This is a genomic window from Prevotella falsenii DSM 22864 = JCM 15124, assembly GCF_000613945.1.
Classification (GTDB): Bacteria; Bacteroidota; Bacteroidia; order Bacteroidales; family Bacteroidaceae; genus Prevotella; species Prevotella falsenii.
On the sequence record NZ_BAJY01000018.1, the window covers coordinates 1 to 53,092 of the forward strand.

General features: G+C 45.2%; 43 protein-coding genes and 4 pseudogenes. 26 read left to right on the forward strand and 21 right to left on the reverse strand.

The annotated features are described in order from the left end of the window. On the forward strand, window positions 1–214 hold a 214-nt coding region (locus JCM15124_RS15925), incomplete at its 5' end, for a hypothetical protein (protein WP_232220130.1). Between the two features lie 271 nt (window positions 215–485). Here the strand turns inward: JCM15124_RS15925 and JCM15124_RS07810 are convergent. Beyond that, window positions 486–1,730, reverse strand: a complete 1,245-nt coding sequence (locus tag JCM15124_RS07810; RefSeq protein WP_024998977.1) for a TRM11 family SAM-dependent methyltransferase — start codon at window positions 1,728–1,730, stop codon at window positions 486–488. A 113-nt stretch (window positions 1,731–1,843) separates the two neighbouring features. Here JCM15124_RS07810 and JCM15124_RS07815 point away from each other — a divergent pair, with 113 nt between their 5' ends. From JCM15124_RS07815 to JCM15124_RS17165, 3 genes are all read left to right on the forward strand, one after another. Further along, on the forward strand, window positions 1,844–2,131 hold the full coding sequence (locus JCM15124_RS07815; RefSeq protein WP_024998978.1) for a helix-turn-helix domain-containing protein: 288 nt from the start codon (window positions 1,844–1,846) through the stop codon (window positions 2,129–2,131). Then, window positions 2,121–2,864, forward strand: a complete 744-nt coding sequence (locus tag JCM15124_RS07820) for an MvaI/BcnI family restriction endonuclease (protein ID WP_024998979.1) — start codon at window positions 2,121–2,123, stop codon at window positions 2,862–2,864. The genes JCM15124_RS07815 and JCM15124_RS07820 overlap by 11 nt, the downstream gene beginning before the upstream one ends. A 648-nt stretch (window positions 2,865–3,512) precedes the next feature. Continuing rightward, entirely contained in the window at window positions 3,513–3,593 is an 81-nt protein-coding gene (locus tag JCM15124_RS17165) for a hypothetical protein (RefSeq protein WP_156930693.1), read from the forward strand. Between the two features lie 127 nt (window positions 3,594–3,720). Here the strand turns inward: JCM15124_RS17165 and JCM15124_RS07830 are convergent, their stop codons facing one another. The 5 genes from JCM15124_RS07830 to JCM15124_RS07850 all read right to left on the reverse strand — a co-directional run bounded on the left by JCM15124_RS07830 (window position 3,721) and on the right by JCM15124_RS07850 (window position 12,657). Then, window positions 3,721–6,735 (reverse strand): InlB B-repeat-containing protein, encoded by a 3,015-nt coding sequence (locus JCM15124_RS07830; RefSeq protein ID WP_024998980.1) that lies wholly within the window; start codon window positions 6,733–6,735, stop codon window positions 3,721–3,723. Window positions 6,736–7,615: 880 nt separating this feature from the next. Next, window positions 7,616–10,141, reverse strand: coding sequence for an ATP-dependent Clp protease ATP-binding subunit (locus JCM15124_RS07835; RefSeq protein WP_024998981.1), 2,526 nt, complete (start codon window positions 10,139–10,141; stop codon window positions 7,616–7,618). 128 nt (window positions 10,142–10,269) lie between these two features. Beyond that, a complete protein-coding gene (locus JCM15124_RS07840) occupies window positions 10,270–10,401 on the reverse strand; it encodes a hypothetical protein (RefSeq protein WP_024998982.1) in 132 nt (43 codons plus the stop codon). Then, window positions 10,391–11,848 (reverse strand): DUF4270 domain-containing protein, encoded by a 1,458-nt coding sequence (locus JCM15124_RS07845; RefSeq protein WP_024998983.1) that lies wholly within the window; start codon window positions 11,846–11,848, stop codon window positions 10,391–10,393. Before JCM15124_RS07845 ends, JCM15124_RS07840 begins: the two co-directional genes overlap by 11 nt. Further along, window positions 11,845–12,657: a glycogen/starch synthase gene (locus tag JCM15124_RS07850; protein WP_024998984.1), complete on the reverse strand. Its 813-nt coding sequence runs from the start codon at window positions 12,655–12,657 to the stop codon at window positions 11,845–11,847. Before JCM15124_RS07850 ends, JCM15124_RS07845 begins: the two co-directional genes overlap by 4 nt. 167 nt (window positions 12,658–12,824) lie before the next feature. Between JCM15124_RS07850 and panC the strand changes: the two genes are divergently transcribed. The 6 genes from panC (at window position 12,825) to JCM15124_RS07880 (ending at window position 19,735) form a co-directional block, all read left to right on the forward strand. Further along, on the forward strand, window positions 12,825–13,676 hold the full coding sequence (gene panC, locus JCM15124_RS07855; RefSeq protein WP_024998985.1) for a pantoate--beta-alanine ligase: 852 nt from the start codon (window positions 12,825–12,827) through the stop codon (window positions 13,674–13,676). Between the two features lie 5 nt (window positions 13,677–13,681). Next, entirely contained in the window at window positions 13,682–14,026 is a 345-nt protein-coding gene (panD, locus tag JCM15124_RS07860; protein WP_024998986.1) for an aspartate 1-decarboxylase, read from the forward strand. 240 nt (window positions 14,027–14,266) lie between these two features. After that, window positions 14,267–14,884 carry a DNA alkylation repair protein gene (locus JCM15124_RS07865; RefSeq protein WP_024998987.1) on the forward strand — a complete coding sequence of 206 codons (618 nt, stop codon included), beginning with the start codon at window positions 14,267–14,269 and terminating at the stop codon, window positions 14,882–14,884. A gap of 808 nt (window positions 14,885–15,692) precedes the next feature. Beyond that, a complete protein-coding gene (locus tag JCM15124_RS16610) occupies window positions 15,693–17,918 on the forward strand; it encodes an nSTAND3 domain-containing NTPase (protein ID WP_051527371.1) in 2,226 nt (741 codons plus the stop codon). 16 nt (window positions 17,919–17,934) lie between these two features. Next, window positions 17,935–18,420 (forward strand): 5-methylcytosine-specific restriction endonuclease subunit McrB, encoded by a 486-nt coding sequence (locus JCM15124_RS16615; protein WP_051527372.1) that lies wholly within the window; start codon window positions 17,935–17,937, stop codon window positions 18,418–18,420. Then, entirely contained in the window at window positions 18,410–19,735 is a 1,326-nt protein-coding gene (locus JCM15124_RS07880) for a 5-methylcytosine restriction system specificity protein McrC (RefSeq protein WP_024998988.1), read from the forward strand. Before JCM15124_RS16615 ends, JCM15124_RS07880 begins: the two co-directional genes overlap by 11 nt. A gap of 371 nt (window positions 19,736–20,106) precedes the next feature. On the opposite strand, the gene rpmA is transcribed toward JCM15124_RS07880, so the two are convergent. The 5 genes and pseudogenes from rpmA to JCM15124_RS13775 form a co-directional block, all read right to left on the reverse strand. Then, window positions 20,107–20,397: a 50S ribosomal protein L27 gene (gene rpmA / locus JCM15124_RS07885; RefSeq protein WP_014708378.1), complete on the reverse strand. Its 291-nt coding sequence runs from the start codon at window positions 20,395–20,397 to the stop codon at window positions 20,107–20,109. Between the two features lie 17 nt (window positions 20,398–20,414). Then, a complete protein-coding gene (gene rplU, locus JCM15124_RS07890; protein ID WP_024998989.1) occupies window positions 20,415–20,732 on the reverse strand; it encodes a 50S ribosomal protein L21 in 318 nt (105 codons plus the stop codon). A 152-nt stretch (window positions 20,733–20,884) separates the two neighbouring features. Then, window positions 20,885–21,832, reverse strand: a complete 948-nt coding sequence (locus tag JCM15124_RS07895; protein WP_024998990.1) for an N-acetylmuramoyl-L-alanine amidase-like domain-containing protein — start codon at window positions 21,830–21,832, stop codon at window positions 20,885–20,887. Then, a complete protein-coding gene (locus JCM15124_RS07900; RefSeq protein ID WP_024998991.1) occupies window positions 21,829–23,019 on the reverse strand; it encodes a DUF4421 domain-containing protein in 1,191 nt (396 codons plus the stop codon). Before JCM15124_RS07900 ends, JCM15124_RS07895 begins: the two co-directional genes overlap by 4 nt. A gap of 4 nt (window positions 23,020–23,023) precedes the next feature. Next, a pseudogene (locus JCM15124_RS13775) lies at window positions 23,024–24,006 on the reverse strand (Gfo/Idh/MocA family protein). A gap of 199 nt (window positions 24,007–24,205) precedes the next feature. On the opposite strand from JCM15124_RS13775, the gene JCM15124_RS07910 reads away from it, so the two are divergent. Further along, entirely contained in the window at window positions 24,206–25,498 is a 1,293-nt protein-coding gene (locus tag JCM15124_RS07910) for a M64 family metallopeptidase (protein WP_024998992.1), read from the forward strand. A gap of 13 nt (window positions 25,499–25,511) precedes the next feature. On the opposite strand, the gene JCM15124_RS16960 is transcribed toward JCM15124_RS07910, so the two are convergent. The 10 genes and pseudogenes from JCM15124_RS16960 to JCM15124_RS07955 form a co-directional block, all read right to left on the reverse strand. Next, window positions 25,512–25,634 carry a hypothetical protein gene (locus tag JCM15124_RS16960; RefSeq protein WP_262499274.1) on the reverse strand — a complete coding sequence of 41 codons (123 nt, stop codon included), beginning with the start codon at window positions 25,632–25,634 and terminating at the stop codon, window positions 25,512–25,514. Between the two features lie 207 nt (window positions 25,635–25,841). Continuing rightward, the gene (locus JCM15124_RS07915; RefSeq protein ID WP_024998993.1) at window positions 25,842–26,102 is read right to left on the reverse strand and encodes a hypothetical protein; all 261 of its coding nucleotides are present in this window, start codon (window positions 26,100–26,102) and stop codon (window positions 25,842–25,844) included. Between the two features lie 888 nt (window positions 26,103–26,990). Then, window positions 26,991–27,227, reverse strand: a complete 237-nt coding sequence (locus JCM15124_RS07920) for a protease inhibitor I9 family protein (RefSeq protein WP_024998994.1) — start codon at window positions 27,225–27,227, stop codon at window positions 26,991–26,993. 94 nt (window positions 27,228–27,321) lie between these two features. Further along, window positions 27,322–28,875, reverse strand: a complete 1,554-nt coding sequence (locus JCM15124_RS07925; protein ID WP_232220131.1) for a S8 family peptidase — start codon at window positions 28,873–28,875, stop codon at window positions 27,322–27,324. 834 nt (window positions 28,876–29,709) lie between these two features. Continuing rightward, complete coding sequence (locus JCM15124_RS07930) at window positions 29,710–30,528, reverse strand: lysophospholipid acyltransferase family protein (protein WP_024998996.1); 819 nt, start codon at window positions 30,526–30,528, stop codon at window positions 29,710–29,712. 21 nt (window positions 30,529–30,549) lie between these two features. Then, a pseudogene (locus JCM15124_RS13780) lies at window positions 30,550–31,724 on the reverse strand (metallophosphoesterase). A gap of 4 nt (window positions 31,725–31,728) precedes the next feature. Continuing rightward, window positions 31,729–33,080, reverse strand: a pseudogene (locus JCM15124_RS13785) (dihydroorotase). A 32-nt stretch (window positions 33,081–33,112) separates the two neighbouring features. Then, a pseudogene (locus JCM15124_RS13790) lies at window positions 33,113–33,972 on the reverse strand (DUF4369 domain-containing protein). Between the two features lie 108 nt (window positions 33,973–34,080). Beyond that, window positions 34,081–34,506, reverse strand: coding sequence for a hypothetical protein (locus JCM15124_RS07950; RefSeq protein ID WP_024998997.1), 426 nt, complete (start codon window positions 34,504–34,506; stop codon window positions 34,081–34,083). Then, entirely contained in the window at window positions 34,490–34,834 is a 345-nt protein-coding gene (locus JCM15124_RS07955; RefSeq protein ID WP_024998998.1) for an FtsB family cell division protein, read from the reverse strand. Before JCM15124_RS07955 ends, JCM15124_RS07950 begins: the two co-directional genes overlap by 17 nt. A gap of 219 nt (window positions 34,835–35,053) precedes the next feature. Here JCM15124_RS07955 and JCM15124_RS07960 point away from each other — a divergent pair, with 219 nt between their 5' ends. The 15 genes from JCM15124_RS07960 (at window position 35,054) to JCM15124_RS08030 (ending at window position 52,674) form a co-directional block, all read left to right on the forward strand. After that, a complete protein-coding gene (locus tag JCM15124_RS07960) occupies window positions 35,054–36,838 on the forward strand; it encodes a DNA polymerase III subunit gamma/tau (protein ID WP_024998999.1) in 1,785 nt (594 codons plus the stop codon). 620 nt (window positions 36,839–37,458) lie between these two features. Continuing rightward, complete coding sequence (locus tag JCM15124_RS07965) at window positions 37,459–37,644, forward strand: type II toxin-antitoxin system HicA family toxin (protein ID WP_024999000.1); 186 nt, start codon at window positions 37,459–37,461, stop codon at window positions 37,642–37,644. An 86-nt stretch (window positions 37,645–37,730) separates the two neighbouring features. Continuing rightward, entirely contained in the window at window positions 37,731–38,132 is a 402-nt protein-coding gene (locus JCM15124_RS07970) for a hypothetical protein (RefSeq protein ID WP_024999001.1), read from the forward strand. 236 nt (window positions 38,133–38,368) lie between these two features. After that, window positions 38,369–39,364 (forward strand): AAA family ATPase, encoded by a 996-nt coding sequence (locus JCM15124_RS07975; RefSeq protein ID WP_024999002.1) that lies wholly within the window; start codon window positions 38,369–38,371, stop codon window positions 39,362–39,364. A gap of 20 nt (window positions 39,365–39,384) precedes the next feature. Then, window positions 39,385–40,254: a DUF58 domain-containing protein gene (locus JCM15124_RS07980; RefSeq protein WP_024999003.1), complete on the forward strand. Its 870-nt coding sequence runs from the start codon at window positions 39,385–39,387 to the stop codon at window positions 40,252–40,254. Continuing rightward, window positions 40,254–41,321 carry a hypothetical protein gene (locus JCM15124_RS07985; RefSeq protein WP_024999004.1) on the forward strand — a complete coding sequence of 356 codons (1,068 nt, stop codon included), beginning with the start codon at window positions 40,254–40,256 and terminating at the stop codon, window positions 41,319–41,321. The genes JCM15124_RS07980 and JCM15124_RS07985 overlap by 1 nt, the downstream gene beginning before the upstream one ends. Window positions 41,322–41,339: 18 nt before the next feature. Beyond that, a complete protein-coding gene (locus tag JCM15124_RS07990; RefSeq protein WP_024999005.1) occupies window positions 41,340–42,308 on the forward strand; it encodes a vWA domain-containing protein in 969 nt (322 codons plus the stop codon). 42 nt (window positions 42,309–42,350) lie between these two features. Next, window positions 42,351–43,373: a vWA domain-containing protein gene (locus JCM15124_RS07995; protein WP_024999006.1), complete on the forward strand. Its 1,023-nt coding sequence runs from the start codon at window positions 42,351–42,353 to the stop codon at window positions 43,371–43,373. Next, window positions 43,374–44,051, forward strand: a complete 678-nt coding sequence (locus JCM15124_RS08000; protein ID WP_024999007.1) for a tetratricopeptide repeat protein — start codon at window positions 43,374–43,376, stop codon at window positions 44,049–44,051. 7 nt (window positions 44,052–44,058) lie between these two features. Further along, a complete protein-coding gene (locus tag JCM15124_RS08005) occupies window positions 44,059–46,635 on the forward strand; it encodes a BatD family protein (RefSeq protein WP_024999008.1) in 2,577 nt (858 codons plus the stop codon). A gap of 14 nt (window positions 46,636–46,649) precedes the next feature. Continuing rightward, window positions 46,650–47,351, forward strand: a complete 702-nt coding sequence (locus JCM15124_RS08010; RefSeq protein WP_024999009.1) for a phosphatase PAP2 family protein — start codon at window positions 46,650–46,652, stop codon at window positions 47,349–47,351. A 12-nt stretch (window positions 47,352–47,363) separates the two neighbouring features. Further along, window positions 47,364–48,638 (forward strand): S-adenosylmethionine:tRNA ribosyltransferase-isomerase, encoded by a 1,275-nt coding sequence (locus JCM15124_RS08015; RefSeq protein ID WP_024999010.1) that lies wholly within the window; start codon window positions 47,364–47,366, stop codon window positions 48,636–48,638. Between the two features lie 271 nt (window positions 48,639–48,909). Continuing rightward, window positions 48,910–50,100: a DUF2027 domain-containing protein gene (locus JCM15124_RS08020; RefSeq protein WP_024999011.1), complete on the forward strand. Its 1,191-nt coding sequence runs from the start codon at window positions 48,910–48,912 to the stop codon at window positions 50,098–50,100. 14 nt (window positions 50,101–50,114) lie between these two features. Further along, a complete protein-coding gene (locus JCM15124_RS08025; RefSeq protein WP_024999012.1) occupies window positions 50,115–52,070 on the forward strand; it encodes an NAD(+) synthase in 1,956 nt (651 codons plus the stop codon). A 94-nt stretch (window positions 52,071–52,164) separates the two neighbouring features. Next, on the forward strand, window positions 52,165–52,674 hold the full coding sequence (locus JCM15124_RS08030; protein ID WP_024999013.1) for a hypothetical protein: 510 nt from the start codon (window positions 52,165–52,167) through the stop codon (window positions 52,672–52,674). The last annotated feature ends 418 nt before the right edge of the window (window positions 52,675–53,092 follow it).

The window sequence follows — 53,092 nt, forward strand, 5'->3', positions numbered from 1 at the left end:
ACAAAAATACGAGAGGGCACGATGCTGCAGAAAGTGTAGGAACGTGATTTATCACATTCCTAATCTCCAATATAGCAAGAAGCAAGTTACCGAAAAACACGACATCTTCAGTGTGGAAACCTCATCAATCACGCCTCTACATTCCCTTGTATGCTTCGTCTGCAACTCCGAAACAGCCATTCACACACCCCATTTCGCCTTATCGCGACTGTAAAGTGTCTTTACAGAAAACCAATGGTTTTTCTTTGGCTTTCCAAAAGCGTAGGTTTTGCGATGCAAAACAATAGGTTTTAAAACTCTAAAAAATGGTCATTGACAATCAAACAGTTACACGTGTTTGATAAAGATAGCCTTTGTAACGATTTTTTACAGGCTTGAAAGCGGTATATAGCTCTAATTTCAGAAATGTGAAAAGTTACTTTTTTATGTTAGATTCCAAACTATTAATAGTTCTTATAGACAATAAGAATAATAGAATCCTTACTTTATAACTTGTTTAATATTACAATATATTCGTGGCTCATAGTGTTTACCTTAGCTCCAACTTTATTGGTAGGACTCGTTTTAGCTGGCATTCGCTTATTAGGAATTTCTCTTACTATAGTTATTTTATGTTTAAAGCCAAACTTTTCAAACATTTCAGCAGTGAAATAGTCTAATGGTATTTGTACATTTTTAACCCTTCTGTCGCCAACGACATAACAAACGGTACCGCCACTTCTTACAGTTTTAGCTACATTCTCTATAGATTGATAGTAATCATTCAAGAAAGATATAACTTCTAAGTATCTTTTATGGTCTAAACCATCTATTTCGTTCAATACATTTCTAATGCTATCGGTTTTAAATAACTCTTTTTGGGCTTTCTTCCCACCCATTAGTAAGTTATCTAAGTTCGTGGCATTATCAAAGTTAAACCATTCATTAGCCCATCTGGAAAATTGACCATAAGCAACAGTAGTACGGCTATCACCGTATGGAGGAGAAGTTACCACCATATCTACATCACCGTCTTTAATAACGTTTGTGGGGATTTCATACATCGTATTAAAGCCATATATATCAGCCTTTACCTTGTTGCAGTCTTTATTTCTGGTATTGTAATCCTTTAACCCTTCTAAGTTTCTAAATACTTTTCTTTCAAATAAGAGAAACGTATCGGGATTAAATTTAGCTATACTGGCTTCATTCATTCTGTAACGTTTAAACTCACTATTCCTCGTAAAAGAGACCTCTCTTACTACTTCCGATAAGGCAACATTGAAGAAATCCTTATTTTTCACATTTTTAATAAGCTGTGATAAGAAGGAAAGTTTCAATAAGTCTTTCTCCTTATACCAGTAAGAATAGTTTGATATTCTATCAAAATTTCTTTCTATTACTTTTTCTTCGGAATAAAAAATTAGTTCAGCTTGTATCTCCCTAAATTGTCTAAGTATGGAATCGTAGTTGTAATGGATAGTTTTTACTTTTCCCATTAGTCTGGCTAAAGGGTTTAAGTCCGTACCAACGGAGTTAATTCCAGCTAGAGATGCTTCGACTAAAGTAGTCCCACTACCCATATAAGGGTCTAATATCAAGTCTAATTTCCCCTCTGGTCTATATTCTTCTATCAGAGTTCTGGCTATTTGGGGTATCATCATAGCTGGATAGGTATGATAGCAATGGGTAAACTCTTTAGTGTTAGCTTCTTTGAAACTCCACCTATTATCAACTTTGCGCTTGTACATATATATTAGTTAAATTTACTCTAAAATGAGATTACAAAGTTACTAAAAACTTTCAAAATGAGAGTAGCTATTCTTCTTTAATCCCATAAATTTGCAACAAAATTAATAAAAAGATGGGAAAAACAAAATATCAACAAACTATAATTGCCAAATTGCGAAGATTAAGAGAGGAAAAAGGGTATAGCCAACAGAAAGTAGGTTATATCCTTGGACTCAGTAATGGACAAATAGGTAATATAGAGAGTGTCAAACAAACACATAAATACACACTTAGTCAGATAAAGACCTTGTGTAAAGAGTTTAATGTACGCATCGAACAGATCTTCTTAGAAGAAGATGATTATATGACTAAAGATATTATTGACTTATTAATTGACAGAATTATAGCTTATGGAGAGTGATAAAGAATTTATAATTGATAAATTTAAAAAGGTTAAAAACCTTGGTTTTGTTATCAGTAAAAGAAAGAATAATACCGGTATAGGTAAAACTTTTGAGGACTATGTTGGTGTTGTAGAGAACAATCTCGCCGAACCGGATTTGGCTGGCTTTGAAATTAAAACACACAGAGGAGAGTCTAACTCTTATGTAACGCTGTTTACCAAAGCTCCTTCATTTCCTAAAGGTGCTAACGCATACCTTAATAAAAAGTATGGAGAACCTTATACAGAACCAATAGAGAAGGTTGGTTTGAACAGATTACATACATCTATATTTGCAAATGATTATAATACATTTGCTAATAAATTGTCTTTCAAATTGATTAATGATAGAGAGGAAAGGACAATAAGGATAGGCGTATATGATTTGAAGCATAAGTTAATAGATACCTCTGTAGGTTATAACTATGATATATTGGGAAAAATACTAAAGAAAAAACTACATAACCTGTTTTATGTAAGTGCTGAAAGAAAATATGAAGGAAATCTTGAACAGTTCCACTTTAACAAAGCAGAGCTATATACAGAGCCTTCTTTTGATAAGTTCTTAGATTTATTAGATGAAGGTAAAATAATGTTTGATATTCGTATAGGCAGTTATCCAAATGGTAAATCACACGATCACGGAAGTTGTTTCAGAATGTTAGAACATAATATTAAGCAATTATATAATACAAAAGAAACTGTAGAGTAAGTTATATAAAAGCAGGAAATATATTAAAAAAGTGGTATTTTGGGGCTTGTTTCTATGCTGTATGGCAATCAAGGCAGTCGTATCATTCATCCATTTTACATCATTTTCCTCCGTATAGCGTTTAATTCGATTGTCGGTAATGATTGCTGTTTAACCTCCATACTTACGATATATTTATGGTCGTATGCCCCTTTTTTGCTTTAAACTTACATAAAGTTCTCTAATTATGCGCTAATTCGCTAAAGGAAAAGATTTTTCCCTTAGTGGAAAACTTGTGTTTTTAAAAGTCAAAACAGCCATTCACGCACCCCATTTCGCCTTATCACGACAGTAAAGTATCTTTACAGAAAACCAATGGTTTTTCTTTGGCTTTCCAAAAGCGTAGGTTTTGCGATGCAAAACAGCCGCTTTTACCGTGCAAAACCTACGCTTTTGCAATGTCAAACAATAGGTTTTGTAATGCGTTGATGGGCAAATAGTTATGCGATAGTTGTGTTTATGAAAAATATTTACGCTTTTATTATCTTCTTTTCGTTCATATACAACGTAAGTTCGGTGTAAGAATTTAAGGATGAAAGGAGTTCATTTCTTTTTGATAATAAGCATATTAAATAACAAACCATTCTTTCTTTAAGTTTCTTATAAACAATATATTGGTATAATTCTTATATCGAAATCAGGTTAAAAGGAAAGAGTCCGGTGCAATACCGAACTCTTTCAAAAACTTGATAAGGTTTAATTCGTCCAACTTTTCGGTGCAGTTCAGTCTCTATAGAGTAAAAATGCTTGTGTCATCGATAGATAAAGTGATTGCAAGCTTTCAATTTATTTTACCGAACAGCAATAGAAAAGAAATTTATTTTACGAGTAATTTGCGCGTTACGGTATCTGTGCCAGCCTGCAATGTAACGATGTAGATGCCTGCCGGAAGACCGATTGATGTGTCGTCAGACAAGGTGTCAGAGAATAGCACCTTGCCGTTCGCACCCACCACAGTGGTTTTTACAGGGGTGCCGGTGTAGATGTTGATTTCGTGATTGCCGCCTTCTGCGGTTGCCACTACACGCTCTACGCCGTCGATGGTAGATGCCACAGAGAACTTCACGGCAATTTCGGTTGCACGCTTAACATTGAACTTGTTATTGGTAACGCTTTCGCCATTTGCCATTATCGAAGCTACTTCGTAGCCTTTCTTCGGTGTAGCCTCGATGGTTATGTCCTTGTTCTTCTGCACTTTCGACCCGCTTTTCACCACGTTGTTATTGTCGTCCTTCACAGTTACGTCTCCGTTTTCGTATGGCAGTATCGTTATGTATGCTTCGTTGCAACCCGTTCCGTCGCCGTTGCCGCTGAAGTTCATTACCCATAGTTTTGCCTTTGCAATCAAAGTCTCGGAGTGTTCCACGTCGTTTGCGTTATTTCCGAGTGCTATCCACAGTTTTGTCGGGGTGGTGCTGCCTGCTGCTTCGCCGGGATCTACGTATTTTGGCAGGCTGTAATAGAAGTCGTTCAGTTGGCAGGCATTCCATTTGTTGCCGCGTACGTCGATGTACCAGATGGCAGTATTTGCCGAAAGGTCGAGCGATTCAAGTTTGTTTTCTGCCACATCGAGCTTCTCGAGCAGTACGTTCTTCGACAAGTCGAGCGTGGTAAGCTTGTTTTTCATCAACATTAAGTCGAGCAGTTTTGTGTTGTTCTTTAGGTCTATGCGCTCTATCTTGTTGTTGCTGAGGTACAGTTCCCTCAGTTCAGCCATGTGCGACACGTCGATGCTTGCCACTGCACAGTTGGTAAGGTTAAGCTGTATCAGCTTTCCGTTGTTGGCAAGGTCTATGTTTTCCAGTGCCGTATTCTTCAGATTGATGAGCTGTAGTTCGGGATTGTTCTTTACGTCGATGGTTTTCAGCTCGCCCAGTCCGTATGCTTTCAGTTGCAGCAACAGCGGACACTTCGTTACATCAACGCTCTTAATCTCTTCGTTCATAGATACATCGAGATACAATAGGTCGGGTTGATTGGTAACGTCGATGCTCTTTAGCCGGTTGAAGTATAGGTCGATATACTTCATTTTGGTATTTTTCGTGAGGTCTATTGCCGAAATCTTGTTGTCGGTTGCATAGTCCGGATAGCTCTCGCAGTTCAGATATGTGATGTCGCCGTATATCTTCACCTGCGTTCCTTCGGTTGTTCCTTCTACGAAAGTCCACGTTTTCTTGGCAGTATATTCCTTCAGTTCGCCGTCTCCCCAGTCTATTTTCACCGGCGTGTTGTCGTTGTCTGCCCCTATGCCGTATGCACTCTGCTGCCCTGCAGGTACGGTAAGTGTAATGCAGCGTTCGTCGTTTATGCCCTCGAATACCGCTTTTACCTCGGCATTTGCAGTAACAACGAACAGTGTATCCTGCACCAGCTTTCCATCAACCATTATTCCTTTGTACTCCTTGCCTTCATCGGCAGTGTAGCGCACGCACAGTATTGAGCCGGGAACAACCTTTCCGTCGCTGCCCACTTCCTCGTAGTTGCGTTCAAAGGCACTCTTGTCGGGCGAGTAAACCATGTCGCGTTTCATTACCTTGTAGGTTCCGCCGCTTGCCGGCTGCTGTTTTATCACGACGTCATCCATCGAGCACGAGCCATCGCCCATAACATCAATTTTCCAGTGCGATTCAGAATTGTTGTACATAAGATATTTCTCTGCATCGGCAGTTTCTCCGTTACACCCTTCTACATAAATGTATCCTGTGCGTCCGGGATCTTGTATGGTTTGGTACATGAAGTTCAACGACTGTGGCGTAAAGTTCTTGTTGCCCTGCAAGTAGAGGTATCTCAGCGTGAAGTAACACGCCGTGAAGTCGAGAAACTCAAGGTCGCACGCTTTTGCCGATAGTGTTTGGATCCACTTCAGCCCACTTACTTCGAGGCGGTTGATGCGTAAAGAGTCGCAGTAGAGCGACTTCAGCGATGCCTTTTTCGATACATCGAGTGCTGTAAGTTTGGTGTTGCTTACGTTGAGACTCAAGAGCTTGTTGTTGTTCGACAGTCCAATCTTGCTAATATCGTTGTGTGCAATTGTCAGGCTTTGGAGTTCCGGGTTGGCAGCAACGTTCAGCTGATTCAAGTTATTGTATGCCACGGAAAGGATTTCCAGCTTTGGCAGTCCGCTAACGTCGATGGTTGAAATTCTGTTCCTGCTTACATTGAGCGATTTCAGCGCAGGATAGTTCTCTGCCGGCAGACTTATGTCCATCAAAGAGTTGCTGTGCAGGTCTATCGCTGTAAGGTTCGGGAACTTGTAAGTGTCGTAGAAGTGTACCACGTCGCACCCATACATTGTAATCATCTTCAGATTTGGGTTGATGTCGGCGAATGCAACGGTGGTCAGTTTCGGGTTGTCGTAGATGTCGAAGTACTCCAGTTTTGAGAACTCGCGTAGGTTCAGCATGTGTATATTGTTCTTTGAGAGCGACAGACGCTGAAGGTTTTTCGCATCGCCAAGGTCGAGCGTGGCGTATGTAAGTTCGTTCTTGTTCGCGTCAAGGCTCTTCAATCCCGACTGTCCTTCGAGCTTCAGGGCAGTGATACCCTGCTCGGTAATCGACAGCTCGGAAAGCGCACCGTATATTTTAACGGTGTTTCCTTTCAACACTCCCTCCCTGCGGAGCTTGTACGGCATCATGTCGGGGCTTAGCTGGTAGTCGATTTTGTTACCGTCGCCCCAATCAACCGAGATGATGCCTTCGGAAATAGGTCTTGGATTGAAAACGAAGGTGTCGCCATACGCCTTGCTTGTGGTGATGGTGATGACGCTCTCTGCCGCAACATTCAGCACGGCGCATACGAGCATCGTTAGGAAAATTAGTAGTCTTTTCATAATTTTCAAACAATAAAATTAGACAATACTTCTATAATACCTTGTTAAAGTTAATGCATTGGTAGTTGCTAAAATTACCAAAATATTACAATATATTCGCAAAAATAATAAAAAACATCGTAAAACGCATGCAAAAATGTAAATTTAACGCAGTTTAACCGAGATGTCATTTGCGCGTGCGCTCGCTGCTGTTGGGGCGTGTTGAGAGATAGTTTTTATTTTTTCTAGATTCCTTAGGTGTTCTAGAAATCCTAGAGATTCTAGTTTTTCTAGGAAGAATAGATGCTTTAGGAAACATAAAAGTTATAGGTTTTCAGAGATGTTAGGGGCTTTAGGCTTTCTATGCGCTTTAGTTTTTCTAAATATTCTAAAGAGAAATAGTGGGGTGGCAGTTTGCAGGGGAGACACGTGGGAAAGGCTTCGATTCTGTAAAGATAATTCGGAAGAAAAACGATAATTTTTGTTTTGCGTTGCGAAACCGTAGGTTTTGCAATGTAAAACCTACGGTTTTACCGTGCAAAACAGCCGCTTTTAGAATGCAAAACAATAGGTATTGTAAAGTCTTGATGATGAAGTGGTTAGGCGATTGTGATTTTTATGAAAAATATTTATAGTTTTATTGCTGTTTTTGAGGGTAGATACACAAAGACCGTAGCATAAAATGAGGTATGCTACGGTCTTTTTCTTATTCTTCGCCAACACCTTTTTTAATTTTGCCTTAATGCTTTTTTGTTTAACACTAATGCGTTTTTGGAGTTGCGCTAACGTGTTCTTTGTTTTGCATCAACGCCTTTTTTATCTTGCACAAATACATTATCTGTTTTAGATTAATGCTTTTTTATTTTGTGCCAACCCATTCTTCGGGTTGCGCCGTGTGTGTTTATTTGAACGTTAGTTCTTCGGCGTTGGGGTTCTTTCCGATAGCGATGGTGTCGCCTTCGTGGATTGTTCCCGCAAGGATCTTTTCGCAAATGCCGTCTTCGATGTAGTTTTGAATGGCACGTTTCAGCGGGCGTGCACCGAACTGGACGTCGTATCCCTTTGTGGCAACAAACTCTTTTGCCTTGTCGGTAATGGTTATGTCGTAGCCAAGTTCCTTTACACGCTTGAACAAACCACGCAGTTCGATGTCGATAATCTGCTTAATGGCAGCAAGGTCGAGCTGGTCGAAGGTGATGATTTCGTCCAAACGGTTCAGAAATTCGGGTGCAAACTGCTTGCTCAGGCTTTTCTGAATGATGGCACGGGCACGCTCTTTGTCCTGCTCGTTGTGCGAAAGTCCGTTGATATTCGCTGCCGTGAAGCCCACACCTTGCCCAAATTCCTTCAGCTGGCGTGTACCCGCATTCGACGTCATGATAATAATGGTGTTGCGGAAGTCTATCAGGCGTCCGTTGCCATCGGTGAGTCTGCCCTCGTCGAGCACCTGCAAGAGCATGTTGAACACGTTGCCGTGCGCCTTCTCTATTTCGTCGAGCAAGACGATAGAGTAGGGGTGGCGTCGCACTCGTTCGGTAAGCTGTCCGCCTTCTTCGTAACCCACGTAGCCCGGAGGGGCACCGATGAGGCGAGAAGTGTTGAAACTCTCGGTGTATTCGCTCATGTCAATGCGGATAAGGGCATCTTTAGAGCCGAACATAATTTCGGCTAACTTCTTTGCCAAATAGGTTTTGCCCACGCCGGTAGGGCCGAGGAACATGAACGCACCTATAGGGTGGTTGGGGTCTTTCAGTCCTACGCGGTTGCGCTGAATGGCTTTCACCATTTTTTCGATGGCTTTATCCTGTGCGATAACCTCCTGTTTCAGGTTGTCTGCCATATTGACAAGTCGAATGCCTTCGTTCTCTTGCATGCGCTGCACGGGTACTCCCGTCATCATCGATACCACGTCAGCCACCTTGTCTTCGCCGATTTCCACGCGGTCGTGGCCTTCTCCGCTTTCCCATTTCTGCTGTGCTTCCTGCAGTTTGCGTTCGATTACGGTCTGCTTGTCGCGGAAGTTGGCAGCCAGTTCAAAGTTTTGGTTCTTCACAGCCTCCTTTTTGTTCTTATCGGCCTCGTCCAATTCCTTTTTCAGTTCCACGATTTCGGCAGGCACTTGTGCGTTTTGCAGGTGCACACGAGAACCCACTTCGTCCATGGCATCGATGGCTTTATCGGGGAAGAATCGGTCGGTAATGTAGCGTTCTGTCAGTTTGACACAAGCCGCAATGGCTTCGTCGGTGTACGAAACATGGTGGTGCGCCTCGTAGCGGTCCTTTATGTTGTTCAGAATTTGCAAAGTTTCGTCCACCGTAGTAGGTTCTACGAGCACCTTCTGGAAGCGGCGTTCCAATGCGCCGTCTTTCTCTATGGAGTTGCGATACTCGTCTAACGTTGTTGCACCGATGCACTGTATGGTGCCACGGGCGAGTGCCGGCTTCAGAATATTGGCAGCGTCCATCGAACCGGGCGTAGACCCCGCACCGATGAGGGTGTGGATTTCGTCGATGAATATAATGATGTCAGGGTTCTGTTCGATTTCCTTGATGAGTGCCCGAATGCGCTCCTCGAACTGTCCGCGATACTTCGTGCCTGCCACGACACCTGTCAAATCGAGCGTTACAACACGCTTGTTGAAGAGGATAGGCGACGTCATGCGCTTTACAATAAGCTGTGCAAGTCCTTCTACAATAGCACTTTTACCCACACCGGGTTCGCCGATGAGGATAGGATTGTTCTTTTTCCGTCGTCCTAATATTTCGCTGACACGCTGTATTTCCTTTTCGCGCCCCACCACCGGGTCGAGTTTGCCCTCCGCAGCCGCCTTCGTGAGGTCGGTTCCGAAGTTGTCGAGCACGGGCGTACCGGTCTTTGGCGCATAGGTTTGTGCTGTCCGTGTGCCATTGCTGTTGCCGCTGTGTCGGTTCATAATGGGGTCTTCGTCTTCGTCTTCGCTTGCCATGCCGATGCCGTCCTGTATCGGGTCGGTGGGTTGATAGAGATTTTCGAGTGCCTTGGCGTAATTAAGGTCGTTGTTTTGCAGCACTTCCTTTGCGCCATTGTTCACGTTGTCGTGCAGAATGGCGAGCAACAGATGCTGAACATCAACCGTTTGCGTGCGCTGACTGCGTGCTTCGAGCACTGCCAATTTCAGTATGTTGTTTGCCTGTTCGTTAAGCATCATATCGTTAGAGAGCGGCAACTGACCTTCATTTTCGCTGCGTACACGTTCTTCCAACTGAGTTTTTATGTTCTCCAAATTGAGGTGTAATTTCCCAAACATATTGCTTACAGCACCTTCTTTCTCTCGCAGAATAGCGAGCATAATGTGTTCCGGTCCCACTGCGCGGCTCGCCAAGCGTTCGGCTTCTTCGCGACTGTAGGACAGAACCTCTGAAACTTTGGGTGAAAACTGATTTATCATATTATTCTTCTACCTTTCTTTTTGTGTTATTGTGCATTTGCCTTGTTCTGAAAGTTGTATTGCAAATGGTGTGCCAAATAGAAAATGGCAAGGGGAAACACATTTGTTTCTTCTTGCCATTTCTGTATTTACAACGCTTCGTCGTCGGGTTTGCGAATGTTGTGCACCTTTTTCGTCTTCAGGTGTTTCTTCTTTCGCAGCCACGCAGCTTTGCGTTGTTCGTATTCTTCGTAATGTTTCTCCAAGAAGTTATCTGCCATGGAACTTGCTGTAAATGACCGACATTTTTATGTTTCCTTTCGATTTGTCGCCTCCAAGCAGCATCGTACTGGTGAGCCTCATATCGTATGATATTTTATTGATGACGACATTGTCCTGTCCATCTTTCGTTGTTTTAACTTCTACTGGTATCACGAGCACTTTCCCCCAATTAGGATTGCTGCCGGCAGTGGCACGGTTTCGTATGAAATAGTTGATAATTCCTGCCACGTTGTTGAACTTGTAGCTGTTGCTTTGTGCATTGTAGGCAGCGATGTACGACGTCTTGTTGTCGATGAGTTTGTTCTTTTCGAAGAATGTAACAGCCGAATCTGTTGGCAGAATAAGGACGTTTGTCGGTATGTCCATATTGTATTGCGATGCCTTTTTGTTCGTTATTCTTTGGAGTTCAAACTTCGCAGTGTTCAAAGTATCGTTTTCATGCCCTTTCATTATTTCACTGACAGGCAGTTCAACTTCCGTAAAAAGACCCGCAGGAGTCTTCAGATACGATGCGTCAAGAGTATTTATCAATGCTTTCAGCTGTTCTTGGTCGGACTTGAAGTTGGTCAGCTGCAACACTTCCTCGGTACTGGTGAAGTGGGTAGCCCCCGTTTTCACCTTGTCTTTGTCCTTTGTATCCTTATACTGATAGTATATTACGAGTTGCACGGCTTCGATGGCAGCCATAGAACCAAGCCCATCTGTAACCTTGAAGTAGAAGCCCGGGCAGATGTTATTGAGGAACTTGTAGAGGTTACGGAAATCGTTTGGATTTTCATAATACTTGTCCATCATATACGTACCATAGTTATTGTAGGTCTTGCCTGCCTTGTCGGTGTATGGTTCGTTCAGTTTTATGCGTATGCTTGGTGTGTGGTTCTTGTCCTTTTTCACGCTGTCGGGCACTGTAAATTCCGTCAGTGTGTAGGTACTGACCACTTCTAATCCGTTGTTTGCTGTGGTACGAAGATAGCCTTCCGCCTCCGGGTCGAAGTCGGTGAGGTATTTTTTTCCCTCCTTTACGGGGTGGTCAAGCTCGTAGGTGGTGATTTTGATAGGTGCCAGCGAGTCGCCGAAGTGCGAAGAGTAGTACAGACGCAGCTCGCAAGAGTCGGCAATGATGTTGCCGCTTGCATCTTTGCTCTCCACAATGTCCTTCTTAGGCATTTCAAAGTTGGGCAAAACGTATAGTTGCGACATGAGATTTGCCGTAACTTCCGACTGTGTTTCGGGGTCTTTTATCTGTCCAAGATACCCTTTTGCCGAATACGAGAGTATGCGATTAGCCAGTATGCTGTGCGAACCGACGTTAAATGTATCGGCTTGTACTTTAAGTTTGTCTGTCTCGTCTGTGAGCGAGCCACCGATTCCACCCGTTGTGTCATCGCAAGAGGTTAGGGCAAACGCCATAAGGGCGAAGCCAAAAGCTAAGAGTTTTGCTTTCATTCTATTAATTTATTGTAGAACTCAGTGTACTTTGTTTTTATTTCGTCTGTCTCTTCAGGCTGCAACATAATGTTTTTCTTGTTGTCGTTGGCATACTTCATCAACTCTTTGTTCACGTCGTTGCTTGTCTGTATGATGCCGTCGGAGTAGTCTATGGCAAGCTTTCCCAACTCCATGAAGTCGAAATTGTCGCCGTATTTCTCTATTTTACTTAATTCAGCGTCTCTGAATTCAAGGCATTGCTTGAACTTTTTGCCCAAGCTATCGTGTGGTTGTTCGGAGAACAGCGACGTAACAACTTTGGAATTGGCAAATTGTGGTTCGTCGCGATAGGCTGTTTTCACGTAGAAAGGCACTACGGCAGACATCCAACCTTGACAGTGAATAATATCCGGTGCCCACCTGAGCTTCTTTACGGTTTCCAATACGCCGCGCGCAAAGAAAATGGCACGTTCGCCGTTGTCCGGGTAATCGTTGCCCAATTCGTCCTTTGTCATTGCCGACCGCTTTTGGAAATAGTCCTCGTTGTCGATGAAATAGACTTGAATGTGTGTCTGCGGTATGCTCGCCACCTTGATAATCAGGGGGTGATCCATTTCGTCGATGATGAGGTTCATACCCGAAAGGCGTATTACCTCGTGCAGCTGGCCGCGTCGTTCGTTTATGGCAGCCCATTTCGGCATGAATGTGCGAATTTCAAAACCGGCGTCTTGCATATGTTGCGGCATATCTGCACCAAAGATTGACATCTCTGAATTCGGAACATACGGTGCGATTTCTTGGTTTATGAACAATACTTTCTTTCCCATTTTCTTTTACTTTACTATCTGCAAAGTTACGGAAAAATATTGATATTACGGCTTGAAAGTTTTGAAAACGTGTATAAAAGGTAGAATATTGGCATATTTTTAGCGTATTCTTACGAGTTTTAAATAAAATTGTTGTTACTTTGCACTCGAATTACAGAAAGTTCAAAATGAAGGTATTTGAAAAGGTTGTCGATTTACAGAACGAACTTTTCGAGGTTCGCAGGCAGGGAAAAACCGTCGGACTTGTACCCACGATGGGCGCATTGCACGACGGGCACGCTTCGTTGGTAAGACAGAGCGTGCAGCAGAACGATGTAACCGTAGTGTCGGTGTTCCTCAATCCCACACAGTTTAACGACAAGGGCGACTTAGAACGCTATCCACGCACGTTAGACGCCGATTGCAAACTTGTGGAAGCGTGTGGTGCCGACTATGTTTTTGCACCATCGGTGAGCGAGATGTACCCCACGCCTGATATGCGCCGGTTCGAGTTTCCGCCGCAATCGACGGTTATGGAGGGGGCGAAACGACCGGGACACTTCAACGGCGTGTGCCAAGTTGTCAGCCGTTTGTTCTATATGGTGCGCCCCGACCGTGCCTACTTCGGCGAAAAAGATTGGCAACAGATAGCTGTGGTGAAGCGACTTGTAGACTTCATAAACATGAACATCGAGATTGTGGAGTGCCCCATTGTGCGCGATGCCGACGGATTGGCAAAGAGTTCGCGCAACTCGCTGCTGTCTGCCGACGAGCGTGCCATAGCTCCTAATATATATAAGGTGTTGAAGTCGAGCACCGGCGAAGTAGGAAAGATGAGCGTTCAGCAACTTCACGACAAGGTCGTAGCAGGCATTAATGCCATAGAAGGCTTAGAAGTGGAGTATTTCGACATCGTAGACGGCAACACCTTACTGCCTGTACAGTCGTGGGACGACACGCCATACGTGGTGGGTTGCATCACGGTTTATTGCGGTAAAACGCCTGTCCGACTTATCGACCACATTAAATATAAGGACTAAACATTATGCAGATAGAAGTATTGAAGAGCAAGTTACACTGTGTTAAGGTTACCGAAGCCAACCTTAACTATATAGGCAGTATCACCATCGACGAGGACTTGATGGACGCTGCCAACATGATTGCCGGCGAAAAGGTTCAGATAGTGGACAACAACAACGGTGAACGGTTCGAGACTTATATTATAAAAGGTGAGCGAGGCACGGGCTGTATCTGTCTGAACGGTGCTGCGGCACGCAAGGTTCAAGTAGGCGACACGGTCATCATCATCAGCTATGCCTTGATGGACTTTGAGGAAGCGAAAGCGTTCAAGCCCGCCGTGGTATTCCCCAAAGAAGGCAACCGGGTGTAGAGATTTGCCCTTATCCACCTTGTTTCAAGCGTGGAAGAACAACTAAAAAGCTGTAAACATTTCTTATAAGTGTATCTGTTGTATGATAACTTTATTGTCAGTTCGTTATAAAATCTACGCTTTTGCAATACCAAAACACAGTTGCTACTTTTTAATAGTATTGTAAAATTAACGACGCAATAATAGTTATGGCAATAAAGATAGGCAAGACGAAAATATCGGAATTGTAAAAATACAACTATGGAAATAGACAACATACTGAACAAGATACGGCAAATAGAGCATGGATTTCAACATATCATTGATGCAACCGATGAAATTATTTCGACATACTCGAAGGAAGAATGCTTTGAATTTGCACTCAAGCTGTTCGGACACGATGCCTATCAAGTCCGAATGTTGGCAACAACAATGCTGGGGCGACTGGCAACAGAGGATAACGATGCACTTTGCTTTCTGAAAGAACAAGTGGGTGTCGATAAAAACTGGCGCGTACAGGAGATGCTTGCAAAGGCTTTCGATGATGTTTGCAGGCATAGGGGTTATGAAACTTGCTTACCGCTCATCGAAGAATGGATAAACGACGATAACCCAAATATTATTCGTGCAGTAACAGAGGGCTTAAGGATTTGGACAAGTCGTCCATTCTTCAAAGAAAATCCATTGATGGCAATTGAGCTGATTGCTAAAAACAAGGCTCACGAAAGCGAATATGTACGAAAATCGGTAGGAAACGCTCTGAAAGATATAAGCAAGAAGCACAACGACTTGGTACAGAGTGAAGTTACACAATGGGACTTGAATAACAATTTAACAATGTTTACATACAAGTATGCAACCAAACTATTAAAGAAATGATATAGAAAAAACGAAGCATTATGCTGATGAAAGCAAATAAAGAAACTACATTTCCATACGTCTTACAGAGAGTTTGAGAGGTTGTAACATCGCTTTAGCACCTTATTCCGTTTCGTTCGCACGCCTTAATTATATATGGAAAATAAACGATAAAAATGTAAATATTTTTCGCAAGCATAGCTATCGCGTAACTATTTCATTACCAATACTTTGCAAAACCTATTGTTTTGCATTCCAAAAGCGGCTGTTTTGCACGGTAAAACCGTAGGTTTTGCGTTGCAAAACCTACGGTTTCGCAATGCAAAATCGAATTTCTTGTTTTTCTTCAGAATTATCTTTACAAAACCATAGAGAAACTTGCTATCATAGACAATGCTTTTCTTATGTTTTCATCTATATGCAGATACACGGCATTTTTGCCATACTTCCAAACATACTGCTATATTTTTCGGTTTCAGTTGTACACTCCCGACACCATAAAAGAAACTTACAAGAAAGCGGGCGTCTCTCTTTAACGTTTCAAAAGCACAGAGTTGGCAAAACAAAAAATACCCAACCGAATAATAAGAAGAAAGGTTTTTCAACGCATTTCTGTTTGTGCTATACAGAAAAAACATTACCTTTGTAAAACAAAAAAGCAGAAACTTAAATCTATTGGGTTTATGAAAAGTCAACTAATAGTATTTGATGATATATCCGCAGCACTAAAAGGTTGAGGGCATCTGCTATATTTGAACCGGCGATGTTTACATAACATCGCAAATAACAGGGATATTTTAAACGTAAAATTAAAATATTTGGTAACAGTATGGACAAAATAGAGATTATTCAGAACGGCGATGTTGCTTCGTGCGACATCGGAGTTAGCAAAGAGGAATGGTTAGAGTTACTGAAAGATTCTGCAATGCCTGTCCTTTATAAGGAAGCTTTGATAAAGGTGTTCTACGCCCCTGACCATAGAGGCTCTTGTGTTTCTATCTGCAATGAATTCGGGGGCAATCCTCAATCGCTCAATTCCTATATTACCAAGTGTGGAGAATATGTTCAGAAGAAGCTAGGTAGGTTTCAGGTTATCCGCCCAAATGGAAAGCCATGCTATTGGTTAGTGCCGATGGCAGAAGGCAAAGACCTGCCCAAAGGCAGTGAGGGAACGTTTGAATGGCGGCTTCGCCCCGAACTCACAGAGGCTATCGAAGAATACTTGTACCGGTATTTGGTGGAATGTTACAAAAGTCTAAGAAAGGATATTCCTATTGACGATGATAAATGGAACGAGGCTTATAAGTGGCAACTTATAACCGAATGCCAAGGCAAGGACTTTATAAGCATTGTCGATAAAGTGCGTGTTACGAACTTGGTTAATACACAATTGGTTAGTCCAACGCTCGACTTTGTGATAAAAAATCGTCCCAAAGAGCTTGAAAAGGCTATCCAATCACTGGCAGATGGGCAAGTATTGCTGGATAAGCGCATTCAGGATTTCGCTGCTACCATGCAGAAAATAGCAGATGTTCCGGACAATAACAAACAGAACTTGTATGCAAACGATGAGCGCACTGCATCGGCAATATTGACTTGTATCGACCCCAATACCTATACAACTTATAAGTATGGGCTATACAATAAGGTTTGCCAATGTTTAAATATACCACCAAAGACAACAGGTAAATGCTATTCTCATTTTATGGAACTCATTAAACCGCTCCTGCATATTGTTGAAAACGACAACGAACTGCACGATTTGGTGGCTCCATCTATTGAGAATTATGTTAAGTCAGACTTGCTTTTGGCGCAAGATATACTATGGGTACTCTTTGTTTCGTTCCCGAAACAGCTTGGCTTTCTTTATTCATTGTTGTGGAAACCTCGTTATTGGTGTGTCGGATACTTCTTTGATGGAACGGAATCACAACAGTCTCGCTTTGTAGAAGAAGGTATTTGGGAAGCGTGGTTCAATGACAACCCCGATGGACAACGCCAATTGAAGCTCGCCAAGACAATAAAAAAAGGCGATATTATTATTCTAAAATCGTCGTTTACCAAAGGGAATAAACACAATATACCGTGTGTACGTCTATTTACTCTTGGGGAAGTTACAAGCGACGAAGGTTTTATAAGAGAAGAAGGAACAAGCACTAATGTATCTTATAAGGTGAACTATTTTTGGCAAGGACAGATGGACTTTGATGGCTCTAAATACGGTCGTTACCGAAAAACCATCGATGAATGTACGGATAAAGAAATAATAAACTATATAAGCAGTGTAAGAACCGATGAACCTACGATGAAGTATGCCAAATACATAGAACTGCTTGAGCAGAACAAAAATTTAGTTCTTACGGGTGCACCCGGAACCGGTAAGACGTTTATGGCGAAGGCTATTGCCAAAGAAATGGGTTGTTCTGACGACGAAATGGCTTTTGTACAGTTCCACCCTTCGTACGATTACACCGACTTTGTAGAAGGTTTGCGCCCTGTGAAAGACTGCGATAACTTCGGATTTGAACTGCGTAATGGTGTCTTTAAGGACTTTTGTGCTAAAGCTTTGCAGAATTTTAAGGACTCAAAGAAAACCATTCAAACGCTACAACAAGAGACTTCGGTCCGAGAAATATTAGAAGACTTCATAGAAGAGGCTATTGATAATAGAATGCCGTTCAATACTTCGGGTACTAAAAACAGTTTTTCTATAGTTGAAAACAATGAGCGTACCATTACTGTGGAGGTTCCTGCGAATGAGAAAACAAGATTGGTGAAGCTATCAAAAGCCGACTTTATCGACTTAATGGAGAAGAATATAACTGTTAAAAGCGGTAAGGATATTCAAGAACACTTCCACAGAAAGCATCGCACACAGCAAGACTCGTACATCTATGTACTTTATAACATCATTAAAAAGCAAGCTGCTAAAAAGCCGTCCGTAGACGTTTCGCCAGTTGAAATAAAGAAATATGTATTCATAATCGATGAGATTAACCGTGGCGATATTTCAAAAATATTCGGCGAATTGTTCTTTTCTATCGACGGGATATAGGGGAGAGAATGGGAAAGTGAATACCCAGTACCAAAATATAATAGAAGATGGCGACTCATTCAAGGACGGTTTCTTTGTTCCGGAAAATGTTTTTATCATTGGAACAATGAACGACATTGACCGTAGTGTAGAGAATATGGACTTTGCCATGCGTCGTCGCTTTTCTTGGGTGGAGGTTACGCCTGCCGATACGGAATCTATGCTCGACGAACTGTCATGTGTAGAGGAAGCCAAAGAAACGATGGCTCGTTTGAATAAAGCCATTGAAGAAACAGAAGGATTGGGGTCTGCCTATATGATAGGACCGTCTTACTTCTTAAAACTTGGCGAGAACGGAGGCGATTTCGATAAGTTATGGAAGATGAATATAGAGCCTTTGCTGCGAGAATATCTTCGCGGATTTCGCAATACAGACGATATTATCAATAAATTCAGTATGGCTTATTTTGCCCAAAAAGAAGAAGAGCATTCAAATATTTCAGAATTGACAGATGAGAATTAATCTGACAGACAACAATGTCGGGCGGGCAGATACCCAAACATTCCTGCGAAAGGAGGTTGCTGCTTTGTTTCCAATTGCAGATAAAACGATTGCCGAACTATGCAGAGATAACGAAGGCCTGATCATCTTCCCACACAGCATCAAAGAAACTGACGATAAGGTGGGCGGTTCTTCTGTCATTAACATCTTAAATACCGATGATGTGGAAAAAGTACGCATTGCTACCGGCAATATAATGGGCTTTATCGGTATAAATAAAGTTCAGCTTAAGATTAAGTCAAGATTTGATGCCGGGCGCGACGATTACCTGTTGCATTACATGCTTCAAAAGGTTTTGTCGTTCAATCTTTTCGATCTCAACCATAATAATGAGCAGGAAGATGTATTCGATTTCATTATGTTTATGTTTCCGTATTTCCTGAAAGCAGCTTTACGGCAAGGCATATATAGAGAGTATCAGCACTTTAAACATAACGATACTAATCTTAGAGGAACGATAGACATTAGTCGGCACATTGCAAGAAATATACCTTTCAACGGCAATATTGCCTATTCGACCCGCGAATATAGCCGCGACAACGATATGACAGAACTTATTCGGCATACCATTGAGTTTATGAAAACCAAAAAGTATGGAGAAACAGTCTTGAATATCGACCGCGAAACGAAAGAAAACGTAGATGCTATCGTTGAACATACACCTTTATATAACAAGCATGAACGAAACAATATCGTGGGCAAAAACCTCCGAATAAAAAATCATTCTTATTATACGGAATATCGACCACTACAAAATCTCTGCTTACAAATTCTACGAATGGAAGAAGTTAAGTACGGTGAGAATGATGAAGAAATTTGCGGCATCTTATTCGATGGTGCGTGGCTATGGGAAGAATATGTGAATACCATTCTGTATGAGGTTGGGTTTATACACCCGGAAAATAAACTTCGCAAAAATGGTATATACCTTTTTGAAGACCGTAGTGGTATCCGTTTTCCGGATTTCTATAAGGACAATATGGTACTTGACGCTAAATATAAACGACTTGGCAGCTATGAAAGTGTTTCAAATGTAGCCCCTGACGATATTCATCAATTGATTGCGTACATAACAGCCTTACAAGTTAATAAAGGAGGATTTGTTGCTCCACTGGAAGAGAAACAGCTTAAGGTTCCCACTTCTCAGCTGAAAGGAAGTGCTGCTACTCTTTCTATATATGGTATTGAAATCAGTAAAGAGGCATCATCGTATGCAGACTTCTGTAATAAGATGCAAAAGATGGAAGCTGCATTTGTAAAATCAATAACACAATAATAGTTGCGACAGGGAAGAAAGACAAGATAGAAGTACAACGAATTGGTATAGAGCGGGGTAGAATGATGGAAATTGAACAATTCTTTAACTATGTTTGCATACAAGTATATGCAAGCAAACTATTAAAGAGATGTTGTAAAGTTCTATCATAGAAATCCTAGGATTTCCTATTTTTCGTAGTATCTTTAGATGACGTCGCTTTTCCTTTGGTGTCAGCAATGTGATGATAAATCGTGCCCCTACATAGCCGAAAGGTGTTAAATGCACCTTTATAAGCAGATAACCTATGCCTTTAAAACGCATAAATCCCGAACTTCCATTGGAAATTCGGGACTATGTTGTTTGTTTGGAATAGTTTTGTTTGTTTTGCTTTACGCTTCCGGTGTTTGTGTTTTTGCAGCGTATGCTTCTTCAGAGAGTACAGAGACCTTGCTCTTGTTGTACTTACCTCTGTGGAAGTAAACGATACCGTTTGCGAGAGCGTAGAGTGTATCGTCTTTACCTTGTGCTACGTTTTCACCCGGGTAGTGCTTGTTACCGCGCTGGCGTACGATAATGTTGCCTGCGATAATCTTCTGACCACCTCCGATTTTAACACCTAAACGCTTTGAATGCGATTCGCGTCCGTTCTTAGAACTACCGACACCTTTTTTATGAGCCATTTCCTGTCCTCCTAAATTTAAGCGTTAATTGTTTTAATCTCTACCTGTGTGAAGTGTGAACGATGACCGTTCTTCTTGCGAGAGTCCTTGCGACGCTTCATTTTGAAGACGATTACCTTATCACCCTTTACAAGTGGGTTTACCACCTCGGCTATTACTTTTGCACCACTAACAGTAGGTGCGCCCACTGTGACCGTTCCCTCGTTGTCTAAGAGCAGAACTTTGTCAAACTCAACAGTCTTGCCTTCTTCCGCATCTTTGATGTGGTTCACGAAGAGTTTCTTCCCTTCTTCGACCTTAAACTGCTGACCGTTAATTTCTACAATTGCGTACATTTTATTTATTGTAAACGGTTTCACCGATAGGCGGCGGAGCATCTTTCCCGCACTTATTCGAGCCTAAACGGCATAAAAACTGTGCAAAGTTACGAATTTCCTTTTTATTAATGGTGTGTTTGTGCGCTGTGAGGAACGCGAATTAGGAAGAATTAACAAAGATTATCTAATATCAGCCTTGCCACACGTATGCCCGGGTTTTGCGGTCGCTGCATTAAGTATTGGTAAAGGGTTTCTTTTGGTTCTACCACCCGGCTGCCGTTTTTCTTCAGGCTCGATGCGTTCAGTAGGTGAAGTCCGTCGCTGTGCCACACGGCGAAGCCCAAATGGGTTGTATCGAGGTTGCGTTTGTTGGTCGTAATGGCAATAATGTCGCCGTTGCGCACCACTTTGCGCAGCAGTGCAGTGTTCGTCAGCCGGCTTTTAGGTATGTATCGCACTATGGTGCCGTTGGTTTGGTCTTCCTGTCTCTTTATGGCTGCCACACGTTTGGGGCAGTTACGCAGCATGTCGTAGGCATTGTGGTTCTCGCTCATGTAGTTTATCTTCAGTCGTTGCGTAGCGGTGAAGGGCGGGTTCGGCGAAACTATTTCCTTGACGAACCCCATTTGCGCATTGTCGGTTACCCACCATTGGTAGTAATGCAGTCGGTTTTCGTAGGTAAGGCGTCCCTGTCGATAGCGAATACTTTGTAACATGCGCTTGAAATCGCTGAAACGACTGTGGTTTCGGTCTATGCAGAGCACCACAGCGATAACGGTTTCGAGATAGGTTGTGCAGTCCATTTCCCGCGTATTCACTACGAGCGTTTCTTCGCTGTTGCGGTCGAGCGAGTGTGCAACGTAGGGAATGCCAACGAAATGGCGTGCCGCTTTCAGTATCATATCCTCTTTTGACAGTTTTGACCGTAAGGGGAGCAGATCCGAAAGCAGGCGTTCTATGCGGGCAGAGTCCGATGTTGCAGCCTTTTCCGTGCTTTGTTGGCTGTGCTTTTCAGTTGCAAAGGCGGAGGAGTAGCGGGCAGTTCGTGTGGTTGTTGCGTTGCCAACCGAGAGCAAAGCAAGCATTGCGAGCGGCAAAAGAAATCTTATTGTCCTCATTTCGTTGCTGTTTTATCTTTGTTTTTCTTTGCTTTTCCTCGCTTTCCGAAGTTCATACCCACGTAGAAATTCAGGTTTCCGAAAAGGTTGCGCGTAGAAAAATGGTCGCGTCGGTAGTTGAAAGCGTGCATAATGGCACTCATGCCGGCATACCATTTTGTGTTGTTCCATACCAACCCGAAGCGTGTTGTGCCGTCTATGTTGATGTTGTTGGATATGATTCGGCGCAACGAGAAATTCTCTTCGACAATCTTTCCGCCGTTGTGCTTGTAGGCAAGACCGAGCGTTGCCGATGCTGCGAGCAGCCAGTTGTGTGCAAACACGTAGTTGTAGGCGTAGCCGCCGCTGACGGAAAAGTTGGTATAGCGTATTTCTTCTGCTTCGAGCGTGTTCTCGATGTCTTCTATATTGCCCTTCATCTGCAGGTGCTCAAACGCCAATCGGTAAAATTCGGGCCAGTCTACCTTTAGCGAGTGTCTTGTGTAACCGATGCCGATGAGGGGGCTGCCTGCCGATTTTCGTTGCACGGTGCTTTGACTGAAAGCAGCAGGATAGGAGAAACGGCGATGGTTGAATATATAGTAGATGTTAAATCCCTTTACGGTAGACTCCACTCCGTCGAAGTCAATGCCCTCCAAAGGTTTTGTGTTGGTCTTGTCGCCCATCGACAAGTGGCGTATTTTAAAGTCCTGTCCCGTCTTCCGATAATAGAGGTCGATGCCTATTTTCGAACTGTAGAGACTGAGGTCGAACTCTTTTCGCTTTTGTTCCGTGCTGTTGAAAAACGGGTGTTTAATATCAATGGTGTAGCCGAGGAATATCCATCGCCACCCAATATAGGGACCGATGCGTATGGCAGGTTCGGGTGCAAAGGTTACTCTGTGGCGTTGTTGGCTGTTGAGCACATACACTTCGAAGTTGTTGGTGTTCTGTATCATTGCCGTGAAGTTGTACCGCTGCGGTTCAATGTAGACGGTATCGATGTCGTTCATCTTGTTCATCGTCTTTTCTACATTGCGCAAGTGTCGCCTGTACCAGCGTTTTGTGGTGTCCGGGCGTTGCCATTTTACACTGTCGAAGCGTTGCCGCTCTGCGTTTTCGGGTATGGTTACAATGTTGCTTTCAGCCCATGTTGCAGGGGCGAAAAGCAACGATAGCAGGCAGAAGATAATGGCTTTGGCGAGCATAGCGTTAGTATTTGCCTAATATTCTGTCCATTACCCAGTTGGTAGGAGTAGCTCTATGCTGTTTATTTCGCATTTGCCATATCCCTGAAGGTCCTGTACCACGGCACGAATAAGGGGTTCTTGCACATAGTGGGGGTTCTTTATGTCGAGGTATTGCACACCTTCGCTGGTGTAGAGGGTAATGGGTTCGTAGTTGTAAACCGAGAAAATAATTCGCCCTTTCGTGCCGTAAATCTCGATACAGTCCTCTTTTGCGCTTTCGTGAGCGGTGAAACTCCACGACCCACTGCCACAAAGTCCACTTTCAAAGCGAAACACAGCGTTCACCGTATCTTCCACTTCGTACAGTCCGGTGCGGTTTGCGGTGTATCCGTGTGCCTTTACGATGACGCCAAACATGCTCTGCAACAAGTCAATCTGATGGGGTGCAAGGTCGTAGAAATATCCTCTGCCTGCCTCTTGAGGCTGCAATCGCCACGGCAGTTCGTCCGAATTGTCGTCTTCGAGTTCCGTTGCGGGCACGGCAAAGCGTATCTGCATAGTGAGCACCTTTCCGATTGCGCCGCATTGCAAAATCTCTTTCACCTTCTTAAAATAAGGTAGATAGCGACGATAGTAAGCCACAAAGCAGGGCACGCCCGTCTGTTCAGCCACACGGTTGATGCGCACGCAGTCTTCGTACGACGCTGCCAACGGCTTCTCTATTAAGCAAGGCTTGCCCGCCCGCATCGCCATGATGGCGTAGGTGGCGTGCGCCGATGGTGGCGTAGCTATGTAGACGGCATTCACGTTAGGGTCGTTCACCAGCAGTTGTGCATCGGTGTACCAGCGTGGTATGCCGTGTTGGTTGGCGTAGGTGCGTGCGTTTCTTGCATTTCGGCTGAATACAGCTTCCACATGCGACTCGGTTACAGCGTTGAAAGCTGCTCCCGACTTGCGTTCCGTAGCCTCTCCGCAGCCTATAAATCCCCAAGAAATATGCTTCATTATTGTTTCTTTTTTGCAAAAATAATACCCATAAGCGGTATGAAAGTTTGCACTCCGGTACCTGAATGCAGTTTCTTTTCTGCAAAATTACGAATTTTCTGCTGAATAATATCCCTGCCGTCTATAAATATATATAATGTGTGGACGAAATCGGAAAAATATTATTAAATTTGCAAACAAACGAAAAATCTATTTAAAAATGAAGAAAATAAACTTATTGCTATTGCTCCTGCTTGCCGGCACCTTTGCTTTTGCGCAGGATTTTCAACGCTATTTTGAAGATGCAACGTTGCGTATAGACTACAATTTCGCAGGAAACGCCCACCAACAAACCATTGCCGTGGACGAACTCTGCCGTATGCCACGATGGTATGGCAAGAAACACAGGCTCAGCGAGCTGCCTGTGGAAGGTTACGGACAGCTCACGGTGCGCGACCATCGCACAAAGGAGGTCATCTATCGCAACTCTTTCTCTACACTTTTCCAAGAATGGCTCACTTACGACGAAGCAAAGACCATCAAAAAATCGTTCGAGAATGTTTTCCTCGTACCTTTCCCGAAAGATACGGCTGACGTAACCATCGAATTGCGCGACAACCGTCGCCGCGTGATGGCGGCACTCACCCATACCGTTGTGCCTACCGACATACTGATACGGCGCATCGGCGAGAAATATGTAACGCCCTACGAAACCCTCCAAAAAGCTGCCGACACCACACGTTGCATACACGTTGCCTACGTGGCAGAAGGTTACACCGATGCCGAAATGCCCGCTTTCCTGAACGATTGCCGCACGGCAATGGAGGCTCTGTTTGCCCACGAGCCGTTCAAATCGTTGCGCAACCGCTTCAATGTGGTAGCCGTGAAGTCGCCATCGGCAGAGAGTGGCACGTCAATCCCCGGCAAAGGAATTTGGAAAAACACCGCCCTACACTCTAATTTCGACACCTTTTACAGCGACAGATACCTTACTACGCTGCATCTGAAGACCCTGCACAACTGGCTGGCAGGCACGCCTTACGAGCACATCATCGTGTTGGTGAACACCGAAAACTATGGTGGTGGCGGCATATTGAACTCGTACAACCTTTCCATGGTGCGCCACCCAGCTTTCAAACCGGTTGTCGTACACGAATTCGGACACTCTTTTGCAGGCTTGGGCGACGAGTACGGCTACGGCGACATACCGATGTATCCGCACGACATAGAGCCTTGGGAAGCCAATCTTACCACGCTTGTAGACCTACAATCGAAGTGGGCGGATATGGTAACGAAGAATACGCCATTGCCAACGCCGCAACCAGCCGACCTTGACAAGCCCAATGCGAAGCAAGACAAATGGAAAATAGGTGCTTACGAGCCTGCAGGATACTCGAAACACGGCGTTTACCGTGCTTATCCCGACTGTCGTATGCGCACAAACCAAAACCCCAACTTCTGTCCGGTGTGCCAACGCGCCATCACGAAATTGGTTAAGTTCTACACTGAATAAAGAAAGACAAAGTTTAATCCAATCGTTCATTAGCGTCCTTTACTGATTTTGTTCGATTGTTGAGCAGCTGTGCCGGTGTTTCATCGAAGGCGTAGCGGACTACGGCGAGATGGAATGGCTGCGCAGATGCCGGCAAGCGGACGAAACCGGTAAGGAAGCATGACGGTAATAATAAAGATAAGCAAATGCGTCCTAATGCCCGATTTGGGTTTAAGGCAGGTTCTGAAGGTTTAACCTTTAGCGTCTGCCTTTATTGTTGCCGGTCTATCCCACTGCAGAGATATTAAGAATATGTCTTTGCAGATAGTTTGTTACTATGTGAAACTGTTAAAACGACCTTATTTTATAGTGCTGTGAAAGCAGCCACGAAACCAAAGATGACGCCGGGTGTATTGGCAATAGCAAGTGGTAGGGCGCGCTTTTCCTTGAAGAGACCGTAGCAAACCCATAGCGTACAGTTGATGCCGGCCATAAAAGGTTGTATGAAAGTACCTTTGTGCCCTGCCAGATTATTTTCGATTTGTGGGAAGTAGAACACGTACATCAATATCGATGTTGCCATACCAACCCAACCCATAGCTCCGAAAAACTTTTCTTTTGTCATATATTATCTCCTTTTTTAGTTAATGTCAGATAAAAATAGGCAAAGTATTATTTGCTTGTTTTTATCTGTATATCTTTACTTTATTGTTCAATTCGTTGTTGCAAAGATAAATAAAGTTTCATATTAATGTAATTGTAGCCTAATTGAAATCTTCTTTATACCTTATTTTTTCTGCTTTATATCAATTGGGGCGATAATGTGTTTTCCACGTTTTTCATATCTACCGATTGTATTTCTTGTAGGCAACAATTGCATTTCTAACACCAAAGAAAAATGGGGTTATTTAGAAGTTCTAAGAAAATTAGAATTTTATAGAAACTCTATCACAGAACTTGACTATACCCTTAATTTTGTAAATATAATTCGTAGGGAAAACGATAATTTCGATTTGATGTTGCGAAAGCGGCTGTTTTGCGATGCAAAACCTACGGTTTTACCGTGCAAAACAGCCGCTTTTGGAATGCAAAACAATAGGTTTTGTAATACGCTGATGGATAAAGAGTTAAGCGATAGTTATGTTTGTGAAAAATGTTTACGTTTTTATTGTCTTCTTTTCGTTCGTAGAATAATGTGAGTTTGCGTAAGAATTTGAGGACGAAAATACTTCATTTCTTTTTGATTATAAGCATATTAAATCGTAACCGGTTCTTTCTTTAAGTATCTTATAAGTAATATACCAATGTAATTCTTACATCGAACTCACGTTAGAGAAGGTTGAACAGCTGCGTGCATTCCTCACTTTCCTTGCTTTTAGAAAAAGATTTGCTGAACCAAAAAGATATAATATAAAAAAACAAACCTGCTCAAATTGTTTGCCATTTCATGAAGAAATTATATTCATTGAAAGGGTTATCCGGTCTAAGCAGGTTTGTATTAATGTTATAGGATTTAGAGTATCCCCATCTTAGCATCGGGTTCGATGGCTTGAACACCTTCGTTCTGTGCCAAGACATGTATTTCTTTTGCAGTTAGTCTGGCTGCCAAGATGTTGCTCATCAGAACACGATAGCTTTTCAAGTTGAGAGATTCTGCATTCACGCCTTCCATCAATGTGATGATAACATCAAATTCTCCTAACGGTTTTGAGTTTATCTCTCTTTGAAGTTCAAAACTTATTTTGTCCATAACATTCAATTTTAATATTTACACATCAATGTCAAAGCTACAACGAAGTCTTCACACTAAGCTGATGCCTTTTGTGTGTTGCTTCGTATTGAATTTATCTAAACAGATACCATTCTTTCCAACTGTTATAGAAGACATTAATTTCATAGGTTGAAACCACTCTATCGCAATTGATAAGACCAAATCCCTTTTCCACACTCTTTGGGTACGAATGCCCGTAGTAAGTACCTATCAATATTTGTTTCTTAATCCAATATGTCCATGTATTCGTGCCCCATCTTTCCCATAGCAAAGCTGCAAGTCCTGAAACGTGTGGACAAGCCATACTTGTACCATCCATTTGAGTATAACTTTTATTTAAATAGGTTGATCTGACATTTACTCCGGGAGCAACACAACCAACCGGATTCCATGGCGATTTTTGTCGTCCTCTTGATGAGAAAGCAGCAATATTATTATTTATATCAACAGCACCGACTGCTATCGGACTTGTACTCCACCAATTATTTTTGGCTGAATTCGCAGGAGCACCTACCCAAGGAAATTTACCACGTCCGCTATTTCCTGCCGAAGCAACAACAAGAACTCCATTTTGCTGGCATCTTGAAACAGCTTCTCTATAAGCTATGGTCGGAGCATAGGCACCACCTAAGCTCATACTTGCCACCTTAATGCCATTCTTCACGCACCAATCCATTCCGGCAATGATATTGCTTGTATCTCCCCAACCATCATTACCCAAAACCTTTACGGCATAGAGTTTAGCGCGAGGAGCAACACCTACAACTTGATTTCGATACTCTCTTGCAGCAATAATACCAGCACAATGCGTACCGTGTCCATAGTAGTCCATGTAATTTCCTGAACCTGTGAAGTCGGCACCACCATAAACATATAGGTCAGGGTGGTTATAATCAATGCCCGTGTCCAATACGGCAACCTTTACACCCCAGCCATCATAGCCTCTTGCCCATGCTTCGGGTGCTTTTACCATTCTGATATTCCAAGGAATATACGATGCGTTTATTGCCATGGCAGAGTCGAGTGTTCCTGCCGATGCGGCAGCAGCATTGCAAGAATCAGAAGATTCTTTCTTGATATTTGCATCTAACATCGACGAGAACATATCCATCATTGCTTTCTTATACCCATCAGCAAAACCGCCTTCTTGCGTTTGAACTTGCTTGTCGGCTTCTAATAAGTTGTCTGCACCTAAATTGCTTTGACCGGAAAACCTTGCAAAGTTGAAAGGTTTGGCTTCTTCTTCGGGAATAGTCTTGTCTCCGACAATCGTGTTTTCGTCCTGTGCTTTAAATGGCACAACGGTTTCACCAAAGGCTTCTCTTGTGCGAAAGTCGCCTTTAACTCTTGCTCCGCCTTTAATATTTACAGGTTCTTCCAGTTTAGCCATTTCTTCCTGATTGATATAAACCTCCGGCTGATAGTCGTGATCGTAGCCTTCCGGTTCCATATCCAATGCAAATACTTTCACATCTTCTTCTACTGCCAAGACACCTTCTTGCGTTGAAAGTTCCTTTGCTTCTTCCGATGTAAGTTCAAGCAGCGAAATTCCAACGTTTTCAAAGTGCAAGATATTATCTTTTAAATCAGCTTTTTCGGCAGACATGAAAGAAACTCCATCTTTCAAATTTGATTGGTTTACTTTTAATAGGTTTACTACAGAAGCTTTACCAACTTCTTGATTTGCATAGGTTACTAAAAACTTTTTGTTAGCTTGATTAGACATAGTAATTATTTTTTTAGTTTTACTACTCGTATGGCTTTTCGTATCCGCCCCGTTTTTTATGGTTTCTGGCTCCATTTCTTTTGTTAAACCGGGTAGTCAGCCCATTCTTTAGACTTCTTTTTATGTTTTGATTGTTATACTACTTTTTCCTTTAAGTGATGAACTAAAAACTTTATTCTTAGTTTTGATTTAGATTCTCTCTATTCTTAATTCTGCTACAAATATAAACAATTTTTCTTTAACGAAGCAAATTTTCTGCGTTAAAAAGTCAGGAATAATTCTTTTTCTTTCTACAAAGCAGGTTTTCCATACTCTTTTTTCATGCAAAAGTATCGATATAGACCACTCTGCAATATGTGAATAACATTGATGAGAATCCTGTCGGCAGAATTAAATATTTGTAAAGATTATTCTGTTAAAAAGTGATAACTGCGTTTTGACATTGCAAAAGCGTAGGTTTTGCAATGCAAAACAGCCGCTTTTACCGTGCAAAACCTACGGTTTTAGAATGCAAAACAATAGGTTTTGAAAAGCGTTGATAATAAGATAGTTACACGATAGATACCTGTGTGAAAAATGTTTACAGTTTTATGGATTGTTTCCCGTCTATGAAACGAGGAACACACGAACAATTGTGTAGCTGCCGAAAGACTTCGTCTGTTCGGAAAAGTAGAACTATATGCGTGTCCCTTTCATTGCCTGTCTGCTCCCAACCTCTGTTGTTGGTCTGCCAATCTATTGGTCGGGGTTCTCCACAAAACCTTTATACTGTTCTTCCAAGCCGCTGTTCACGCTTTCGTAAGCCTCTTTCATGGTTGCCTGCTCGAACTCTGCGCCCTTTCCTTTCGGCTCTATGGGCTTGTGAATGGTGAGCGTCAGGGGGTGCCAAACGGGGAAATGCCAGTCTTTTGTGCGCGGCATTACGTTGAAAGAGCCGTTGATGGTTATCGGACAAACGGGTAGTTGCAGCTCGTTTGCCAGCATGAATGCGCCACGACGGAATACACCCAAATGACCTGTAAAGGTGCGTGCGCCCTCCGGAAATACCACTACCGACATGCCTTCGCGAAGGGTTTCGCGGGCTTGGTCGTAGGTTCGCTTTATCTTGCTCGCCCCCGACTTGTCTACAAATATATGGTGGGCGTACTCGCAAGCTATACCTACAAAGGGTATTTTGCGTATGCTCTTCTTCATCAGCCACTTGAAATTGCGACCGAGAAAACCGTAAACGAGGAATATATCGAACGCTCCTTGATGGTTGGCAACGAACACATAGCTTTGCTTGTCGCGCAGATGCTCGCGTCCCTCTACCTTTACAGGCAGGAAAAGGGCACGAATAACGAACTGTCCCCACAGTCTGCCGGGGTGATAACCCCAAAAATGGCCGTCGCCAAGCCTACACCCAACTGCCGTTACCACGGCTGTTATCAACGATGCAAGCAGGAAAAGAGGCAGGAAAATGAAGAACGTATAGAGTCGGTAAAGCAGTGTGAGGACTGTTCCGAAAAGCGTTTTGCGTTCTGCCGATGCAGCTGTTTTGTTGTTGTGTTGCATTATAGTTTGTTTTTATTGTAGCTATTTTGATGTTTCGGCTTTCAGTGTAATCACCACAATCTCGTTCGGCATGTTCAGTCGGAACGGTGCAAAGCCACCCAAGCCTGCCGTTACGTTGAGTATATGGTCGCCACTGCGATAGATGCCGTAGTCGTTTTTCTCTCTCAGTTGTGTGGGGCGGAAGCGAAAATCTGCATTTGTCCGCCGTGAGTGTGTCCGCACAGCGTTATCTGTGCCAAGTTTTGAGGCAATATGTGCCGCCTCCATGCCGATGGGTCGTGCTGCAACATAATGACAAAGGCGTCTGGCTTCACTCCCTTCAGTGTTTGCCTGTAGTCGGCTTTCTGCGGGAAAGGTGGCTTGCCGTCGTTCTCTGTGCCTGCGATAACGATGCTGTCGTTGCCTCGCCGTATGGTTGTGTGGCTGTTTTTCAGCAGTGTCCACCCCAATTTATTGCGCACGATGTCGGCAAACCGTGCCACCTGCTCTCGCTCTTCGTCGGGCGTAAGGTCTACATATTCGGCATAATCGTGATTGCCCGGAACGGCGATAGTGCCCTGCATCGATGATTTCAGCAGCGGAACGAAAGGCAAAATCTCTTCCGGACGCATATTCTGCAAGTCGCCCGTGAAAACAATTTGGTCGGCTTTCGCGTTCTTTATGCTGTCCATTTCGTCTTCGAGAATGGTCTTGCGCCAACCATTGAACGTACCAACGTGGAGGTCGGACACGTGAACGATGCGGTAGCCGTCGAAACTTTTGGGCAGATTGCGCACCGTTAGCGTTTCGTGGCGTACCCTAATCTGCGAGAAGCCGAAAGTCAAGCCGTACATATAGGCTGAAAGAGTTACGCTGCTGACTGCCACACCTACGTAATGACCATAGTTTCGGCGCGTGCGAATGATGGTTTTGCGCACCACCCAGCCTATGAGCGAGCAGATGCCGAAGATGGTTTTAGGGCCTACGAATGCACCCAGTAGGAACAAATAGGTGTTGAGCCACGTAAGATTGTTCGGTGCAAAGTTGCGTATCGATGCCAGAACGCAGGTGTAAATCACGAGGAAGATGGTGGGAATCCACCATGCGAGCCTTTGTTGCCACGACAGCCGAATGCGCTTGCGAAAGTAGTGGGCGTCTATATAAACGTCGGAAAGTACGATGACGAGCAGCAAGGGAATGGCTATTCTGGCAATCATAGATTTATTGTTTTGTATTTCGGAAAGTTATTTGTTCGCCCCGATAGTCGGCATCGAACTTGTCGTTGTCGAGGATATGCACCCCGTTGCAAAGCGTATGCAGTACCCGCCAGTTGTATTGGTGTCCTTGCATCGGACTCCATTTGCACTTGCTCTGTATATTTGCTTCGGTTACAGTCCAAGGTGTGTTGGGCTTTACAATAGCGATGTCGGCACGATAGCCTTTGCGCAGGAAGCCGCGTTCGTCGATTTGGAAGAGTCGGGCAGGGGAGTGCGCCATGAGTTCTACCAATCGTTCGATGGTCAGAATGCCGTTATCGACAAGTTCCAACATCGTCGGTAGAGAGAATTGCACCATGGCATGCCGGAAGTGGCGCAGGCGCAACCGCCTTGTTTCTGTGATAAGAGGTGGGGCGCATGGTCGGTTGAAACGGTGGAGATGCGTCCGTCGGCAAGTGCCCGGCGCAGTTCGGCACGGTCGTGCGCAGTTTTCACCGATGGATTGCACTTTATCAGTGCCCGCTTTACGGCGTAGTCGTCGTTCGTAAAATAAAGATGCGCTATCACGGCCTCCATGGTTACGAAGTCGCGGGCGGGCGGTTGTTGCAGCAAATCAAGCTCGCGAGCCGTCGAAAGATGGGCAATGTGCAGGCGTGTCTTGTGTTTCAGTGCCAGTTCCACAGCCAGTTGCGAACTCTCCCGGCACGCTTTTTCGCTCCGAATTTCGTAGTGGTGGCTGATGTCGGGGTCGTCGCCGTAGAGTGCCTTTGCCTTTTTCATATTCTCGTTGATGATGCCCGAATCTTCGCAATGCGTCATTACGGGCAGTCCTTCGGCGGCTGCGGTGGCAAAAATGCTCTCCAATGCGCTGCGTCGGTCTACCAACATATTGCCAGTAGATGCACCCATGAAGAGCTTTACGCCCGGTACAAGGTGCTTGTCGAGCTGTGTTATCGTGTCGCTGTTGGCATTTGTAGCCCCGAAGAAGAACGAATAGTTGATGTGGCTACTGCGTTTGGCACGCTCGAACTTATCGTTCAGTGCGTCAATCGTAGTGGTCTGCGGGTTCGTGTTGGGCATTTCGAAGAACGAAGTAACCCCTCCGTAGGCTGCCGCACGGCTTTCGCTCTCTATGTTTGCTTTGTCTTCCATTCCCGGCTCGCGGAAATGGACGTGCGTATCGATAATTCCCGGGATAACGAAACACCCCGTAGCATCGATGATTTCATCGAAATTGCTACGGGGTGGCTCGTTTTCGGGCATGATAGCGGCAATCCGATTGTCTTCAATGACGATTGCGCCACTGAAACTTTGTCCTTCATTGACAATCGTTCCGCCGTGAATGAGTTTCCTCATTGTGTGTCGTATCTATATATAATGTGTAGTTTCTATTGTCTTGCTGTTAATGTGTCGCCTGCCATTTCGGCTGGTGTCGGCGGCACAATGTCGCTGTTGGGCGTTTCCGTCATACCTGTCTGCATCGGTTCCTGTGCAGGCATTTCCATACCGTTCATTTCTTTTTGCGCACGCTGGAAGTTCTCGTAGAAGTCCTTTATTGCGCTATTGGTCTTGAAACTGTCGGGTGCTTTCGCTATAATGAACTCTACCCACGAGGGCAACTGGCTGATTGCATTCATATAAAGATAGTCGTTCATCCATACAGGGTACGCATTCGGCGTCATATCGTACGACACCCGCGTGAGAAAACCCCACGGCGAGAGTGCATTGTCGAAGTTTTCGGTTACGAAAGCCGTAAACAGTTTGTCGATATTGGCATATACCTGCAATGCTTTCTTTATAAGGCGGGCATCGGTAGCTTGCTCGTCGTGTCCGTTCATAATGCTGCGCCTTCCTCATGGTCTATTTCCACATACTGGTTGCGCAGTTGTGTGAACTTCTTCCAAAAGGTATTGAGCTTGTCGTTCAGCGGTGTGCCACTCACATTCAACTGTGTATTATCGAGTTTCAGGTATATATTGCCCTCTTCGAGTACGATGGGGAACTGCAAATTCATATCGTCCATATACACTTGCACTATCTGTACGGAGTCGAGCGTGCCTCTGAAAGCGAACTCTCCGTGTACGACATCGCACGAATCGATGGTTATCAGCGTGTCGGCAGAGCCGCCTTTAAGGTATAGTTTCCGTCCGTCGAGGTTGGAAATGTTCGACGAACCCTGTATGTAATACGACTTAGCGCACGATGTGAATGTCATTAAGACAATGAAAGCGTATAGTATTTTGTTCATAGAATGAGTTCTTATTCTGACCATACAAATTTACAATGTATTTGCGAAGTAGCGAAAGTTTTTCATTGAATTTAAATTATTCACGTCCTTTTTAGGCTTTTTTCAATTTTATGATTGTTTCTCTTTCCCTATCAAATAGTCTATTCTGTGTATGGTATAAAGTTCGAGTGCGGTTGCGATGAGCAGTATTACCACCCAGTTATGATAGAAAATGTTCACGTAAATGGTGTATCCGCCAATGGAATTGGCAAGATATTGCTTGATGAAACCGTAGCTGTCTTCCACCATGAAGACGCCTGCAAGTATGAAACCTATATCTGCCAGCACCATAATCTTGCGCAGGCGGCGTATGGTTAAGTTTGTTCCGAGGTATTGTTGGCGCATCTGCATGGTGGCAAAGCATATTGCGCCTATCAGCATTACTATGCAAGCCACGTCTTGTAATATAAAGAAAGCATAAAGACCGGTGCCCACTGCCATCAGCAAACCGCCAAGTGCGTAGAGTATGCTTTCTGTTTTATTCAGTTGTCTCATATACATTTTTGCCCCCTAAAGGTTGTTCGTCGTCGCTCAATACGAATATATCTTCGTCGTCCGCCTTCATGAAATATCGTTCGCGGGCTATCTTTGCGATGGCGCGAGGACTTCTTTTCAGTTCTCTGAGCCTTTCCGTATCGTACTGATACATCTTCTCGTATTTGTCAATCTCGGTGTTAAGGTCTTTTATCTGATAGTAGCATTCCATGCGACGGCGGAAGCTATTCTCGTCGAAAACGCCCACAATGAGCACACCAAGTATGATGACGATATGATACCTGAAGCGACTTAGGAATGAAAAAATATGTCCTGTAATTTTGCTCACTTTGTTCTTTGTTACTATGCGTAGCCTTTCGCCAATGCCATTGCACTGCAGGAGCGGTGCAGACATCGTCGCGGCTATCTTCTGCAAAAGTAATGAAAACTTTTGGAAAATGCAGGAACGGTATGCAGATTTTACGCTAATTAACAATTAAATCCACCGTGCAGCCGTGTCGTTCCCTTACTTTTTATTATCTTTGCAACACCAAAAGAAAATAGAACTATGGACGAATATATTGTTTCGGCACGAAAATACCGACCCATGTCGTTCTCTGCCGTGGTGGGACAGCAGGCTCTTACCACAACGTTGATGAACGCCGTGAAGAACGGAAAACTTGCCCACGCCTACCTTTTCTGCGGTCCCCGCGGTGTAGGAAAAACCACTTGCGCACGCATTTTTGCCAAGACCATCAACTGCGAACACCCTACCGAGCAGGGCGAAGCATGCAACGAGTGCGAGAGTTGTAGGTCGTTCAACGAGGGAAGAAGCTACAACATCTTCGAGCTTGATGCGGCAAGCAACAACTCGGTTGAAAATATCAAGACGCTGATGGAACAGACCCGCATTCCGCCACAGATAGGACGATACAAGGTTTTCATCATAGACGAGGTGCACATGCTGTCTACTGCGGCTTTCAATGCGTTTCTGAAAACGCTGGAAGAACCGCCCGCACACGTCATCTTCATTCTTGCCACGACCGAAAAGCACAAGATTTTGCCCACCATACTTTCGCGTTGCCAGATTTACGACTTCGAGCGCATGTCGGTTTCGGGCATCATCAACCACCTGAAAGCGGTGGCAGAGAAAGAGGGTATCGCCTACGAAGAGCAGGCGTTGAATGTGATTGCCGAGAAAGCCGATGGCGGAATGCGCGACGCACTCTCCATTTTCGACCAAGCAGCGAGCTTCTCTCAGGGCAACATAACCTATCAGAAGGTGATAGAAGACCTTAACGTGCTGGACACGGAAAACTATTTCCGCATAGTAGACCTGTCGGTCGAAAACAAGGTACCCGAAATAATGGTGCTCCTGAACAGCGTCATCAACAAAGGTTTCGATGCCGGCAACCTCGTGAACGGCTTGGCTTCGCACGTGCGCAACGTGCTCATGGCGAAAGACCCGCAGACACTTCCGCTACTCGAAACCGGCGAACAGCAACGCCAACGCTACCACGAGCAAGCCACAAAATGCCCCACGCAGTTCCTTTACAAGGCGTTGGAGATTATGAACCGCTGCGATGTGGAATACCGACAAAGCTCCAACAAACGGCTTTTGGTAGAGCTTACGCTCATACAAGTGGCACAAATCACACAGAAAGACGACGATGTGCCCGGCTCGGGGCGTAGCCCTAAGCAGCTGAAAACCCTGTTCAGAAATCTTATTGTAAAGGCTCAACCGCAAACAGCGTCGCAGGTAGCTGGGGCGAGCCGTAAGCATAACGCCCACGATAATGGGCGCAACGAATCGGTAACACACGTTACCGTCAGTACCACACCCCCTCCTGTGAGCCCTCCTCCCGCAGCCCCCTCCATGCCGAAAGTAAAGTTGGGCAGTCTTGGAATGTCGTTCGCAAACTTGCTGAACGAAGGAAAGAAAGAGGAAAAGCAAGAAGAGGTGGTGGAGATAACCAATAAAGACGAAAGCCGGAGCTTCACCCGACAAGAGCTTATCGTAGAATGGAAAGGAATGTGCACCCGCATTGCCAAGATGAACGCAGGCTTGGCGCAGCGCATGAAGATAATAAAGCCACAGATTTTGCCTGACGGAAACATAGAAGTAGTTGCAGGAAACAAAATCCTGCTCGACGAAATGTGCGCCATTCAGGGGCGCATACGTGCCACCATGGCGCAGCGTCTGCATAACGGACAAATCGACGTGGTGTTGCGATTGGCAAAGGCAGAGGAAATAAAACCCATTCTCACCCCTCGCCAAGAACTTGAGAAAATGCAGCAGCAAAACCATTCCATTACCAAGCTCATCGAACGGTTGGGGCTCGATTTGGCATAAACGGCAGCGCGAAGCCATAGTTTCTACGCTGCATTAACAGCGTGTGCATCTATAAATTCTAGGGAAACTAGAATCTTCTAGGGACTCTAGAAAGAACTTAAAAGCAGCCTTCCTTTTGTAAGAATAATTCCAATAAAAAAACGTTAATTCCGCTTTGGCATTGCGAAACCGTAGGTTTTGCATCGCAAAACCTACGGTTTTACCGTGCAAAACAGCCGCTTTTGGAATGCGAAATAATAGGTTTTTCAATGCGTTGAAAACGAGCTGGTTACATTATAGCTATATCTATGAAAAATATTTACGCCTTTATTCTTTATCTTTCGTTCACCAAATGAGTTGTGCAAGCAAAAGTTGCATGGTGGCACGAAGGCTTTTTCCCTGCCGGTTGGTGGTTTCTGCGGTGTGCCTAAGCGGACAAATTAAGTAATGTTTGTTGGTTTTACGGAAGGTGTAATGATGCGAGAAAGCACCTAAGAATGCTTTACTTATCTTGCGGAAGTATAAGCGTTACATATTAAAAAGAATAGAAAAGGTAGCAAAAAAGTTACTTAAATATTTGTATATATGTAGCATTTGTGCTACCTTTGCATTGTCGGAAAGACAAAAGAGTTCTTTAAATTATGAAGTACAATCAACTTTACAAAGAGTTGAGGAAAGCAGGTTGCTTGCTCACTCAGCATGGAGCCGAGCACGATGAATGGTCTAATCCCAACACAGGAGCCAAAATCAGGATTCCAAGGCACGGTAGCCATGAGGTTAAGACGGGGTTGTTAAAGAAGATTTACAAGGTATTGCTCGGACAATAGTTCGGGCATACCGCCCCCTCGGCAAGGTTGATGAAATGAGATAATTTAGGAACTCTTTTTAAAGGAAATATCTAACACATAACTATATGGCAAGAAAGGTTTTAGTAACTATAGAGTTTGGCAATGATGGCACGTACTCGTGTTACAGCGAACAACCCATAGGCGACTACGCACTGATAGACGGCGATGGTGCTACGGTAGCCGAAGCAAAGGAAGATTTCCTCAAGGCTGTTGAGGAATGTAGGCAGGCTTATCCACAAGACGACAGATACAACAATCTCGTTTTTGAGTACAAGTATGACTTGCGTTCGTTCTTTAACTACTTCAACTTCCTCAATGTATCAGAAATAGCCAAACGTGCAGGGATTAATCCTTCGTTGATGCGTCAGTACACCAGCGGTGTGAAGAATGCGGGCGAAAGCACTTATAAGAAACTTTCTGCCTGTTTGGCACAAATAAAGTCGGAATTACATGCCGCTTCGTTCTGATGCGGAGTACTTCATAAGATAAATAGAACTTTTTAAGCCTTCGGTGCGTGAAGCATCGAAGGCTTTTTATATTGCCTATATTTGTTATGGTTGCGCCCTTATTTCTCAAAGTTTCTTAATTTATTGCGCTTGTCAATCTTTTTTAATATAATTTAGTTGGAAAGCTTACATATTTACGCTTTTAATGTATTACTTTTGCGTGAATATTAAAAGAAAGTAGTAAAAAATCCAGAATTATGGCAGAAGCTATAGACATTCGCGAACTTAACATAAGGATAGAACAGAAGAGTGCATTCGTAACAAACCTTGTTACGGGAATGAATCAAGTCATTGTGGGGCAGCAACATCTTATCGACTCGTTGCTCATCGGCTTGTTAAGCGACGGACATATCTTGCTCGAAGGTGTGCCGGGATTGGCAAAAACCCTCGCCATAAAAACGCTTTCGCAGCTCATAAGTGCAAAGTACAGCCGCATACAGTTCACCCCCGACCTTCTTCCTGCCGATGTAATAGGTACGCAAATCTACTCGCAAAAGGAAGAAAAGTTCCAAGTAAAGAAAGGTCCTGTGTTTGCCAACTTCGTCTTGGCTGACGAAATAAACCGTGCACCGGCGAAGGTTCAGAGTGCGTTGCTCGAAGCAATGCAGGAACACCAAGTAACTATCGGCGAGGAAACCTTCACGCTGCCGACGCCTTTCATGGTCATGGCAACGCAAAACCCGATAGAACAGGAGGGAACCTATATGCTCCCGGAAGCACAGGTAGACCGTTTTATGCTGAAAGTAGTCATCGACTACCCGACGCTTGAGGAAGAAAAGCGCGTCATTCGTGAAAATCTGCACGAGCATCTGCCCATCGTAACTCCTGTTACATCGGCAGCCGACATACTCGAAGCACGCAGCGTGGTGCGCGAAGTGTATATCGACGAGAAGATAGAGCAATACATTGCCGACATCGTTTTCGCTACCCGCTACCCCGAACGCTACGGACTGACCAATCTCCGACAGATGATAGCCTTCGGCGGAAGTCCGCGTGCCAGCATCAACCTTGCCAAGGCGGCACGTGCATACGCCTTTATAAAGCGTCGCGGATACGTTGTTCCGGAAGATGTGCGTGCTGTGGCACACGATGTTTTGCGCCACCGCATCGGTCTTTCTTACGAGGCTGAAGCCGGCAACGTAACCACCGAGGGAATCGTAAGCGATATTATCAACAAAGTGCAAGTGCCCTAAACACAAAGGAAGGATAACGCATGAACACCACCGAAATACTCAGCCGGGTAAGAAAGATTGAGATTAAGACCCGCCGTCTTAGTCAGAACATCTTTGCAGGGCAATACCATTCTGCCTTCAAGGGGCGTGGTATGGCTTTCTCGGAGGTGCGCGAATACCAGTACGGCGACGATGTTCGCGATATAGAATGGAATGTTACGGCACGTTTCCATCACCCCTTTGTGAAGATTTTCGAGGAAGAACGGGAACTCACCGTGATGCTCCTCATCGACGTCAGCGGTTCGTTGGACTTCGGAACAACTCACCGGCTGAAGCGCGATATGGCAACCGAGATAGCTGCAACGCTCGCTTTCTCTGCCATACAGAATAACGATAAAATCGGCGTAATCTTCTTTTCCGACCGTATAGAGAAATATATTGCACCCAAGAAGGGGCGCAAACACATTCTTTATATTATACGCGAGATGCTCGATTTCAAACCCGAAAGTAAGAAAACCGATGTCAATGCAGCCATAGAGTTCCTCACCCGTGTGGTGAAACGACCTTGTACGGCGTTCGTGTTGAGCGATTTCTATGTGCGTTCCGACTTCGAGCACGTGTTGCAGATAGCCAATCGGAAGCACGACATCATAGCCGTTCAGGTGTACGACCTCCGTGCCAAAGAGTTGCCCGATGTCGGACTGATGAAAGTAAGCGATGCCGAAACAGGACACGAAATGCTTGTAGATACAGGCAGTGCAAAGTTGCGGAATGCCTATAAAGCCAATTGGCTGCAACGACAGAACGAATTGCAGGCAGTGTTCTCGAAAAGCAATGTAGACAGTATTTCCATTGCAACGAACGACGATTACGTTAAAAAACTAATGGCACTATTTGCCCAACGAAGCTGATGAAGAAGTTTTTCTTAACCATAATGCTCATACTCGTTGCTGTACTCGCCTCTGCGCAGGTGCGAGTAAAAGCCGTGTTGGACTCTGCAAAGATACTTATAGGCGAGCCAATCCATTGGACTGTCATGGTAGACGCCCCCAAGGGCGCACGAGTGGCGTATGCCCACTTTGCCGATACCACCAATGTGCCGCACGGAATAGAGGTTATGGAACAGCACATCGACACCGTTCGCAACGGCAACGCCTATACGTTGGCTTTCCGTCGCACCCTTACGGCGTGGGACGCACGCAACTACGAGTTGCCGGCTGTTACCGTTCAGGTAGACGGAAAGGATTATACCACCGGCAAACTCGCCTTCGATGTTGAGGAAGTAAAGGTAGATACCGCTGCCACAGCACCTGCCCGACCCGGCGACGGCATACAGAAGCCACCGTTTCAGTTGAGCGAATGGTTGCCCTACTATGGTCTTTGCGTACTTGCCTTGTTGCTCTTGGCAGTCGCATACGCCATTAACCTGCGGTTGAAGAACCGGAAACCACTCGTGAAACGCAAGCAACCTGAACGCAAACTGTTGCCACACGAAAAGGCTATGCGTGCCATAGAACAGGTAAAAGCACAAAACAGTGGTGCCGGCAACGCCGACGAAAAGGCGTATTATACTGCTCTGACCGATATTCTGCGTGAATATTTGGAAGACCGATTTGGCATTAAGGCAATGGAAATGACGTCGGCAGAAATCGTGGAAACGCTGCGACGCGAAGGCAACAGCGAAACAAATGCCGAGCTGGAACGTGTGTTTGCCACTGCCGACCTTGTGAAGTTTGCCAAGTATTCCACACAAGACAACGAGAAGAACTACTATCTCGGCAATGTCGTGGACTACATCGAGGAAACCAAGGCAGGCTATCAGCCATCAATGGAACCTACTGTTTCGGCTGAAGAAGAGGCTGACCAACGCAACCGCCGTGCACGTCGCATCTTGCTTTGGTGCAAGTATGTCGCCATTGTAGTTGCCCTTGCGCTTGCCGCCGTTGCCGCATGGGGTATAACAGAACTGATGAATTAAGAGGAGGACGAAGCGAAAATGGAATTTGCAAACAAAGAATACTTATTGCTGCTTTTGCTCCTTATACCTTATATAATATGGTATTTCCTTTATAGGCACAAAAGCGAACCAACGCTGCGCATGGGCGATACGTTTACCTTCCGGTATGCTCCGAAGAGTTGGAAAGTGCGTCTTGTGCATCTGCCGATGCTCTTGCGCTGTGTGGTATATGCACTGGTAGTCATCGTTTTGGCGCGTCCGCAATCCGATAGCCCCGTTGGCGAAGAACAAGTAGAGGGCATTAACATTATGTTGGCAGTCGATGTGTCTGCCAGTATGCTCTCCGACAACGTGGAACCCAACCGCATCGAGGTGGCGAAAGACGTGGCGCGAGAGTTTATTTCATCACGTCCGAACGACAATATAGGACTTACCATATTTGCCGGAGAGGCATTTACGCAGTGTCCGATGACCACCGACCACGCCTCGTTGCTTAATTTACTGGCTGGCGTAAGAGCCGATTTGTCGGTGAACAAGCTGATACAAGACGGTACGGCAATCGGTATGGGACTGGCAAATGCTGTCGGACGCCTCAAGAATGTTGCGGGTAAGAGCAAGGTTGTAATACTCTTGACCGACGGAAGCAACAACGTGGGCGACATTTCGCCCCTTACTGCCGCTGCCATAGCAAAGAAATTTGGTGTCCGCGTCTACACCATCGGACTTGGAACCGACGGTACCGATGCGCAAGGAAGAGTCGTGGGCGAGATAGACTATAAAACATTGCAAGACATTGCCGTGCAAACCGATGGCGAATTTTACCGTGCACAGAGCCGAAACGAACTCTCGCAGATATACAAAGACATCGATAAATTGGAGAAAACAAAGCTCGATGCCACCTCCTACGGTAAGCGATACGAGGCTTATATGCCTTTTGCTATGTTGGCATTGCTGGTGTTTCTTATCGAAGTAGTGTTGCGAATAACAGTGTTTAAACGTATTCCTTAACGGACGCAAGGGCGTTCGGAGAGGACAAGAATAAAAGAAAGAATGTTCAGATTTGCTAATCCCGCATACCTATGGTTGCTCCTGCTGATTCCATTATTGGCAGTAGTCTACCATGTTTGGGCTTTTAAACGCAGGAAACGAATGGCTCGTTTCGGCGATAAAACGCTGTTGAGGCAACTCGTGCCGGACTATTCAAAGTATCGCCCGCTCCTGAAATTCTACCTTATGGAGGTTATATTGGCACTTTTGGTCGTAATGATGGCACGCCCGCAAATAGGTACAAAAATATCCAAAGACAAGCGTGAGGGCATCGAAGCTATTATTGCAATGGACATAAGCAACTCCATGCTTGCCGAAGATGTAGCTCCGTCGAGGTTGGAACGCAGCAAGCGACTTGTTGAAGACCTGCTGAACCATTTCACAAACGATAAAATCGGACTGATAGTCTTTGCCGGCGAAGCTTTCGTACAGCTGCCTATTACTGCTGATTACATATCTGCAAAGATGTTTTTGGATAATATCAGCCCTTCGCTCATAGGCAGTCAGGGCACCGATATTGCAAAGGCAATCGAGCTATCACAGCACAGTTTCTCGCAGAATAGCAAGTTCGGCAAAGCCATCATCATCATTACCGATGGCGAAAACCACGAGGGTGGGGCAGAAGAGATGGCTCGGAAGGCACAGAAAGCAGGCATTCGGGTCTTCATTCTCGGCATTGGCTCAACAGCAGGAGCACCCATTCCGATGGACGACGGCAGCTATTTGCAAGATAAGAACGGACAAACCGTGATGACAAGGCTCAACGAAGAAATGTGCAGAAAGGTTGCCGAAGCTGGAAAAGGTATGTACATACACGTTGATAACACAGCGGCAGCAGAGCAGATGCTCGACAACGAAATTGCAAAAATGCAGCACGGAGAAATAGAAAGCGTATCGTACAGCGACTATGCCGACCGGTTTCCTGCCGTGGCAGGAGTAGTTCTGCTTCTTCTTATCGCCGAAGCATTGCTCATGGAACGTAAAAATCCGTTGCTCAATCGCATAAATCTGTTTACAAAGAAATAAATGATAAGGAAATTATACATATTGCTTTGCCTTGCTTTTGCTGTACTTGCGGCAACAGCACAGACCGATAGGCAATACATTCGTAGGGGTAATGCAGCTTTTGCAGCCAAGAAATACGGCGAAGCAGAGGTAAATTACCGTAAGGCACTCGCAGCTAATGGTCAGAATGCAATAGCCGCTTACGACCTCGGTTGTGCCATGCAGGCACAGCACAAGGACTCTTTGGCGATACAAAACTACACGTTGGCAACCGAAAACGAGGCGAACAAAGCCCGCCGTGCAAGTGCTTTCCATAATCTTGGAACAGTATTTCAAGGCAAGAAAGACTATCAGAAAGCGGTGGAAGCCTACAAGAATGCACTGCGCAACAACCCCCAACACACCAACGCACGCTACAATCTGACCCAGTGTATGCGACTTCTGAAGAAGCAACAGCAACAACAACAGCAGAACAAACAGCAGCAAAAGAACGATAAAAAGGATAAAAACAAAAATAAGAACAACGATAAAAATAAACAGCAGAACCCTCAAGACAAGAAAAAACAAGATGACGGAATGAGCAAGGACAACGCCGAGCAGATGTTGAATGCAGCCATGCAGGAAGAAAAAGCAACGTTGGAAAGGCTCAAGGAACACATGAAGCAGTCTCCAAGCAGACATTTAGAAAAGAACTGGTAACAACATTATGAAACGATATATTAACATACTGCTATCCTTTTTGCTACCGCTTGTAGCGTTGGCACAGCACGTTCGCGTGGCAGCACCCCGACAAGTGGAAGTAGGAGAGCAATTCCAAGTAGAGTACATTGTTTATACCGACGATGTAGAAGGATTGAAATTGGGCAAGATGCCACACGGTATCGAAGTGTTGGCGGGTCCCTATTATACTTCGCAAAGGAACTTACAGATGGTGAACGGGCACATGAGCAGCTCTTCGTCAGAGTCGTTTACCTACGTCTTTATGGCAACAAAGCGAGGCAATTTCAATATTCCACCGGCACGAATTACCGTGAAAGGGCAAACCATAGCGTCTACACCGGTGAAGATAACGGCTGCGGGAAACATCAATGCCAGTCGTTCGGCACAGTCAAACGGTGGCGGAAGGCAGGATATAACTATCACCCGACCCGAAATCAAGACCATTGGAGGCAAGGATTTATTCGTCAAGGTAACGGCAAACAAGCGCACCGTGCACGAACAGGAACCGGTATTGCTTACTTACAAGGTATATACGAATGTGAATTTGGTGCGTATGGCAGGCAAAATGCCCGATATTAAAGGTTCGCATGTGCAAGAGATAACCCTGCCGCAACAGAAGTCTTTCCGCACCGAAAAGCTGAACGGACGCACCTATCGCACCACAACATGGAGCCAGTACGTGGTCTATCCGCAAGTAACGGGCAAGCTCCGTGTGCCTTCCGTAACCTTTACAGGACTTGTGCGCCCCAATATCGACGACTTCGACCCCTTTGCTTTCATGAACGATGGGGGCGACATACAGAAGCAAGTCGAAGCAGAAGGCATTACCATCAATGTGCTGCCACTGCCCCAAAAGCCTGCCGATTTCTCGGGCGGAGTGGGCAAAATGAACATCAAGGCACAGCTGAACAAGAGCGATGTTAAAGAGGGCGACCCCGTAAATCTGCGCATTGTCATTGCGGGTGTGGGCAACTTGAAACTTATGCGCCAACCTGTTGTAACGTTTCCCGATGGTTTCGACGTCTACGACCCTAAGCTATCTGACAAGACACACCTCACTGCCAACGGCGTAGAGGGTAGTATGGTGTACGACTTTCTTGCTGTTCCGCGCAAGGAGGGTAACTACACAGTACCCCCGGTAACGTTCGTTTACTTCGACACGGCTACCAATTCGTACAAGACTTTGCGCACACAAGCGTTCAAAATAAACGTGGCTAAGGGCGACGGAACAACGCAAAATATGGAAGCATTCACAGGAAACGGCAAACAGGACATACGCGGACTGAAGACCGGAGCCGAGGAAATGCTGGCTGAAACAAACTTTTTCGGCTCGTTCGGCTATTGGTTCATAGCACTGTTGTTTGTCGCTGTGTTCGTCGTTTCTCTCATTATGCTGCGCAAACGTGCCAATATTCGTGGCGACATAGCCCGCCTGAAGGGCAAGAATGCCGAGCGTGTGGCACTCAATCGCCTACATAAAGCCAAGGTTTTCCTTGAGATGCGCAAGGCAGAAGACTTCTACGACGAGAACCTTCGGGCACTTTGGGGATACGTCAGCGACAAGTTGAACATTCCCGTAGAGCAACTCTCTCGCAACAATGTGAAAGAAAACTTTGCCAAATTGGGCATCGACGGCAGTGTGATAGACAAGTTTATAGCTGCCTTGGACGAATGCGAGTTCCAGCGTTATGCCCCCGGCGACGAACGTGGCAATATGTCGCTGACCTACGATGCAGCGATGAAAGCCATTACGGATATAGAAGAAGCAATGAGAAACCAACGCACAAAATCGGCTGACAAGGGCAACGGCACAACACTCCTGCTGCTGTTTACACTCGCTTTCGCCCTTTTCGCCCTGTCGCAGCATGCCTCTGCCGTTACCATGGAAGAGGCTGCAAAGGCTTACAACAAAGGTAATTACCAAGAAGCGATAAAGGATTACCAAGCACTGATAAAGCAAAAACCATCGGCAACCCTTTATTACAACCTTGGCAATGCGCACTACCGCAACGGCGATGTAACGCAAGCCATCATCGCTTACGAGCGTGCGCTGAAACTTGCGCCCAGCGACGAGGACACACGCTATAACCTCCAGCTGGCTCAGGCAAAGACCATCGACCGCCTGTCGCCCGAGTCTGACGTCTTCTTTATGCGATGGTTACATGCCGTAGTCTATTCGATGAGCATCGACGCTTGGGGCATCGTAAGTCTGGTGGTGCTCTTTTTCAGTTTTGCCTTTGCGCTGATGTACTTCCTTGCCACCACCATATCGAAGCGCAAGGTGGGCTTTTTCGCCGCTTTCGGTTTCCTGTTGCTCTTCGTTTTCTGTGTTGTTTTTGCCAAAATACAGCAGAACGAAAAGAGAAACTGCAATCAAGCCATCATCGTTGCCTCCATTGCCACCGTGAAATCGACCCCCGATGTAAAGGGCGAAAATGCCATTACGCTGCACGAAGGCACGAAGGTTGAAATAGTAGACAGCAGTATGGACGGCTGGAAAGGCATACGCCTGCCCGACCAATCGACAGGCTGGATACCTGCAAACCAGTTAGAAGAAATATAAAAACCGAATATTCAATGGATTTGTTCACTATCCTCGAATACGACAAAGCCTTGCTGTTGGCACTCAACGGCAGCAACAGCGCATTCCTCGACCACGTAGTACTCGTGTTCACATCGGGTCTTACGTGGATTCCCATGTATATATCCTTGTTCTATCTCGTAGTGAAGAACAACGAAAAATGGAGCCGCATATTTCTCATTGTTGCTGCTGTGGCTGCATGTATGCTGCTTTCCAACGGTATAAACGGCGGTTTTGTAAAACCATACATCGGTCGCCTGCGCCCATCGTTCGACCCTTCGCTGGCAGATAGCATATCGTTGGTAAACGGTTATACGGCAGAAGGCTTCAGTTTCTTCTCCGCCCACTCCTGCAACGCCTTCACCGTGGCAGTGTTCTTTGTGCTTTTGGTGCGCAGCCGTGTGCTTTCCATCTTCCTTTTCGCGTGGGCGATAACCATTGCATGGACGCGTTTGTATCTCGGCGTGCACTTCCCCTCCGATGTTCTTGTGGGTACGGTGGCAGGAATATTCATCGCCTCGCTGTGCTACTTCGGCTACAGCAGGATAACAAGTCGTGTTGCGCCCATATCGCCTTATGTTACAGACCAATATACGCAAACAGGTTACAGCCTGAAAGATATAGATGTTGTGCTTGCAACATTCGTTTTAACCTGCATTTACTGCGTCGTGCGCGGTGTGATAGAAGCAGGATTATAAACTCCAACAACCATGTTAGAAGAAACAAGACATATTAAAATATCGGATTACGACTATCCGCTGCCCGACGAACGTATCGCAAAGTTCCCACTCGCACAGCGCGACCACAGTAAACTGCTGCTATACAAGCACGGTGAAGTGGGCGAGGACGTGTTCTGCAACCTGCCTGCTCATCTGCCAAAAGGTGCGCTTATGGTGTTCAACAACACAAGGGTGATACAGGCACGCATGCACTTTCGCAAGGAAACAGGTGCGCTCATCGAAATATTTCTGATGGAACCTGCACAGCCTACCGACTACGAACTGATGTTCCAGACCAATGAGCGGTGCTCTTGGCTCTGCATGATAGGCAACCTGAAGAAATGGAAAGAGGGCACGCTGAAACGCTCGTTTGAAATCAACGGCAACACGCTGGAACTCACAGCTACCGTAGACCGCACGAAGACAAATGCTGTTGCAGCGGGTGGAACAAACCATTGGGTGGACTTTGCATGGGACAATGCGAAGGTGTCGTTTGCAGAAATACTCGAGGCAGTGGGCGAATTGCCCATACCGCCCTACCTGAACCGCAACACCCAAGAGAGCGACAAGCAGACCTATCAGACCGTTTACTCGAAGATAAAAGGCTCGGTAGCAGCCCCGACAGCAGGTTTGCACTTCACCGACAAGGTGTTGGCAGCACTCGACAAGGCAGGTATCGTCCGCGATGAACTCACGCTGCACGTCGGAGCAGGCACGTTTAAGCCCGTAAAGAGCACCGAGATTGAAGGGCACAACATGCACACCGAATACGTGGTGGTGCATCGCCACACCCTCGAAAATCTGCTTTCGCACGGCTGTTCTGCTATTGCTGTGGGCACAACCAGTGTGCGCACGCTCGAAAGTCTTTATTATATGGGTGTGAAATTGGAACGCAATCCGCAGGCAGCAGAAGACGAATTGCACGTTTGCCAATGGGAACCTTACGAGCAGGAACACAACGCCGCCGGGCTTGTCATTGTGAATGGCACTGCCGTAACCGTAGAGCGTGCCCTCGAAAATCTGCTCGCCTACTTGGATAGCAACTGCTTGTCGGCTCTCCATTCCAGTACGCAAATCATCATTGCGCCGGGCTTTGACTACAAGATAGTGAAGATGCTCGTAACCAACTTCCATCAGCCGCAGTCTACGCTCCTGCTTCTTGTGAGCGCATTCCTCAAAGGCGATTGGCACAAAGTGTACGACTATGCCCTTGCAAACGACTTCCGCTTCTTGAGTTATGGCGACAGCAGTCTACTCGTTCCGTAGCTTTGCCTGCGGATAAAAACGACAAGAAAACTGTAAAAACGACAGCAGTGTCGGTAAAGAAACATTACAAGACAATGAAAGGATAGTTTTCTGACTATCAGATATTTACAAAGGCGTTGCGAAAGCGGTTGTTTTGCAATGCGAAAGCGTAGGTTTTGCAAGGCAAAACAGCCGCTTTTACCGTGCAAAACCTACGCTTTTGAAATGCAATAGCGAAAGTACGGATTTTTGTAAATATTTACTACGGTAATTGAAATAAAAAATAAAGAAGATGAAAATAGGCGATAAGGTTAAATTTTTGAACGAAGTTGGAGGTGGCACTATCTCCGGTTTTCAAGGCAAAAAGATTGTTTTGGTGGAAGACGAAGACGGTTTCGAAATTCCTACGCCAATCAACAACGTGGTGTTGGTGGGCAACGACGATATATCGGAAGCCAAGATAAGGAGTTTGGAGCAGACAAAGCAGGAACAGGAAGAAGGCAAATCGAAGTCGATAAAAGCCCGACTGAGCAGCCACGCCGACACGACAGCCGACGAAAAGTGGGACGAAGTGAAAGAGCCGGAGTACGACCCGGCAGACAATTTCGTGCCGCAGCCACGCGAACGGGAGGGCGGCGACACGCTCACGGCTTATCTTGCGTTTGTTCCGACAAAGCCACGAGAGCTGAACAACACCGATTTCGAGTCGTACATGGTGAACGATTCCAACTACTACGTACATTATTTATATATGGTGAGCGACGGAAAAACGTGGCGTTGCAAGTCGGTGGGCGAGATAGAACCCAACACGAAGGTGTTTATGGAGCGGTTTGCCTATACCGATTTGAACGACCTTACCGAAACGTGCGTGCAGCTTTTCGCTTACAAAGCCGAAAAGCCGTTCGAGTGCAAGCCCGCTCTCGATATGCGAATTCGCATCGATGCCACGAAGTTTTATAAGCTGAACACTTTCCGAGAAAACGATTTCTTCGACACACCGGCATTGCTTTACGCCATTACCGAGAAGGCAAAGGTCGAGGAAAACTACATCGAACCGAAGCCGGAGCTACCTAAGAAGTTGCAGGGAAGCCACACCAAAATCGTAGCACCACAGCCTCAACCAGCCCGAAAACCATTGGAGCGTAGGTACGAAAACAACCAAAGTAAAGCAAAACATGCCAAACAAATTCTTAAAAACGATAAAATTGTTGTAGATTTGCATGCTGAAGAGGTATTGGAAACCACCGCAGGCATGTCGGCGGGCGATATTTTGGAATATCAGATGGGAATTTTCCATGCCACATTAGAACAATATAAAAACAAAAATCAGCAGAAAATAGTCTTTATTCACGGTAAAGGCGAAGGCGTTCTGCGCCGTGCCATACTCCGCGAATTGAACTATCGGTACAAGAAATATCAATTTCAAGACGCATCGTTCCGCGAATACGGCTACGGTGCAACGCAAGTAACAATAATAACCTAATATATATTTTTAGAATGAAATATGGATTTATCAAAGTGGCAACGGCAATACCGGAAGTAAGGATTGCCGATACGAAGTTTAATCTTGAAGCTATTGAAAAGCAAATTGTATTGGCTGAAGGGCAGGGGGTTGAGATAATCGTCTTCCCGGAGTTCTGTATCACGGGCTATACGTGTCAGGACTTGTTCCGCCAACAATTGTTGCTCGACGATTCGGAGCACGCTATGATGATGTTGCTCGACTTCACACGCCAGCTCGACATTATTGCCATTGTCGGCATTCCTGTGTGCGTCGGACCTTTGTTGCTGAACTGTGCTGCCGTGGTTCAGCACGGAAAAATCATTGGTATCGTACCAAAGACCTACCTGCCGAACTATGCAGAGTTCTATGAAAAGCGATGGTTTGCATCAGCACGCGACCTTTGTCCGACACAAATACACTACGCCGGTCAGACTGTATTGGTTACACCGGCTCGTCAGATATTCCGTACTGCCGACGGAGTGAAGTTCGGAATCGAAATCTGCGAGGATATTTGGTCGCCCATTCCACCAAGCAACGCACTCACATTAGCAGGCGTAGAGATTATGTTCAACCTTTCGGCAAGTACCGAACAGATTGGCAAGCACCGCTATCTTGAGGCTTTGTTGGCACAACAAAGTGCCCGCACCATCTCGGCATACGTATATAGCAGTTGCGGTTTCGGCGAAAGCTCGCAAGATGTAGTGTTCGGTGGCAATGCCTTCATATACGAGAATGGAACACAAATTGCTACGGCAGAACGCTTCTCGCTCGATTCCCAGCTCATTGTAGGCGAGGTAGACATAGAAAAATTGCGCAGCGAACGCCGTTCAAACACCACTTTCGTGAACGCACAGAAGGACATGTACGTAGACCCGATAGGCGGTGTGCTACCCGAAAAAACCTATATCAACTGTCTGCCAAAAGAAAACCCTGAGGTCGAATTTACGCTTACACGCAAGATAAACCCGCAACCTTTCATTCAAAGCGAGCACATGGAGGCGGCTTGCGAAGAAGTTTTCAACATTCAGGTAGCAGGATTGGCAAAGCGATTGCTGCACACCAATTGTAAGACTATTATAATAGGTGTAAGCGGCGGACTCGATTCAACCCTCGCACTGCTCGTCTGTGTGCGTGCTTTCGATAAACTGAAGTTCGACCGCAAAGGCATTATCGGCGTTACGATGCCGGGCTTCGGCACGTCGGCACGTACACGCAAGAACGCCATTGCACTCATGGAAGAGTTGGGCGTGGACATGAAAGAAATAAGCATTGCGCCGTCGGTAACACAGCATCTGAAGGATATTGAGCACGATATAGACCTTCATGACGCTACCTACGAGAATGCACAGGCACGCGAACGCACGCAAATTCTTATGGATTTGTCGAACAAATACGGTGGAATGGTTATCGGAACAGGCGACCTCAGCGAGCTTGCGCTCGGCTGGTGTACCTACAACGGAGACCACATGAGCATGTATGCCGTAAACGGAAGTGTGCCAAAGACGCTTGTGCGCCACCTCGTTACCTACGTTGCCGACCTTTCCGACAACGCCAAAGTGGCAGAAGCCCTGCACGACATCGTGGCAACACCCATCTCGCCGGAGCTTGCACCGGCTGACGAAAAGGGCGAAATACAGCAGAAGACGGAAGATATTGTAGGACCATACGAGTTGCACGACTTTTTCCTATACTACTTCCTGCGCCACGGTTTCCACCCATCAAAGATTTATTATCTTGCCGGAAAGGCGTTCGAAGGCAAGTACACAGGCGAGGAAATAAAGAAATGGCTCTATACTTTCGTAAGTCGCTTCTTCCGTCATCAGTTCAAACGTTCGTGTCTGCCCGACGGTCCGAAGGTTGGAACGGTGAGTCTGTCGCCTCGTGGTGATTGGCGAATGCCGTCAGATGCCCACAGCACCAACTGGTTGGCGGAGATAGAACAACTCTGAACTGCCCGTTTTCGTTAAGCCAAATAGCGCACTGCCAACCTTGCTTGTGCCTTGCCGTGGCGAGATAACGTACAGTTTGAGGAACGAATAAAGAATGAAAAGAACCCTTCTAACATTATTTTTACTCTTGATTGCCATATTGGGACGTGCCCAGTATGGCAATTATGTCCAATTAACGGCAGTGGATTTGTTGCAATATCAGCTGCAAAAGACACGCAAGCAGCCCGCAACGCCACCCTTCCGCCGCTACGGACTGCGTCGCATACGTGCGTCTAAGTACCTCGACGACAGCGACCCGCGCCACATCTGGGGCTGGCATTTGCAACCCAACGAGCAGTACGAAGTGTCAGAACCCCTCTATAAACTCTTTCAAAAGAGCGACCTTTCTTCGCTCGCAATCATCGACACACAAGGTGCAGCCATCGAAGTTGTGTTTTGGGACAAGACTTATTATCGTCGCTTTTCACAGCAACTACGAAACATAGGCTTCACCGTCAGCAACAGTCCTGCAGCCACGAATGTGCTACAATTTCGCAAACCCGACACTACTGTTCAAGTAGACGTTACCATTTGGCCCGACATATACATCTTGAAGATAGAGTAGGGCGCACCCTTTATTTTGCGTTGGTAGCACCCTTTGTTTGTATTTGCAACCTTGTTTATTTGTATTTTCACCCTCCTTCTTGCATCTGCAACCTTTTTTGTTTGTATTTGCAATCCCCCTTTCTTTGTATTCACATAGAAATTCTAGAAGTACTAGAAATCTCTAGAAATTCTAGTAAGAAACCCAAAAAACTGCCTTAACTTTGTAAATATAATTCGTTAGAAAAACGATAATTTCGATTTTGCATTGCGAAAGCGTAGGTTTTGCAACGCAAAAACAGCCGCTTTTACCATGCAAAACCTACGCTTTCGCAACGCCAAACAATAGGTTTTGCAATGCGTTGATAGCAAGTAAGTTATGCGATAGCTGCGCTTGTGAAAAATATTTACGTTTTTATTGTCTATTTTTCATATAATAC

Coding starts and splice junctions, on each gene's coding strand:
- JCM15124_RS07865 (WP_024998987.1), top strand. CDS start 14,267: ATGGAAATAGACAACATACTGAACAAGATACGGCAAATAGAGCATGGA.
- JCM15124_RS08025 (WP_024999012.1), top strand. CDS start 50,115: ATGAAATATGGATTTATCAAAGTGGCAACGGCAATACCGGAAGTAAGG.
- panD (WP_024998986.1), top strand. CDS start 13,682: ATGCAGATAGAAGTATTGAAGAGCAAGTTACACTGTGTTAAGGTTACC.
- JCM15124_RS07895 (WP_024998990.1), bottom strand. CDS start 21,832: ATGAGGACAATAAGATTTCTTTTGCCGCTCGCAATGCTTGCTTTGCTC.
- JCM15124_RS08000 (WP_024999007.1), top strand. CDS start 43,374: ATGATAAGGAAATTATACATATTGCTTTGCCTTGCTTTTGCTGTACTT.
- JCM15124_RS08020 (WP_024999011.1), top strand. CDS start 48,910: ATGAAAATAGGCGATAAGGTTAAATTTTTGAACGAAGTTGGAGGTGGC.
- JCM15124_RS07900 (WP_024998991.1), bottom strand. CDS start 23,019: ATGCTCGCCAAAGCCATTATCTTCTGCCTGCTATCGTTGCTTTTCGCC.
- JCM15124_RS07965 (WP_024999000.1), top strand. CDS start 37,459: ATGAAGTACAATCAACTTTACAAAGAGTTGAGGAAAGCAGGTTGCTTG.
- panC (WP_024998985.1), top strand. CDS start 12,825: ATGAAGGTATTTGAAAAGGTTGTCGATTTACAGAACGAACTTTTCGAG.
- JCM15124_RS07960 (WP_024998999.1), top strand. CDS start 35,054: ATGGACGAATATATTGTTTCGGCACGAAAATACCGACCCATGTCGTTC.
- JCM15124_RS08010 (WP_024999009.1), top strand. CDS start 46,650: ATGGATTTGTTCACTATCCTCGAATACGACAAAGCCTTGCTGTTGGCA.
- rpmA (WP_014708378.1), bottom strand. CDS start 20,397: ATGGCTCATAAAAAAGGTGTCGGTAGTTCTAAGAACGGACGCGAATCG.
- JCM15124_RS07980 (WP_024999003.1), top strand. CDS start 39,385: ATGAACACCACCGAAATACTCAGCCGGGTAAGAAAGATTGAGATTAAG.
- JCM15124_RS07990 (WP_024999005.1), top strand. CDS start 41,340: ATGGAATTTGCAAACAAAGAATACTTATTGCTGCTTTTGCTCCTTATA.
- JCM15124_RS07975 (WP_024999002.1), top strand. CDS start 38,369: ATGGCAGAAGCTATAGACATTCGCGAACTTAACATAAGGATAGAACAG.
- JCM15124_RS07840 (WP_024998982.1), bottom strand. CDS start 10,401: ATGGCAGATAACTTCTTGGAGAAACATTACGAAGAATACGAACAACGC.
- JCM15124_RS08030 (WP_024999013.1), top strand. CDS start 52,165: ATGAAAAGAACCCTTCTAACATTATTTTTACTCTTGATTGCCATATTG.
- JCM15124_RS07850 (WP_024998984.1), bottom strand. CDS start 12,657: ATGGGAAAGAAAGTATTGTTCATAAACCAAGAAATCGCACCGTATGTT.
- JCM15124_RS07820 (WP_024998979.1), top strand. CDS start 2,121: ATGGAGAGTGATAAAGAATTTATAATTGATAAATTTAAAAAGGTTAAA.
- JCM15124_RS07950 (WP_024998997.1), bottom strand. CDS start 34,506: ATGAGACAACTGAATAAAACAGAAAGCATACTCTACGCACTTGGCGGT.
- JCM15124_RS07815 (WP_024998978.1), top strand. CDS start 1,844: ATGGGAAAAACAAAATATCAACAAACTATAATTGCCAAATTGCGAAGA.
- JCM15124_RS07830 (WP_024998980.1), bottom strand. CDS start 6,735: ATGAAAAGACTACTAATTTTCCTAACGATGCTCGTATGCGCCGTGCTG.
- JCM15124_RS07835 (WP_024998981.1), bottom strand. CDS start 10,141: ATGATAAATCAGTTTTCACCCAAAGTTTCAGAGGTTCTGTCCTACAGT.
- JCM15124_RS07970 (WP_024999001.1), top strand. CDS start 37,731: ATGGCAAGAAAGGTTTTAGTAACTATAGAGTTTGGCAATGATGGCACG.
- JCM15124_RS07920 (WP_024998994.1), bottom strand. CDS start 27,227: ATGGACAAAATAAGTTTTGAACTTCAAAGAGAGATAAACTCAAAACCG.
- JCM15124_RS07995 (WP_024999006.1), top strand. CDS start 42,351: ATGTTCAGATTTGCTAATCCCGCATACCTATGGTTGCTCCTGCTGATT.
- JCM15124_RS07845 (WP_024998983.1), bottom strand. CDS start 11,848: ATGAAAGCAAAACTCTTAGCTTTTGGCTTCGCCCTTATGGCGTTTGCC.
- JCM15124_RS16610 (WP_051527371.1), top strand. CDS start 15,693: ATGGACAAAATAGAGATTATTCAGAACGGCGATGTTGCTTCGTGCGAC.
- JCM15124_RS07915 (WP_024998993.1), bottom strand. CDS start 26,102: ATGACAAAAGAAAAGTTTTTCGGAGCTATGGGTTGGGTTGGTATGGCA.
- JCM15124_RS07810 (WP_024998977.1), bottom strand. CDS start 1,730: ATGTACAAGCGCAAAGTTGATAATAGGTGGAGTTTCAAAGAAGCTAAC.
- JCM15124_RS07880 (WP_024998988.1), top strand. CDS start 18,410: ATGAGAATTAATCTGACAGACAACAATGTCGGGCGGGCAGATACCCAA.
- rplU (WP_024998989.1), bottom strand. CDS start 20,732: ATGTACGCAATTGTAGAAATTAACGGTCAGCAGTTTAAGGTCGAAGAA.
- JCM15124_RS07985 (WP_024999004.1), top strand. CDS start 40,254: ATGAAGAAGTTTTTCTTAACCATAATGCTCATACTCGTTGCTGTACTC.
- JCM15124_RS07930 (WP_024998996.1), bottom strand. CDS start 30,528: ATGCAACACAACAACAAAACAGCTGCATCGGCAGAACGCAAAACGCTT.
- JCM15124_RS08015 (WP_024999010.1), top strand. CDS start 47,364: ATGTTAGAAGAAACAAGACATATTAAAATATCGGATTACGACTATCCG.
- JCM15124_RS07910 (WP_024998992.1), top strand. CDS start 24,206: ATGAAGAAAATAAACTTATTGCTATTGCTCCTGCTTGCCGGCACCTTT.
- JCM15124_RS08005 (WP_024999008.1), top strand. CDS start 44,059: ATGAAACGATATATTAACATACTGCTATCCTTTTTGCTACCGCTTGTA.